This is a genomic window from Gorillibacterium sp. sgz306347 (genome assembly GCF_059735245.1).
Genome location: NZ_JCAPET010000004.1, coordinates 1 through 42,710, shown reverse-complemented (window position 1 = coordinate 42,710; position 42,710 = coordinate 1). Strand labels below are relative to the sequence as shown.

The 42,710-nt window shown below is 59.1% G+C and carries 30 protein-coding genes; 23 read left to right on the top strand and 7 right to left on the bottom strand.

All coding sequences use genetic code 11. The features are described from left to right. The coding region (locus AC6I6H_RS03900) for a hypothetical protein (protein ID WP_497951547.1) at positions 1-520 on the top strand (520 nt) is incomplete at its 5' end. A gap of 256 nt (positions 521-776) precedes the next feature. On the opposite strand, the gene AC6I6H_RS03895 is transcribed toward AC6I6H_RS03900, so the two are convergent. Together AC6I6H_RS03895 and AC6I6H_RS03890 are read right to left on the bottom strand one after the other, a co-directional pair. After that, entirely contained in the window at positions 777-1,649 is an 873-nt protein-coding gene (locus AC6I6H_RS03895; RefSeq protein ID WP_497951545.1) for an SDR family oxidoreductase, read from the bottom strand. A 144-nt stretch (positions 1,650-1,793) separates the two neighbouring features. After that, the gene (locus tag AC6I6H_RS03890; protein WP_497951543.1) at positions 1,794-3,089 is read right to left on the bottom strand and encodes a glycoside hydrolase family 125 protein; all 1,296 of its coding nucleotides are present in this window, start codon (positions 3,087-3,089) and stop codon (positions 1,794-1,796) included. Between the two features lie 338 nt (positions 3,090-3,427). Here AC6I6H_RS03890 and AC6I6H_RS03885 point away from each other — a divergent pair, with 338 nt between their 5' ends. The 4 genes from AC6I6H_RS03885 to AC6I6H_RS03870 all read left to right on the top strand — a co-directional run bounded on the left by AC6I6H_RS03885 (position 3,428) and on the right by AC6I6H_RS03870 (position 9,387). After that, positions 3,428-4,312: an ABC transporter permease gene (locus AC6I6H_RS03885; protein WP_497951861.1), complete on the top strand. Its 885-nt coding sequence runs from the start codon at positions 3,428-3,430 to the stop codon at positions 4,310-4,312. 25 nt (positions 4,313-4,337) lie between these two features. Further along, positions 4,338-5,249 (top strand): carbohydrate ABC transporter permease, encoded by a 912-nt coding sequence (locus AC6I6H_RS03880; protein ID WP_497951541.1) that lies wholly within the window; start codon positions 4,338-4,340, stop codon positions 5,247-5,249. Positions 5,250-5,336: 87 nt separating this feature from the next. Next, the gene (locus tag AC6I6H_RS03875; RefSeq protein WP_497951539.1) at positions 5,337-6,947 is read left to right on the top strand and encodes an extracellular solute-binding protein; all 1,611 of its coding nucleotides are present in this window, start codon (positions 5,337-5,339) and stop codon (positions 6,945-6,947) included. 145 nt (positions 6,948-7,092) lie between these two features. Further along, a complete protein-coding gene (locus tag AC6I6H_RS03870) occupies positions 7,093-9,387 on the top strand; it encodes a glycoside hydrolase family 3 N-terminal domain-containing protein (RefSeq protein ID WP_497951537.1) in 2,295 nt (764 codons plus the stop codon). 139 nt (positions 9,388-9,526) lie between these two features. Here AC6I6H_RS03870 and AC6I6H_RS03865 read toward each other — a convergent pair whose 3' ends face one another. Further along, on the bottom strand, positions 9,527-11,860 hold the full coding sequence (locus AC6I6H_RS03865; protein ID WP_497951532.1) for a helix-turn-helix domain-containing protein: 2,334 nt from the start codon (positions 11,858-11,860) through the stop codon (positions 9,527-9,529). Between the two features lie 138 nt (positions 11,861-11,998). On the opposite strand from AC6I6H_RS03865, the gene AC6I6H_RS03860 reads away from it, so the two are divergent. The 12 genes from AC6I6H_RS03860 to AC6I6H_RS03805 all read left to right on the top strand — a co-directional run bounded on the left by AC6I6H_RS03860 (position 11,999) and on the right by AC6I6H_RS03805 (position 29,151). Further along, a complete protein-coding gene (locus AC6I6H_RS03860; RefSeq protein WP_497951530.1) occupies positions 11,999-15,265 on the top strand; it encodes a beta-galactosidase in 3,267 nt (1,088 codons plus the stop codon). Positions 15,266-15,376: 111 nt separating this feature from the next. Continuing rightward, a complete protein-coding gene (locus AC6I6H_RS03855; protein WP_497951528.1) occupies positions 15,377-16,477 on the top strand; it encodes an amidohydrolase/deacetylase family metallohydrolase in 1,101 nt (366 codons plus the stop codon). Next, positions 16,455-17,558 carry a DgaE family pyridoxal phosphate-dependent ammonia lyase gene (locus AC6I6H_RS03850; protein WP_497951525.1) on the top strand — a complete coding sequence of 368 codons (1,104 nt, stop codon included), beginning with the start codon at positions 16,455-16,457 and terminating at the stop codon, positions 17,556-17,558. The genes AC6I6H_RS03855 and AC6I6H_RS03850 overlap by 23 nt, the downstream gene beginning before the upstream one ends. A gap of 1 nt (position 17,559) precedes the next feature. After that, entirely contained in the window at positions 17,560-18,315 is a 756-nt protein-coding gene (gene dagF, locus AC6I6H_RS03845; RefSeq protein ID WP_497951523.1) for a 2-dehydro-3-deoxy-phosphogluconate aldolase, read from the top strand. Then, on the top strand, positions 18,308-19,324 hold the full coding sequence (locus tag AC6I6H_RS03840) for a sugar kinase (protein ID WP_497951521.1): 1,017 nt from the start codon (positions 18,308-18,310) through the stop codon (positions 19,322-19,324). Before dagF ends, AC6I6H_RS03840 begins: the two co-directional genes overlap by 8 nt. 11 nt (positions 19,325-19,335) lie before the next feature. Then, entirely contained in the window at positions 19,336-20,052 is a 717-nt protein-coding gene (locus tag AC6I6H_RS03835) for a GntR family transcriptional regulator (RefSeq protein ID WP_497951519.1), read from the top strand. A 338-nt stretch (positions 20,053-20,390) separates the two neighbouring features. Next, positions 20,391-21,344 (top strand): ABC transporter permease, encoded by a 954-nt coding sequence (locus tag AC6I6H_RS03830; protein WP_497951517.1) that lies wholly within the window; start codon positions 20,391-20,393, stop codon positions 21,342-21,344. An 11-nt stretch (positions 21,345-21,355) separates the two neighbouring features. Continuing rightward, positions 21,356-22,246: a carbohydrate ABC transporter permease gene (locus tag AC6I6H_RS03825; protein ID WP_497951513.1), complete on the top strand. Its 891-nt coding sequence runs from the start codon at positions 21,356-21,358 to the stop codon at positions 22,244-22,246. Positions 22,247-22,354: 108 nt separating this feature from the next. Continuing rightward, on the top strand, positions 22,355-24,133 hold the full coding sequence (locus AC6I6H_RS03820) for a type 2 periplasmic-binding domain-containing protein (protein WP_497951509.1): 1,779 nt from the start codon (positions 22,355-22,357) through the stop codon (positions 24,131-24,133). A gap of 144 nt (positions 24,134-24,277) precedes the next feature. Next, a complete protein-coding gene (locus AC6I6H_RS03815) occupies positions 24,278-26,026 on the top strand; it encodes a sensor histidine kinase (RefSeq protein WP_497951506.1) in 1,749 nt (582 codons plus the stop codon). Further along, positions 26,019-27,422 (top strand): response regulator transcription factor, encoded by a 1,404-nt coding sequence (locus AC6I6H_RS03810; RefSeq protein WP_497951504.1) that lies wholly within the window; start codon positions 26,019-26,021, stop codon positions 27,420-27,422. The genes AC6I6H_RS03815 and AC6I6H_RS03810 overlap by 8 nt, the downstream gene beginning before the upstream one ends. Positions 27,423-27,525: 103 nt before the next feature. Further along, positions 27,526-29,151 carry an extracellular solute-binding protein gene (locus AC6I6H_RS03805; protein WP_497951498.1) on the top strand — a complete coding sequence of 542 codons (1,626 nt, stop codon included), beginning with the start codon at positions 27,526-27,528 and terminating at the stop codon, positions 29,149-29,151. Between the two features lie 30 nt (positions 29,152-29,181). Here AC6I6H_RS03805 and AC6I6H_RS03800 read toward each other — a convergent pair whose 3' ends face one another. Then, entirely contained in the window at positions 29,182-30,828 is a 1,647-nt protein-coding gene (locus AC6I6H_RS03800) for a response regulator transcription factor (protein ID WP_497951496.1), read from the bottom strand. Further along, the gene (locus AC6I6H_RS03795; RefSeq protein WP_497951495.1) at positions 30,806-32,710 is read right to left on the bottom strand and encodes a cache domain-containing sensor histidine kinase; all 1,905 of its coding nucleotides are present in this window, start codon (positions 32,708-32,710) and stop codon (positions 30,806-30,808) included. The genes AC6I6H_RS03800 and AC6I6H_RS03795 overlap by 23 nt, the downstream gene beginning before the upstream one ends. A gap of 215 nt (positions 32,711-32,925) precedes the next feature. Here AC6I6H_RS03795 and AC6I6H_RS03790 point away from each other — a divergent pair, with 215 nt between their 5' ends. The 5 genes from AC6I6H_RS03790 (at position 32,926) to abc-f (ending at position 38,565) form a co-directional block, all read left to right on the top strand. Then, positions 32,926-33,783, top strand: coding sequence for a carbohydrate ABC transporter permease (locus AC6I6H_RS03790; protein WP_497951856.1), 858 nt, complete (start codon positions 32,926-32,928; stop codon positions 33,781-33,783). A 62-nt stretch (positions 33,784-33,845) separates the two neighbouring features. Next, positions 33,846-34,676, top strand: a complete 831-nt coding sequence (locus AC6I6H_RS03785) for a carbohydrate ABC transporter permease (RefSeq protein WP_497951850.1) — start codon at positions 33,846-33,848, stop codon at positions 34,674-34,676. 158 nt (positions 34,677-34,834) lie between these two features. After that, the gene (locus AC6I6H_RS03780) at positions 34,835-36,133 is read left to right on the top strand and encodes an ABC transporter substrate-binding protein (RefSeq protein ID WP_497951494.1); all 1,299 of its coding nucleotides are present in this window, start codon (positions 34,835-34,837) and stop codon (positions 36,131-36,133) included. 129 nt (positions 36,134-36,262) lie between these two features. Continuing rightward, positions 36,263-36,406, top strand: coding sequence for an RAxF-45 family protein (locus tag AC6I6H_RS03775; protein WP_497951493.1), 144 nt, complete (start codon positions 36,263-36,265; stop codon positions 36,404-36,406). 98 nt (positions 36,407-36,504) lie between these two features. Beyond that, complete coding sequence (abc-f, locus tag AC6I6H_RS03770; RefSeq protein WP_497951492.1) at positions 36,505-38,565, top strand: ribosomal protection-like ABC-F family protein; 2,061 nt, start codon at positions 36,505-36,507, stop codon at positions 38,563-38,565. Between the two features lie 28 nt (positions 38,566-38,593). Here abc-f and AC6I6H_RS03765 read toward each other — a convergent pair whose 3' ends face one another. Next, positions 38,594-39,328, bottom strand: coding sequence for a class I SAM-dependent methyltransferase (locus AC6I6H_RS03765; protein ID WP_497951491.1), 735 nt, complete (start codon positions 39,326-39,328; stop codon positions 38,594-38,596). Positions 39,329-39,775: 447 nt separating this feature from the next. On the opposite strand from AC6I6H_RS03765, the gene AC6I6H_RS03760 reads away from it, so the two are divergent. Beyond that, a complete protein-coding gene (locus tag AC6I6H_RS03760; protein WP_497951846.1) occupies positions 39,776-40,753 on the top strand; it encodes an alpha/beta hydrolase in 978 nt (325 codons plus the stop codon). A gap of 838 nt (positions 40,754-41,591) precedes the next feature. Here AC6I6H_RS03760 and AC6I6H_RS03755 read toward each other — a convergent pair. Then, the gene (locus AC6I6H_RS03755) at positions 41,592-42,413 is read right to left on the bottom strand and encodes a PPK2 family polyphosphate kinase (protein WP_497951488.1); all 822 of its coding nucleotides are present in this window, start codon (positions 42,411-42,413) and stop codon (positions 41,592-41,594) included. Positions 42,414-42,710: the final 297 nt, after the last annotated feature.

Genomic DNA, 42,710 nt, shown 5'->3' with positions numbered 1-42,710 from the left:
CGCCGCTTTCTCGCCGTTTGTCACAGCTTCCGCGATGCTTATTCGCAGCTTTCTCGCCATTTGCTCACGGCTTCCGCGATGCTTATTCGCCGCTTTCTCGCCATTTGCTCACGGCTTCGCGATGCTTATTCGCCGCTTTCTCGCCGTTTGTCACAGCTTCCGCGATGCTTATTCGCAGCTTTCTCGCCATTTGCTCACGGCTTCCGCGATGCTTATTCGCCGCTTTCTCGCCGTTTGTCACAGCTTCCGCGATGCTTATTCGCAGCTTTCTCGCCATTTGCTCACGGCTTCCGCGATGCTTATTCGTCGCTTTCTCGCCGTTTGTCACAGCTTCGCGATACCTTTTCGCCGCCTTCTCGCCGTTTGTTACGGCTATCGCGATGCTTGTCACCGCTTTCTCGCCGTTGTTACGGCTTTCGCGATACCTTTTCGCCGCCTTCTCGCCGTTTGCACACGGCTTTTCCTCGGTGCTTTTTCGCCATTATCTCACCATTTGCTGCCTGCTTTCCTCGGTGCTTAATCGCCACTCCCTCGTTCCTTCTCGCTAGTTCCTCGCCGTCTCCTTCCTCCCCCTACCATTTTTCTTATCCGCTTTTTTCCGTTATTTAATGTTCTCCTTGCTTTTCTCGTATCAAAATCGGCCTGCGGTGCGTGGAGTGGAATAGACAGCCAATTTTTCGGCCTGATCCCTGGCTTAACCGGTCCGCAGCGGCGGCATGCAAAAAAGCTGTCCCAAGTCAGCTTTCGACTTATGGGACAGCCTTTTTGCAGTCTCTTTATTCCGGCCGGCTGACCGGCTTGCCGTCACCCGGCCAGCCGACTTCCTTTTCGCTCCACTCCCAGAGCCGCCGCGCCAACTCGGGATCGGTTGCCTTCGGCGGGAGCGGCTGCCGCTTCTTCCGGTAGTAATATTCGCCGCTTACGCCAAACGCCTCCTCGCTTGTCGCCAGGTGAAGGGCGGTTTCGGCGCCCTGTTCGGGGGTGAGAAAAAACGGCCGCAGCATACCGACGATCCGCTTGCCGAAGCCCGTTTTCCGGTCGATGCCGATGTTGGTGGCCACCGCGCCCGGATGCAGCGAATTGGCGGTCACCCGGGTGCCCCGCAGCCGCCGCGCCAGCTCCCGGGTGAACAGGATATTGGCGAGCTTCGATTGGGCGTAGCCTTTCACCACGTTGAAGCCGCGGGTCAGATGCGGATCGTCGAAATGGATTTTTCCCGCTTTGTAAGCTCCGGAGGCTACATTGACAATGCGCCCTTCCGGCGAGCGCTTCAGGCTGTCGAGCAAAAGCAGGGTAAGCAGAAAATGCCCCAGGTGATTGATTCCGATCATCGACTCGAAGCCGTCCGAAGTCGTCTGCCGCTTCAGCGTGACCACACCCGCGTTATTGATCAGCAGGTCCAGCGCCGGATGCCGCTCCGCAAAAGCAGCCGCAAACGCGTGAATGCTCTCAAGCGAACCGAGGTCGAGCAGCATCAGCTCGATCCGGTCGGAGCCGCTCTGCCGCATGGCTTCCGCCCGCGCCGCTTCTCCGCGTTCCGCGCTGCGGCATGCCATAATCACGCGGAAGCCGCGCCGGGCCAGGTCGATTGTCGTGGCGAGTCCCATGCCGGAATTCGCGCCGGTGATCACAGCCGTTTTCCCATTCATGCCAAGCTCTCCTTTAATGAGGCGGAATCGCCCCGTTCTTCTCGTCGCCCTCTTGTGTGGACTTCTTCGACGAAGGGAGGGGCGTTTCCTGCCTTTTCGATAGACGAACGGCTGAAGGAAACGCCCCGGAGAGAAGGATTTGCTTTATTCAGGTTTCGGTTCCAGCATTCCCTTTTGCATCGAACGGTACACCAGCATGGCGAACAAGCTGTTGGACCACGCAAACCACTTTCGCGTGAAGATGGTCGGATCGTCCGGATGGAAGCCTTCGTGCATAAAGCCCGTGTCCGCGTCGGTGGCGGCGAGCATGTCGATCAGCTCCAGCACTTCCTCGTCGTTGTCCGCGGTCAGAGCCTGCATAGAGAGAGCCATGTGCCAGACGTAGCCTTTTGGCGTATGGGGGCTGCCGATTCCTTTTGCGTATTTGCCGGTGAAATAGTACGGGTTATCCGGGCTGAGCGCGTACCGCCGGGTGTTCTGGTAAACCGGGTCGTCCGCCGGCGCATAGCCGAAGTACGGGATGGAGAGGAGGCCCGGCGTTCCGGCGTCGTCCATCAGGCAGTAGTTGCCGAAGCCGTCGGTTTCGTAGGCGTAGATCGGGCCGAATACCGGATGGCGGACGATGCCGTACGTTTGAATCCCGTAGTCGATTTCCTTGGCCAGCTTCGCGGCCCGTTCGGCGAGCCCCGTATCGCCGTAGACATCCGCCGCAATTTCGCGGATATGGTCAAGCACCACGACGGCGAACATGTTGGACGGAATGTTGTAGCCGAACAGACAGGCGTCGTCGCTGGAGCGGAAGCCCGACCAGCTCATTCCGGTGTAGTTTACGGGCATGCCGAGCCCGTCGTTTTGCAGCGTTTCCGAATTTTTGAAGCCGGGCCGGACAAACCGGTACGGCGATTGCTCGGCGTGGCGCTGCTCGGTTTTCATGACCCGCACCACCGTGGACAGTGCCTGATAGGCGGCGTCGTCGAAAATACGCGCGTTTCCGGTTTCCTTCCAATATTGATAAGCGAGCTGAACGGGGAAGCAAAGGGAGTCCAGCTCGTACTTGCGTTCCCACATCCAGGGCGTCAGGTCGCATTCGTCGCCTGCATTGTAGTGCTTGCCGCTCGCCGTTTCGTTAAACGCGTTTGTGTACGGATCAAGGTTGATATAAAACATTTGGCGCCGGATCAGTCCTTCGAGAATGCGCTGCAGCTCGGGGTCCTCTTTGGCGAACGGTATGTAATGTTTGACCTGTTCGACGGAATCCCGAAGCCACATGGCCGGAATGTCACCGGTAAAAACGAAGGTGGTTCCATCAGGCAAAAGCCTGGTTGTCGTTTCAAGCGTATTGGGAAAACAATTTTTGAACAGCTGGAGCAGCTTGGGCCGATGCGAAAGCTTTTGCTCCGCTTCTTTGAGCACCGCGTCGATGGAAGCCGGCAGGTTCATGCGGGAATCCCTCCTGGGTTTGTTTTCGGCAGTCTATGGTACCGTAAGACAGGTTCACATACCCCGGTCGGATGCGCAATATGTACATTTTGCCCCTTTGGCCGCCCGAGCAAAAATGACACATTCGGCCTGCGAAACGCGACAATTCACAAACGACATATTTACCGTGTCACCATAACTGCCTAGACTGAAACCAGTAAGCGTTTGCAGCCGGATTGATTCCGCTTACACAAATTTTTACAGGGCAGCAAACGTGACATAGACAGAGCTGCTATTCATTTTTAGGAGGGATGATGGTGAGAGAGGTCGCACCCCGCGGCAAACCGCTGTGGCGAAGAATGCTGAAGAACTGGGAGCTGTATTTGTTCCTGGCCCCGGCGTTCGTGTATTTTCTAGTTTTTCATTATTTCCCGATGTACGGAATCCAGATCGCGTTCAAGAACTTTATTCCGACAAGAGGGATCACGGGAAGCCCCTGGGTTGGCTTCGACCATTTCGAGCGGTTCTTTAACTCCTATTATTTCTGGGACTTGCTGTGGAACACGCTCAGCATCAGCTTCTACGAGCTGATCATCGGGTTTCCGCTGCCGATCATCCTGGCGCTCGCGTTCAACGAGATCCGCAACGGCCCCTTCAAAAAGACGGTGCAAACCGTCACCTATGCGCCTCACTTCATTTCCGTCGTTGTCATGGCGGGGATGATCATCACCTTCTTGTCTCCGTCCAGCGGCATGATTGTCCGCATTATTGAGGCATTCGGCGTCGATGCGCCGCAGTTCCTGACCGATCCGGCCTGGTTCAAGACCATGTATGTGCTGTCGGGCGTCTGGCAGAGCACCGGCTGGGGCACGATTATCTACCTGGCCGCCTTGTCCGGCGTCGACCCGCAGCTGCACGAGGCGGCGATCGTGGACGGCGCAAGCCGCTTCAAACGAATGCTGCACATCAACCTGCCGACCATTGTGCCGACCATTACGATTTTGCTGATTTTGAACATGGGCAATATCCTGGGCGTCGGCTACGAAAAGATCCTGCTGCTGCAAAACTCGCTCAACATGGAATCGTCCGACGTCATCTCGACTTTCGTTTACCGTTCCGGTCTTGTCAGCGCGCAGTACAGCTTCTCGACGGCCGTCGGCCTGTTCAACTCGGTGATCAACGCCATCATGCTGCTGCTGGTGAACCGGATCGCCAAACGCACCAGCGAGACAAGCCTGTGGTAACGGCCGAAAGAAGGAGGGAGACCAAATGGTAACGGCAATCAAAGAATCCAAAAGGGACAAGCTGTTCCTTCTGTTTAACTACCTGTATCTCTTGATCGCTCTGGTCGTGGTGCTTTATCCGCTGATTTACATCATCAGCGCCTCGATCAGCTCGCCGAAATTCGTCAGCTCCGGAGAAATGTGGCTGTTTCCGAAAGGATTTACGCTGGACGGCTACAAACTCGTGTTTGACAATCCGAAAATCTGGTCCGGCTACGCCAACACGATTCTTTACACGGTGCTCGGGACGGCGCTGAACCTGGCCGTCACGCTTCCGGCAGCTTATGCGCTCAGCCGCAGCGATCTCATCGGTCGCGGGTTCTTCATGGGCATGTTTCTCGTCACCATGTTTTTCGGAGGCGGCCTGATTCCGACTTATCTGGTCGTGAGGGATCTTCACCTCATCAACACGATGGGCGCGCTCCTTCTGCCTGTCGCGGTGTCGGTGTGGAATCTGATCGTCGCCCGCACCTTCTTCCAGTCGACCATTCCGCGCGAGCTTCAGGAGGCGGCCCAAATTGACGGCTGTTCCAATTTTCGCTTGTTTTTGCGGATCGTCCTGCCGCTTTCCGCGCCCATCATCGCGGTCATGGCCTTGTTCTACGGCGTCGGCCACTGGAACAGCTACTTCTCCGCCTTGATTTATTTGAATGAGGAGCACAAATTTCCGCTTCAGATGGTTCTCCGCCAAATCCTGGTGCTCCAGGAAATGTCGGCCGAGACGACCGGCGCCGCCATCAGCGGCGACATTGCCCGGGCCATGAACAACAAGGCGGAAATCGCCGCACTGGTAAAATATGCTGTCATCATTGTGTCCACATTGCCCGTCATTGTCGTGTATCCTTTTCTACAGCGCTATTTTGTCCAAGGGGTTCTGATCGGTTCGGTCAAGGGATGATAGCCCCGTTCACCGGAATTAATAAGCAAGGACTTGTCCTTGATTATTATAAGCACTGCCATCTATCACACTAAGGGAGGATTACGCATGCACAAGTTCCGTAAAGGTTGGGCGCTGCTGCTGTCGGTTGTTATGGTCATGACGCTGCTGGCAGCCTGCAGCTCGTCCGATGAGAAAGAAGCCGGTGCCGACTCCGACACCGCGAGTGCCGTAAACAAAGAAGGGTTCCCGATTGTAAACGAGCCCCTGACGCTCACCATGATGGGCCCCGATGTGGGGATGCAGAACTGGGATCAAATGCCCGTTATTCAGGAAATGGAAAAGCTGACCGGCATTCATCTGGAATTCCAAAACGCGCCGAAGGACAGCTTTGAAACGAAAAAGAACCTTGTTTTCGCCAGCGGCACGTACCCGGATATGTTTTTTGCCGCTTCCCTGACGCAGGCCGAGCAAATGAACTATGGCGAGCAGGGCATCCTGATTCCGCTTGAGGGCATGTTTGAAGAATACGCGCCCAACTTCAAAAAGCTGCTCGATGAGCGCCCGGACATCCGCAAGTCGATCACCGCGCCGGACGGCCACATCTATGCGCTGCCGGTCGTCGAAACGGCGCAGCCCTGGTACCGCAACCCGATGTGGTACAACGGCGACTTCCTGGAGAAGCTTGGCATCGAGAAGCTTCCGGAAACGACGGAAGAGCTGTACACGTACCTGAAACGCGTCAAGACGGAAGACCCGAACGGAAACGGACAGCCGGATGAAATTCCGCTGACGTCCGCCAACCCGCAAAACAACCTGCGCGACCTCCGCACCTGGCTCCTCGGCGCCTACGGCATTTACGAGGAGGAGCTGTACAACGACGACCAGGACGTCGTGCACTACACGCCGGTTGAAGAAGGCTACAAGGAATACCTGACGTTCCTGAACCGCTTGTGGCAGGAAGAATTGCTGGACCCGGAAAGCTTCTCGCAAACCGCCGACCAGAAGAAAGCGAAGGCGCAAAACAACCAGGTGGGCCTGTTCTCCGACTGGAACGCCTACATGACGCTGGGCGGAGAGCCGAGCATGGACGACCCGATGTTCACCCCGGTGCGCGGCGAGGGCGTGGAAAAGCCCGCCATTGCCATGAACCGCGGCATCACGGTCGGAGCGTTCGCCATCTCCAGCTCCAACCCGGCTCCGGAGGCTTCCCTGCGCTGGGTCGACTACCTGTACTCCTATGAAGGCGCCCTGCTGTTCAACAAGGGACCGGAAGGCGTGCTGTGGCAGTACAGCGACGAAGCGACGAAAACAATGGAATACCTGCCGGTTCCGGGCGGCGGAGACCGCGAGGAATACCGCGGCACGATTACGCCGGCCTACGGGATTCCGGTTCCGATGCTGAACACCGAAGACCTGCAAAAAGGCCTGCTCGGCGACTTCGACCTCTGGGTGCAGGAAGAGACGAAGACGAAGCTGGTCGACCAGGGCGCGCGGATTCCGTTCCCGCTCCTGTTCCTGACGCCGGAAGAGCAAGCCGAAGTCACCAGCATGAAGTCCGACCTTGACACCTACGTAAGGCAGATGGAAGCCAAGTTCGTAACCGGCGCGGAGCCGCTTTCGAGCTGGGACAACTACGTCGCCACCGTCAAGAAAATGGGCGGGGACCGCATGAAGGAAATCTACCAGACGGCTTATGACCGTTGGAAGAACAGCTGATTCTGTTTGAAAACCGATCCGCGCCGCCCGCAGACCGGGTGCGCGAAAAGGAACATGATTTGCCGGAAAGCCAGCTCTCCCTCCCGGGAAGGGTTGGCTTTCCCGGCCTATGGCCGCAAATACGAAAGCAGAGAGGAAGAACGCCATGAGTTACCGCGATGCGTCGAAGCCGGTGTCCGAGAGGGCGGACGACCTGCTCGGACAAATGACGAGAGCGGAGAAAATCGGGCAGCTGATCCAGCCCTTCGGCTGGAAATGCTACCGCAAAACGGAGAACGGCTCCATTGAATTGACGGACGCGTTCCGCGAGCAGATCGCATCGGGGGGCGTCGGCTCCCTGTACGGCCTGCTGCGCGCCGATCCCTGGACGGAGGTGACGCTGGAAACCGGCCTGACGCCGGAGGAAGGCGCCGAAGCGGTCAATCTGGTGCAGCGGTACGCGATCGAGAACACCCGGCTCGGCATCCCGATTCTGATCGGCGAGGAATGCTCGCACGGGCATATGGCCATCGGCAATACGGTGTACCCCGTGCCGCTGGCCATCGGCAGCACCTGGAACCCGGAGCTGTACCGCCGCATGTGCCGCGCCGTTGCGCGGGAAACGCGGAGCCAGGGGGGAGCGGCCACGTATTCGCCCGTGCTTGACGTGGTGCGTGATCCGCGCTGGGGACGCACCGAGGAAACGTTCGGCGAAGACCCGTACCTCATTTCCGAATTCGCCGTGGCTGCCGTTCAAGGCTTGCAGGGCGAGCGCCTTGACGCCGATGACAGCATTCTGGCCACGCTCAAGCACTTTGCCGGCTACGGCAGCTCCGAAGGCGGCCGCAACTCCGCGCCGGTGCACATGGGGCCCCGAGAGCTGCATGAGGTCGATCTGCTGCCCTTCCGCAAGGCGGTGGCGGCGGGCGCCCGTTCCGTCATGACGGCCTACAACGAAATCGACGGTGTGCCCTGCACGTCCAACCCCTATTTGCTCCAGGATGTGCTCCGCGACGCGTGGGGGTTCGACGGATTTGTCATCACCGACTGCGGCGCGCTCGGCATGCTCGTAAACGGCCATAATACGGCCGCAAACGGCGAGGAGGCAGTCACCCAGGCGCTGCGGGCCGGCGTCGACATGGAAATGTCCGGCGACATGTTCCGCGCCCATTTGGAGGCGGCGCTGGCTTCGGGCCGGCTTGGCGAAGCGGAGCTGGACCTTGCCGTGCGCCGGGTGCTGGAAATGAAGTTCCGCCTCGGCCTGTTCGAGCGGCCTTATGCGGATCCGGCTCAAGCAAAGGCGATCGTGGGCAGCGCGGAGCACCGCGCCTTGGCCCGGGAGGTTGCCCGGGAAAGCCTGATCCTGCTCAAAAACGAAAACCGGACGCTGCCGCTGTCCAAAACGATCGGAACGGTCGCCGTTATCGGCCCGAACGCCCATTCTCCCTATAATCAGCTGGGCGATTACACTTCGCCCCAGCCGAAGGGGCAGGTGGCGACGGTCCTCGACGGCATCCGCAGCACGCTGGGCGGAGACCCGGAGCGCGTGCTTTACGCACCGGGCTGCCGCATCCGCGGGGAGTCGCGGGAAGGCTTTGCCGTGGCGCTTGAGGCGGCGCGAAAGGCCGATGCGATCGTGCTCGCCATCGGCGGCTCCAGCGCACGCGACTTCGGCGAAGGGACCATCGACCTGCTGACCGGCGCGTCCGTCGTGACGGATCATACGGACAGCGAGATGGAATGCGGCGAAGGCATTGACCGCTCTACGCTCCATCTGCTCGGCGCGCAGCTGGAGCTGGCGCAGGAGCTGCGCAAGCTGGGCAAGCCGCTAATCGTCGTTTACGTGAACGGGCGGCCGATCGCCGAGCCGTGGATCGCCGAGCATGCCGACGCGATTCTGGAGGCGTGGTACCCGGGCCAGGAAGGCGGGCACGCCATCGCCGACGTGCTGTTCGGCGACACGAACCCGTCCGGCCGGCTGACAATCAGCATCCCGAAGCACGCCGGCCAGCTTCCGGTTTATTACTACAAGCGGCGGACGCGGGGCAAGCGTTACCTGGAAACGGATTTCAACGCGGCGTATCCGTTCGGCTTCGGCCTTGGCTACAGCGAGTTCCGCTACGAGAACTTGCGGGTGGAGCCGGCGGACATCGGCCCGGACGGCACGGCCGAGGTCAGCGTAGATATTACCAACGCCGGTTCGATGGCCGGTGCGGAGGTCGCGCAGCTTTACATCACGGATGACGCGGCATCCGTTACCCGGCCGGAGCGCGCGCTGAAGGCGTTCCGCAAGCTCTCGCTTGAGCCCGGCGAAACGCGCACGGTCACCTTTGCGGTCGGCCGCGAGCAGCTCGAGATGGTCGGGCCGGACCTGACGCGCGTGGTCGAACCCGGCGGGTTCACGCTTACGGTCGGGCCGAACTCGGCCGAAGGCCTGAAAGGCCGCCTGACCGTGCAGTAAGGCGGCTTAGCCGCCGGCTAAAAATCGCGCTATTTTGCACAGGCACGTACTAGTTAGGCAAATAGCAGCAAAAAAACGCCTTATTTCAAGGCGTTTGCGCAGGAAGCGTACGGTGCTATTCTCCTGCTCCCCCTTCCGGTTATTGGCCGGAAGAAGGGGAGGAGGCGTAATGCTTGCGGTATTGGCCGGGGGTCAGGCCGGTTTCTTTTTTAAACTTGCGGATAAAGTTCGGGGCGTCCAGATACCCTACCTGCTCGATGATGTCCTTCAGCGGAATGCTGGTGCTGAGGAGAAGGCGGCGCACCTCCGCCATGCGAAGCTGCCAGACGTACTGCGAGAAATTGCAGCCCGTTTTTTCCTTGAAGCTGCGGCTCAGGTAGGAGGCGGAAATAGAATACTTCAGCGCCACGTGCTCCAGGCTGAGCGTGTAGTCGGCGTACTGCCGGTCCACATAGGCGATGATGTCGTCCATCAGCGAATGCTGCTCCGTCTCGGTGTCGCGTTCCACTTGGCGGCAGATTTGTCCCGCCAGCGCGGTCAGCTTGCGCTCCAGCTCCTCCAGGGTTTCGAAGGACGTGATCACCGGAATGTCGGAGATGATGCTCGTCATGCCCCGCTCGGAGGCGACGCGCAGCAGCGTATTCAACAGGTCGAAGCAAACGCAGCGGAGCAGGGAAGGCGACAGCGGCTCATTTTGGATGTCATCGATGATGCTTTCAATCGTCTGCTCCGCAACCGCTTCGTTCCCTTGCTTGAGGCTTTGCTCCAGCTTGAGCATCGACTTCCGGGAAATCCAGAACGCTTCGGCTTTCGGCTCCGTCTGCTGCTCCGTCAGCTGGTCAAAGTAAGTGATGCGGTCCGGATTGCCAAGCGCCCGGTATTCCAGCGCCGTCGCCGCTTCGATAAAGGACTGGTTCAACGAGCCAATGCCGTCGTACAGCGTTCCCACGCCCACGGCGGGCGAGGGCCGCGATGCATCGGCGACGAGGGTCTGCACGGCCTCGACGATCCGGGCGGCCCGCTCCTCCGCCGGGCTGTCGCCCGCCGCCGGAAAGCGGATCATCAGCGCAAAACGCTCCTCGGGGGAAAGCTCGATGCCGTACACCATCGCCTGCTGCTCCGGGACCTCGGCCTCGCTCAGCAGCTCCTGCAGCTTCTGCCGCTCCGCCCAGGGCAGGCTGCCCGACGGGGTTTCATCCCAGGCCAGAATGGCGGAAAAATACAGCTCGTGCTCCCGCCGGAAATCAAGGCCGGCGCTTGCGATCAGCTGCTCGATCTCGGGATCGTCGGGCTTTCCGTATTTGAACAAAAGCAGCAGGCACTGATTGCGGACATAGGGCTGCTGCAAATCGATCCGGGCGTTGTAATCGCTGATCGTCTGGCGGATCCAGTCCCACTCGTTGCTTCGCTTCGCGGCGTCAAACGCGCCCGGGCGGCCGGTCAGCCCGGCAAATTCCATCAGGTCGCGGATCGGGTGGTACTGGCGCTTCGCCAGCGCCCAGGCGGCGATCAGGCCGGTCAGGACGGCGATGACAAATACGGCGTAAACCAGCGTTTGCACATGAGCGACGCGGCTGAAAAACTGGATGCTCGGCATCGACGTGACATAAAGCCAGCCGTTCGTGTCCGATTTTACGGCCACGACGGATTGCTGCTCGCCGTTCAGCGTCATGCTGTGGATGCCCGGCTCCAGCTTGGACAAGCCGGTAAGCTCCCCCGCCGGAATCGCGGCGCCTTGATTGTTTCCGGTCAATACCCGGCCGTCCAGATCGAAAATATAGCTGCTGCCGGAAAACCCGGTCAGGATCGAGTCCATCATCCCGGTCAGCTTGGCTTCATTCATGAGATAGACGACCATGCCGTGCGGATAAGGATCGTTGGGGGTGATCGGAATCATCAAAGTCAGCATGGATTCGAGGCGGGACCGGACCAGCACCTGCTCGGCGGGCCGGATCACGGGATGGACCGCCTCGTTCAAATCGCGCGCGATCCGCTCCTTGCTCCATTCGTCGAATCTGTAGACGCTGCCGAACGTGACGTTCAGGTCGGCCATGCCAAGGCTGGAGTAAATCACGGAGTCGCCGCGGTAGTACAAAAACAAGTCCTCGAGAATGGCGCTGTTGGCCTTGTATTTGCCCAGGGCGCGGATTGCTTCCTGGCTGTAGTAAGGGTGCCGGACCATGTAAGGGGTCAGCTGCTCGTCGTACGCGATTTGACCGGCAATTTCCTGGAGCTCGTTGATCCGGTGGTCGATTGTCGTTTTGACCTGGGTCAGCTGATTGATATTGGATTGCTCAATCTCCGATCGGAGGCTATTGGTGGCGTTTTCATAAACAAAAAAAGTAACGCAAGTGAGCGGAACCAGGAAGATCAGGATATAGGACAACACGTATTTCAGGAGAAGCCTGGACTTCAAAACACTCCAGCTTCCCTTAAAACGCGGAATGACGGACGCCTTGATTGGTCTTAGCACAGCTGCCTTCGCCTCCAGTTCCCGTTCGTTATTCAAGCGCAGCTTTGCAGCGCAGCGATTGCCTATCATTATGCAACAGATTCTTCGACATGAAAAGATGATATTTTTCGATATGATTCGACAGAAGGAGTGGAAGGCATGCAAACCGTAGTGTTTTTGGACCCGGCCTTTCCGGGTTTTGCAGGAGGCCGAACGGAAGGCACGGCCGGTATTCGGGCGGGCAAAGATGACGTTCGAACGGGCGCAAACGGTGTCCCGGAGGAGGCGGATTATGAAGCGATACGCCGTGCCATGCTGGCGGCAGGAGCCGGACCGGGGGCGGAATCGCCGGGGCCGGAAGGCCGGCGCTTCGTTTTCTCCGGCGCGGCGGAGCTGGCCGCGCTGCTGGAGGACGAGCGGACGGACAGCTGCATCCATCTGCACGGCTCCTATTTTCCCAAAGCGGCCTGGCCGGCGATTTACCGGTTTTTGCGCCGCGGAGGCGGACTTGTTTGCGCCGGAGGAGCGCCTTTTAAACGTCCCGTTGTCTGGACGGACGGCGGTTGGGAAGCCGAACCGGAGCAGACCGCCTATCACCAGGAAATATTTATTCATGAAGCGCTGGCTGTCGACGCCAGCCGGTCCGCCGTTCTCCGCCATAACGAAGAGAGGCCGCTTCTCGCCGGGCGGGAGGCGCTGTTCGAGCCGATGCCAACCTTCGGCTTTGTCCTGCACGCGACGAACGAACGCGACCAGCTGAACCAGGCGACGGGCTCCTCGGGCCCGATGAATGCCCAGCTGATTCCGCTTTTGCGCGGCGTTTCAGCGGACGGCCGCGAGGTGACGGCTCCCGTCGTGCTGCTGGAGCACGCCAAAGGGCAGTTCGCCGGCGGCCGCTGGCTGTTCGTCAACCAGATGTTGACGGAACGCTTCTGGTCAGGCGGCGGAGCGGCTGCGCTGGCCGAATGGGCCGCGTACTGCGCCGCACGGGTGACGGAAATATGGCTGAAGCCGGGCTACGCCGCCTATTATCCTGGGGAGCTGCCGCGTCTTACCCTACAAGCGCAGCGGATCGTCCGGGCGGGCCTGGCGGCCGACAGCATCCGCACCCGCTGGACCTTCGACCTGAGCGTGCGCCGGAAAGAAGGCAATGTGCCGGTGTGGACCGAGCGCTTCGAGGAGCAGGTGGGAGAGGAGATCCTGTACCGCACCTTCCAGGTTCCCGTTCCGGCGGGGCCGGGGCTGTATGAAATCGAATGCGCGGCGGCGTCGGAAACCGGCGAACAGATGCTTTTGCGCCAAGGATACTGGGGCTATGACGAGTCGCTGCTTCGGCAGGGGACCCCGCTGACCGCAGACCGGGATTACTTCCGGAAGGACGGCAAGCCTTTTCCGGTTGTCGGCATGACCTATATGACCTCGGATGTGGGACGAAAATTCATCAACCTGCCCAACGTCGCGCTCTGGAACCGGGACATGGAGACGATGAAAAGCGCCGGGATCAACCTGATCCGGACCGGTCTCTGGTCCGCCTGGCGGCATCTGATGTTCGAGGACGGCCACGCCTCCGAGGAGCAGCTGCGGGCGATCGACGCCTTTTTCCTGACGGCGGCCCGGAGTGGCCTGGAGGTGACGTTCACCTTTTTCGCCTTTGCGCCGGAAGCCTGGGAGGGCAAGAACCCTTATCTCGATCCGCGCAGCGTCGAGGCGCAGAAGCGCTTTATCCGCGCGGTCGTCACCCGTCACGCCGAGACGGCGAACGTGCACTGGGATTTGATCAACGAGCCTTCGCTGTTTGACCCGAAACGGATTTTCACCGGTCCCCGGGCGCTGAACGATCCGTTCGAGCGGGCCGCCTATGCGGAGTGGCTGCGGGAACGGCACGGCAGCATCGAGAAGCTTCAGGCGCGCTGGAACATGACCCCGGCGGAGCTGCCGGGCTTTGAATACGCGGTGCCGCCGGAGCAAACGGAAATCGCTTTTGACATCCACGACATCAAATGGCTGAAGAAAAGCACCCGCTGGCTCGATTATACCCTGTTCGGGATGGACATGCACAACCGCTGGGTGCGCCAGCTGTCCGCCGCGATCCGGGCCGTGCACCCGAAGCGCCTGATTACGGTCGGCCAGGACGAGGCGCTCGGCCGGGGGCCGCGGCCTTCGCCGTTCATGTACGCGGAAAGCGTCGACTACACCACGGTCCACACCTGGTGGCTGAACGATTGGCTGCTGTGGGACGGGATTTTCGGCAAGGATGCGGACAAGCCTTCCCTGATTCAGGAGACCGGCATTATGTATGTGGAAATGCCCGACAACCGCGCCAAGCGCAGCGAGGAGGAAATGCGCAGTCTGCTGGAACGGAAATATGCCTATGCCTTCGCAAGCGGCGGGGCCGGCGCGGTGCAATGGCTGTGGAACACGAACTCCTTTATGGACAACGTCTGCGAATCGACCATCGGCGCGCTGCGCGCGGACGGAACGCAGAAGCCGGAGGCGGACATTTCCTACGATTTCGGCCGGTTCATGGGAGCGGTCGGCGACTTGTTCGAGGAACGCCGTTTGGAGGAAATCGCGGTCGTGTTCCCGTACGCGAACGATTTTTCCAGCCGCCGGTTTGCCTGTGAAGCGACGGCCAACCTGACGCGGGTCATGGCCTACGAGCTGAAGCTCCCGCTCCGGGCGCTCGGCGAATTCGGCCTTGGTACCCTGGAACATGACAAGCCGAAGCTCGTTATCGTGCCGAGCGCGCACAACTTCAGCGACCGGGCGCTTTCCGAGCTGCTCGCTTACGTCGCGGAGAGTGGAAGCACGCTTTTGTTCACCGGACCGATCGGGCTTGACGAATACTGGAAGCCGACCGCGCGCGCCGAAGCCCTGGTGGGGCCGTCGCAGGTGACGAATCTGGTTCGCGAGGAAAGCGTAGCCTTTGGCGGACGGATTTATCCCGCGTCCTTTGGCGGCCGGAAAATCGGGAAGCTGAACAAAGAGGTTCCGGTTGGCAAGAACGCGGGGCAAAAAGGCGTCGCGGAAGTGCGCACGATCCGCCACGGTGCGGGCAAGGTGCTTTGGTGCCCGCTGCCGGTCGAGCTGAACGACCGGACCGATACGCTCCGGGCGCTGTACGAATACGCCATCGGGGAGGCGGGCGGCGTCCGCCGGGCGTTTGACTGGCTGGAGGGCGGCGGCGATCCCGGCCTTTACGGCACCTGCCTGCGGTTCGGAAAGGGAAGCCTGTACATTTTCGTTTCCGAGGCGGGCCGCGATTGTCCGGTTGCCGTCCGGGATACGGAAACCGGGCGGGAGTACCGGTTTACGCTGGAGAGCGAGCGGAGCTTCCTGTTTGCCGCCGACCAAAACGGGCGCATTCGTGCGGTTTACCGCGATCTGCCGATAGAGGAAACGACAGCGGGGAACGCCAATGGTTAAACATTATAACGTTATATTCACTTGATCCGGTTTTTATGATATTCTAGCAGAGAACGAATGCGACGGATGGGTTTATGCGCTTCGAGGATAACGAGAGAAGGGACAGACACGATGAAGCGAACTTTTGTGCTGCGGAACGTCCGGCCGCTGTCCGGCGGTCCGGTTGACATCACTGTCCGGGACGGGCGAATAGCCGGTATCGCGCCGGCGGGCAGCGCCGACAGCGGCGGAGCCGTCGTTGACGGGGCGGGCCTGCACGTTTCTAGCGGCTGGATCGACCTGCATGTGCATGCCGTGCCCGAGCTTGCTCCGTACGGAGACGAGATTGACGAAATCGGCGTAAAAAAAGGCGTGACCACCATTGTAGACGCCGGAAGCTGCGGCGCCGACCGCATCGCCGGTCTGGCGGAGAGCGCGGGAAAGGCGCAGACCAACGTGCTGGCGTTCCTGAACATTTCCCGCATCGGCCTGGAACGGATCGACGAGCTTTCCCAGCTGGACTGGATCAACCGGGCCAAAGCGCTTCTGGCGGTCCGCACGTTTCCCGACCTGATCGTCGGCCTGAAGGCGCGGATCAGCCGAAGCGTGGTGAAGGACAGCGGCATCGAGCCGCTCCGTCTGGCGCGCGAGCTCTCTCGCGAGACCTCGCTGCCGCTGATGGTGCACATCGGCTCCGGCCCGCCGGACATCCGGGAGGTGCTCGCCCTCCTGGAAAAGGACGATGTGGTGACGCATTATCTGAACGGCAAAGCCAACAACCTGTTTCCGGGCGGAGAGCCGCTGCCCGAGCTGACCGCCGCGCTCGCCCGCGGCGTCCGGCTCGATGTCGGGCACGGGACGGCCAGCTTCTCCTTTGCCGCCGCGGAGGCGGCGAAGCGGGCCGGAATCCGGTTCGACACGATCAGCACCGATATTTACCGGGGCAACCGGCTGAACGGGCCGGTCTACGGCATGGCGAACGTGCTGAGCAAATTTTTGCTGCTGGGGTACCCGCTGGAGGAGATCATCGCCGCGGTCACCGAACGGCCGGCGCAGTGGCTTGGCCGGCCGGAGCTCGGCCGCATCCGGACGGGAGACCCCGCCAACCTGACTTTGTTCGCCGTCCGGGAAGGGGCCCTCGGGCTGACCGATTCGGAAGGCGAGAAGCGGGTGGCGGAGCGGTTTATCGAAGCGAAGGGAGTCGTTTGCAATGGGGAGTACATTGAATGCTAAATTCGGCTTGAAGCGGGTCGTCAACGCCAGCGGGCGAATGAGCATCCTCGGGGTGTCGGCGCCGACCGACACCGTGATGGACGCCATGAAGCAGGGCGGCCAGCAGTATGTGGAAATCGCCGATCTGGTCGACAAAGCGGGCGATTACGCAGCCCGGCACCTCGGAGCCGAAGCGGCGGTCGTGGTCAACTCGGCGTCTAGCGGCATCGCCCTTTCGGTCGCGGCCGTGGTGACGGAGGGCGACCGGCGCAAAAGCGACCGGCTGCACCAGGACCCGATCGCAAAGAACGAAATCATCCTTCTCAAAGGGCACAACGTCCAGTACGGCGCGCCCGTGGAGACGATGGTCTTTCTCGGCGGCGGCCGGATCGTGGAGGCGGGATACGCCAACGAAGGCCGGGCGGAGCACATCGAAGCGGCCATCTCCCCGCAAACGGCAGCGATTCTGTACGTCAAATCGCATCACTGCGTGCAAAAAAACATGCTGAGCGTCGAGGAGGCCTGGGAGGTCGCCAAACGGAACGGGGTGCCGCTGATTGTGGACGCGGCGGCGGAGGAGGACATCCGGAAGTACGTCAAATTTTCCGATCTCGCGATCTACAGCGGCTCGAAAGCAATCGAAGGGCCCACCTCGGGCATCGTCGGCGGCAAACGCCGGTACATCGAATGGGTCAAAGCCCAGCTTCACGGCATCGGGCGAAGCATGAAGGTCGGCAAGGAAACCACCTTCGGGCTTTTGCAGGCGCTTGACGAATACGCGGTCAAGGAAGACCGAAGCGAAGAAGAAAAGGCGTCTCTTCAGGCGCTGAACGAGCTGGCCTCTCTGCCGGGCGTTTCGGTGTCCGTGGTGCAGGACGAAGCGGGACGCGCCATTTACAGGGGACGGGTCAAAATTGACCCGACCGCTGCAGGCATTACTGCAAAGGAAGTAAACGACGGGCTGCGCGAAGGGGAGATCGCGGTCTACACGCGGGATTACGGAATCCGGCAAGGGTACTTCGATATCGATCCCCGGTCGCTGAAAGGCGACGATATGGACGTTATTGTGCAGCGCATTAAAGAACTGGCGGGAGGACACTAGCATGTCGACGATTGAAAAACGCTTTTACAAAAACCGGGCCGCTCTTAACGTGCTGGCCGGAAGCATCGAGAACGCCACGGAGGTGTTCGAAGCGGCGGAGGGGCATGTGCTCGTCGGCGTGCTTTCCAAAAATTATCCTTCGGTGGAAACGGCCGTTTCAGCCATGCAGGCTTATGGCGCGGCCATCGACGATGCCGTGTCCATCGGCCTCGGCGCGGGAGACAGCCGGCAGGCGGCGGTTGTGGCCGAGATCGCCGGGTTTTACCCGGGCAGCCACATCAACCAGGTGTTCCCGGCGGTCGGGGCGACCCGGGCCCGGCTGGCGGGCAAGCCGAGCTGGATCAACTGCCTCGTTTCGCCCTGCGGGAAGCCGGGCTATGTCAACATTTCGACCGGACCGGTCAGCGGCGCCGGCCCCGAGCAGGCAATTGTGCCGGTGAAGGCGGCCATCGCGCTCGTGCGCGACATGGGAGGAGACGCCTTGAAGTATTTCCCGATGCAGGGGCTCCGGCTGGAGGATGAATACCGGGCGGTGGCAAAAGCCTGCGGGGAAGAAGGATTTGCGCTTGAACCGACGGGCGGCATCGACAAGTCGAATTTCGCCCGCATCGTCCGCATCGCACTGGAGAACGGCGTCCCGCATGTGATTCCGCACGTTTACTCGTCGATCATCGATTCGACTACCGGAGACACCATCGTCCAGGATGTGCGGGACCTGCATGCCGTGCTGAAAACGCTGGTGGACGAGCATGCCTAAACGGATCGCCGCGTTCGGCGAAGTTATGATGCGGCTGGCCGTTCCCGGATACGACACGCTTGCCCAATCGGACGCGCTGCGGTATTCTTTTTCCGGAACGGGCGTCAACATCGCTTCAGCGCTGGCCCGATTCGGGCACGCCGGCCGGCTCGTGTCGGCGCTGCCCGCGAACCCGCTCGGGGACGCGGCGCTTGCCTTTTTGCGCAAGCTGGGCATTGACACGGCCTACATCGCCCGAAGCGGCAAATACGTCGGCATGTACTTTCTGGAGAACGGCTTCGGCCCCCGTCCGAGCCGCGTCACCTATACGGACCGGCTTGGAAGCAGCTTCAATCAGGCACCTCCGGGGACTTATCCGTTTGCCGAGATCGCGGAGAATACCGACCTCGTTCACTTCTGCGGCATTACGCTGGCGATGAACGATACAGTGCGGTTTCAGATGAAGGAGCTGGCGCGGGCGGTCAAAGCGCGGGGCGGCACGGTCGTGTTTGACTGCAACTACCGGCCGTCCCTTTGGGGCCCGGAGGGCTACGCGCTGGCCCGGCCGCATTACGAGGACATGCTGGAGCTGGCCGACATTGCGCTGATGAACGAAAAGGACGCTCTACATACCCTGGGCATGACGACGCCGGAAACCGACCGCGAACGGCAGCTGCAAGAGCTCATTCCGCTTGTGGCCGACCGGTTTGGCATTTCCGTCATCGCCGGCTCGCGGCGCGCCATCAACCCCGACAATACCCATACCCTCGCCGGTTATCTGTATAAGGAAGGAAGCTTCTTCTGGTCCAGGCCGCTGACGTTTGCGGTGCACGACCGGATCGGCGCGGGGGACGCCTTCGCAAGCGGCATCCTGCACGGCGAACTGTCGGGCTGGCAGCCCGGCGAAACCGCCGCCTTCGCGGCGGCCGCGGCCATGCTGGCGCACACGGTGACCGGGGATACGCCGACCGCTTCCGAGGCGGAGGTGCGGCAGGCGATGAGCGAGCTTGTCCGGGACGTGGAAAGGTAGGGAACCAACCGGTGGCGATCACCCGAAAGCAGGGCCTGTTATACCGGCAAATCGAAAACATTTTGCGCGACCGCATTCTGCACGGCGTCTACCCGCTCGGCACCAACATCCCGTCGGAGCCGCAGCTCGAGAACGAGTTTCAGGTGAGCAAAATGACCGTTCGCAAGGCGGTGCAGGAGCTCAGCCTGGAAGGGCTGGTTGAGAAAAAGAGCGGCGTCGGCACGGTCGTCGTCCGCAATACGGCGTTGTCCAAGCTGTCGAAGGGCAAACGGTTTACGGAAATTCTGGTCGAGGAAGGGCACAAGCTGGAGAAGACGCTGCTTGGCGCCGCCTGGGAGGAATGCGCCGGAAGGCCGGAGCTGGAGGAGCTTTTCGGAGACCGCTGTCTGAAGCTGGTACGGCTGTACCTGCTGGACGGAAAGCCGTATATTCATTACACGCATTATCTTGCGCCCGAGGTATGCGGAGACGAGCTGCCCGGCGGCGAAAGTTTCTCCTCCCTGTATGATCTGCTGGAGGAGAACGGCATCCGGCCGGAAACGTTCAAAGACCGCTTCTCCGTCAGCGGAGCCGGGGGCGAAACGGCGCGGCTCCTGCGCGTGCCGGAGGGTGAGCCGCTGCTGCGGCGGCTGCGGTATTCCTATGACCGGTCGGGCCGGATCGCGGAATACAGCATCGGGTTTTACAATACGGCGGTGGAGCCGTATCGCGTCAATTATGATGCCTGAGGCATACCGCGGCATCCGGGAAGCACAGTTCCTTCATTAATATGGAGGACTGTGCTTTTTTTTGGTGAGGCCAGCAAAGTCTGAATGTAAAAAAATACATAAAATTGTTTTATATAGAATCAGTATGAAAGCGGTTTACTGAGGTAGGGTTTTTGTTCACGAAAGACAAACTGGAGGATAGAAACCGAGAACCTGCGTCCATCCCGCTAGCCGCTATATTCCGATAGTATGAAAGCAGGGGTGACCGGATGATATCCTTCGGGATCGGTTTGGTCAGCAACTGATGGGGGAATCGGCGAAGCCGACGGCGGCGCCGAAGCAAAAATAGGAGGGATCATATGGAGCCCGTAGTGCAGCCTGCAACAAGGCCGGTCAAAAGAAAAAGCGGCCTGCGTGACCAGAAATACCGTTTGTTTTTGTATGCGCTTCCTTTTCTTATTCTGGTCTTGATTTTCAGTTATTTTCCGCTGTACGGCTGGGTTTACGCCTTTTTCAATTTCCGTCCCGGCTTTTCACTGGCGAATTCGGAGTTTGTCGGTCTCAAATGGTTCCGGTCCATTGTTTCCAACCCGACCCAAACCAAAGAAGTCATCCGCGTCATGAAGAATACCTTCGCCATGAGCGGCCTGGGTATTGTCACTTCCGTGTTTCCGGTAATCTTCGCCATCCTGCTCAGTGAAATCAGAAGCACCCGGTACAAGAAGCTGGTGCAGGTTTTGACCACGCTGCCGAACTTTATCAGCTGGGTTCTGGTTTACTCGATCGCTTTCATGATGTTCTCCGTGGACAGCGGCATCGTAAACAAGGTTTTGATTGACCTCGGAATTCTGGATAAAGGCGTAAACTTCCTGGCTTCGGACAGTCACACCTGGCTCAAGATGACCCTGTGGGGCATGTGGAAAGGGCTTGGCTGGGGAGCGATCATGTACATTGCCGCAATCACCTCCATCGACCAAGAGCTGTATGACGCCGCCAAAGTGGACGGAGCCGGCCGCTTCCGGATGATCTGGCACATTACCGTTCCGGGCATCATGCCGACATATTTCGTTCTTCTTCTGCTGTCAATCGCCAACTTTATCAATAACGGCATGGAACAGTTCTTTGTTTTCCAAAACGCGATCAACAAGGACCACATTGAAGTACTGGACCTTTATGTCTATAACGTCGGGATGCTTGGCGCCAGCTTCTCCTTCGCCACCGCGATCAGTATGCTGAAATCCCTGATCAGTATCGTTTTGTTGTTCTTCGCAAACGGCTTGTCCAAGCTGGTCCGGGGAGAATCCATCATTTAGGAGGGGCGTATATGCGCAGCAAACTTGGCGACCGGACATTCAACATCATCAACTATACGCTGTTCGGTCTGTTTACCCTGATGTGCGTGTTTCCGTTTTACTATCTCTTTATCAACACCATCAGCAACAACGATTTGAGCTCCCGGGGGCTTGTCACCTTTTGGCCGAAGGAAATTCACTTCAGCAATTATATTGAGGTGCTGAAGCTGAAAGGGCTCGGCCAGGCGACGCTGGTCTCGGTCGGCCGGACCGTCATCGGCACCGTTCTTACGGTTCTCGGCTCCGCATTTCTCGGCTTCCTGTTCACAAAACGGAAGATGTGGGGACGTCGCTTCTGGTACCGGTTCGTCGTCATCACGATGTACTTTAACGCCGGGATTATTCCGTGGTTTATCATCATGATGAACCTGAATCTGACGAACAACTTCCTGGCTTACATTCTTCCGACGATCGTTTCTCCTTTCTATATCATTCTGGTCAAAACCTTTGTGGAATCCATCCCCGAGGTTTTGCAGGAATCGGCGGAGATGGACGGCGCGGGCATCATGACCCTGTTCATCAAGATCGTATTTCCGCTCATCACGCCCATTCTCGCCACCATCGCCATTTTTGCCGCAGTCGGCCAGTGGAACTCGTTCATCGATACGGTGTTCCTGATGACGGACTCCAAGTATTACACCCTGCAATTCGTCCTGTACAAATATTTGAACGAATCGACATCACTCGCTGCCATCATTCGGAATTCCCAGGGCTCCGCCAATATGGACCTGACCAATATGCAAACGGCCACATCCATACGAACCACCGTATCCATGATCGTGGTGCTGCCCATTCTCTTCGTTTATCCGTTCTTCCAGCGTTATTTTGTCAAAGGCATCATGATCGGCGCGGTAAAAGGCTGAGACGGATACGGACACGGATTGAAGGAGGTGGTCGGCACAAGCAGCGGGCATCGCAACGAAAACGAATTGCTTAGGTTGGGCTGGTATTAAAAAAGGGAGGCGAAAATTTTGAGTAAAACCAGAAAAATAGGGTCTTTGCTTTTGGCAAGCGCTTTGGTGATGAGTTCGGCCGCCTGTTCCAAAGATAACGAGGCAAGCTCTCCATCCCCTTCGGCTTCGGGAACAGCGACGTCGAGCGCCGAGCCGGCAGCCAACCGGGAAGAACTCACCATTGACGTATTCAGCATGCTGTCCAACTTCTCGGGTGAGCAAACCGGCTGGTTTGCGAAAGTGGTCAAGGACAAGTTTAACCTGAACCTGAATATCATTTCCTCCAACCTGGAAGGCGGCGGAGACGTAAAATTCAACGCCATGATGTCCTCCGGCGATTTGGGTGACCTGGTGGTATTCGGCGACGACGGCCAAAAATACCGGGATGCTATCTCGGCGGGCATGCTGGTGGACTGGACAAAGGACGGTCTGCTGGACACCTACGGGAAGAATATTTTGAAATACGCCCCCAAGGCGATCGAGAAAAACAAAACCAACTTCGGCAACGGCTCGAGCGTGTACGGCATCGGCTTTGACGTAGGCGAAGAAAAGCCCGGTCCTTCCGAAGCCAAGGAATTGAACTACCACCCGAACCTTCGTTGGGACCTGTATGAGAAGATCGGCAAACCGGAAATCAATAAGATGGAAGATTACTTGCCGGTGCTCAAGAAAATGCAGGAAGCCGAGCCGAAGAGCGAATCCGGTCGGCCGACGTACGCCTTCTCCATGTGGGCGGATTGGGACGGCAACATGATGATGCTGGCAAAGGCCTGGGCCGGCCTGCACGGCTTTGACGAAACCGACGGCTTCAGCCCCGGCGGCTTCAGCCTGATCTCCGCGGACGAAGAGAAGGTTCAAGGCATTCTGGATGAAGACGGGTACTACCTGCGCGCATTGAAATTTTACTTCGACGCCAACCAAATGGGCCTTGTCGATCCGGACTCCCTGACGCAAAAATTCGATGACGTCACCAACAAAACGAAAGACGGCCAGGTGCTGTTCTCCATGTTCTCCTGGGGCGACGATACCTACAATACGCCGGAAAGACTGGCGGAAGGCAAAGGGTTCGAGCTGGTTCCGTTCAAAGAAGAAAGAGCCTATTCGTACGGCTTTGATCCCTACGGCGGAAACCGGATCTGGGCGATCGGCTCAAAGGCCGAGCATCCGGAGCGGATTATGGAATTCCTCGATTGGCTGTACAGCCCGGAAGGCACCATGATCGCCAACAACGGTCCGGAGGGGCTGGCTTGGGAACTGAAGGACGGCAAACCGGTTCTGACCGAGTTTGGCGAGCAGGCATTCCCGGCCAACGACACGCCGGTTCCGGACGAATTCGGCGGCGGCACCTGGAAGGACGGCCGCAACCAAATCAACAACACCACCTTCAAAATGACGGCTACCAACCCGGAAAACGGCGAGCCGTATGACTACAACCTGTGGTCTTCGACGCTGGCCAAAGCCCCGAACAAGATGGTCGAAAACTGGCGTGCGGCTATGGGCGCCAATACGCCGAAGGAATACCTGGAAAAGAACAACCAGCTGGCAATCGTGAAGCCGCTCTTCACCGGTACCGCTCCGGAAATCATGAGCACCGATCTGGAGCAAATCCGCGGTCAGGTGGCAACGGTTATCAAGCAATACTCCTGGAAAATGGTGTTTGCGAAAGACCAGGCCGAATACGACAGCCTGAAAAAGGAAATGATCGAAAAGTCCAAGGGCCTCGGCTACGACGATGTGCTGGCATGGAACATCGAGCAAAACAAGAAAACCTTTGAATACCGGAAAGCGGCCAAATAACCTCTTGGCAACGTTCCAACAAAGCTAATGGTAAACAAGAAAGAATGCGGCCCCCTCGCCGCATTCTTTCTTTTTCTTGAACCTCATCCTATCAAATGATAAATTAACTATATAAAGATAATAGGCAGGAAGATGGTGTTTCCGTTGGCTGGACATTCATTTGAGCGAGGCAGCCGGCCGGCGAAATCGCTCCGCCGGACGCTCGCCTTCTATTTGGTGATCGATTCCCTTTTGCCGCTCCTGCTGGTAGGTATTCTTGCTTATGCCTCCGTGTATTCCGTCTTGTCCACTAAAGTGAGCAGCGGGATAAACGCCAGTTTGAAGCTGGAGGCGGCAAATCTTGAAAACGCTATCAAAAATCTCGATTTCGCTTCCAAGCAGTTTGCCCTGGACGGCCAGTTTGTAAACGAAGTGTCCGGCTATCTGCAAGAAGGGGAAGTCCTCCAGAAAGCGCAAATTCTGAAGTCCATCCAGGAGAAAATCAATCTGGTCAATTTCACGAACCCTTATCTGGGGCTGACCGCTTATGTCCAGCCGGACGCTCCCGAGCCGGTGCTGTTTACGAACCTTAGCATCAAGGATGATTTTAACCGCGACCGGCTTCCTCCGTTCATCCAATACAACGGCGCCGCTTATTACGGCCCCCATCCGACCCAATACAGCTCCCGCAGCAAGCTGGTATTATCGGAAATGCGGTACATGCGCGTGAAGAACGAATATCCCGTCTTTGTTTACCTGGAAACCGACTACAGTCTGTTTGAAAATATTCTGAACGATGAATCCTACGGGATGAAGGTCGCCCATGTTCTGGTCAATGACCATAACGAAATTGTGTACACGGATGACGCCGAGCTGCCGGAGGCGGTAAAGAATGCCGCGGCGGAGGAAGAAGACGATTACCGGAAGACGGGCGGGCACCACCTTTTCCGCTACAAAAGCCAGCAGGGCTGGCAGCTGATCACTTCGGTGAGCGGGTCGACTTTTAACAGCGAAATGTATGACTGGATCAAAACGATGATTGTGATGATCGCGGCGACACTTGTGTTTGCCATTGTTTTGGCCTGGATGATCTGGAAGCAGTTCTACCGTCCCCTGCGAAACGTCAATGCGGAAATTGTCCGCATGGTGGATAATCGGACCCAACCGGTCAAATATACCAATGTCGAGGAATTTGACTTTCTGCTCGGCAATTTTCAAAAGATGAAAGACGAAATCAACGTGCTGATCGAAGCGGTAAAAACCAATGAAAAGGAAAAAGGGCGCTTTGAAATCGAAAAGCTGCTGAGCCAGATCAATCCCCATTTCCTTCACAACACGCTGAACACGGTGCAATGGCTGGCCCGGATGAACGGGCAAAAGGACATTGACCGGCTGGTGACGCTGCTGATCAAAGTGCTACACTATAACCTGGGCAAGAAGAGTCTTATTGTAACCATTAAGGATGAAATCGAAGCCGTGCGCAATTACATGGAGCTGCAGCGGATCCGGTACGACTACGAATTCGAGTTCCAGGTGGATGCGGAGGAGGAAACGATGAACGTGGCCGTTCCCCGCTTCCTGCTGCAGCCGCTCGTGGAAAACGCCATTTATCACGGAGCGAGCGACCGGAAGGGACAGCTGGACATCTCGATCCGGCTGTCCGGTCCCGACCGGGTTCTGGTGACGGTGGAGGACAACGGCAACGGCATGGACCCGGAAACGGCCGCCAAAATCTTTACGGACGACGAAGCGGGCCGTAAAAGCGGACTTGGCATCGGCCTCTCTTATGTGTTTCGCATGCTGAAGCAGTTTTACGGGGAGCGAATGAAGCTGCAAATCGAAAGCGAGCCCGGCAAGGGAACCCTGGTTTCCATTGTCATTCCCAAGCTTGGAAAGGAGCACTTCGATGATTAGAGCCATTGTTGTCGACGACGAGAAGCTGGTGCGCAAAGGCTTTATTTCCATGATGAATTGGGCCGCGTTCGATATTGTGATTGTTGGGGAGGCCTCGGATGGCCATTCCGCTCTGGAGCTCTTGAAGCAGACCGGGGCCGAGCTGCTCTTTGTGGACATCACCATGCCGGGGATGTCCGGCTTTGAACTGATCCGTCTGGTCCGGCAGCAGTTCCCGCTTGTGCGGTCCGTGGTGCTTACCTGTCACCATGAATTTGAATATGTGCAGGAAGCGCTGCGTTTGGGAGCGATCGATTACATTGTGAAAACGCTCCTGGAAACGGAAAACGCGGACGATACGATCGCGCGGATTGTCGAGCGTTTCCGTTGGGAGGAAGCGTCCATGGCCGCCGTTTCCCATGGAAACCCGGCGAAGCCCGCCGCCGCTTCGTCCTGTCTTGTCTTTCGGCCGCTTGCTTCGGAAGCCGACAAGAGCGAGCTGTTTCAGCTGACGGCCGTGCGCTGCAATCCGTTTGTCCAGCTGGACCGGCTCGAGATGGTGCCGCTCGTCAATCCGGTGACCCGGGAGGAGCTGGGCCGGGATATGTCGCGGACTCTTTTGGACCGCTGGCAGATCGCCCTGGTGACCGGAATCGAAGGGCATCCGATGGAAGAGGTCAAGCAGAGCCTGCGGGACCGGCTGGAAAATGCCCTTTATTATCAGGAGGATCAAACCCCGCCGGTCGTTGTCGATTACGCGCGGCTTTCCCGGTTTGCCCCGGCGGGCGCGAACGAGGCCGGGGAATGGAACCGTTTGTTCGGCGATCTGAAGTGGACTCTTTTTCCTGGTGACTGGCAGGCCATGATCCGCAAAGCGGAAACGGAGCACCCGTCCGCTGCCGCTTTGCGTTCCTTCGCGGAATCCCTGTGCAAGGAATGGGAAGGCGTTTTGGTAAGCCCCGCCGAAGCCGAACAGCTGCGGGCGGCCGCCTTGCGCTGCCGGACCTGGCAAGGGCAGAAGGAATGGTTCCGCCGCTTCTCCAACAATGTCCAGGGACGGATGCTGGAGCTGGGCTTTTCCAAAGAAGTGATGCTGTGCCTGATCGGGGCCATGGTCTACATGAAGGAAATGGTCTGCCACAAGATTACGCAGGCGGAAGTGGCCGACAAGGTGAAAATGAGCCGCAGCTACTTCAGTCAGTGCTTCGCACGTTTTGCCGGCGAACCCTTTAATGTCGTGCTTCGGTCGATTCGGATGGACCGGGCCAAAATCTATCTGCTGGAAAGCGACACGCCGGTTTACGAAATCGCCTTGGCGGTGGGATTTGAAGACGACAAATATTTCAGCAAGCTTTTTCGGGAGCTTGTCGGGAAATACCCGACGGAATTCCGTCTGATGGGCGGAAAGCCGTACTGACGGGAACGAGAAGGCCTCCGGCCAGCCGGCAGGGGAAACGAACGAAACGCAGCAGCGTGCGATACGGCAAAGGAGGGGTCGGGTGAAAAGGAGGTTGTTCCTATTGGCTTGTTTGGCGGTGATGCTGTTTACCGCTTGCACGGGCAACGACGTGAAGCCGCCAAGCTTGCGCAGCGAGACGCCGCCGTCCTTTTCCGCTGGGGAGGAAGCGGCCTTCGGCCGGTTTCCGGAGCCGGTCACCCTCCGAATCGGGCTCTACATTCCGGTTTTGGACAACAACCCGGTCATCCCGTATATCGAAAAGCTGACCAATATCCGGGTCGTGCATCCCTGGGAGGCCGAAGGAGAGGAGGCCTACGCGCAAAAGATCGACCTGGCCATCGCCAGCCGCGACCTGCCCGATGCGATGGTGGTCAGCCGGGAGCAGCTGAACACGCTGATCAAAGCCGATCTAATTCAGGACTTGTCTTCGGTTTACAGCGAGTACGCCTCCCGGCTGGTGAAGGATATCTACGATTCGACCAATGGAGCGGTCCTGGCGCAAGCTTCCCGCGAAGGAAAGCTGTACGGGCTGCCCAATGTCGCCATCGAAGCGGACTTTGCGACCCTGCTGTGGCTGCGCCGGGACTGGCTGGAGAAGCTGAACCTGGCCCCTCCCCGGACGCTGGACGATTTGGAGCGGATTCTTCAAGCGTTTGTCGAACAGGACCTCGACGGTGACGGCAAGAAGAACACGACAGGGCTGCCCGGCTACAAAATGCTGGTATACGGGCAAAAGCCGTTCATCGGCGGGTTTGATGCGGTCTTCAACAGCTACGGAGCGTTTCCCAAGCTTTGGGTTCGCGATGAATCGGGCCGGGCCGTGTACGGCTCCATTCAGCCGGAAAATAAAGCGGCCCTTGCCAGACTGGCGGACTGGTACAAACGCGGCTTGATCGATCCCGAATTTATCCTCAACAAAACCGTGGAGACCGACATTCTCGAAAACCGGTCGGGCGCCTTTTTCGGTCCCTGGTGGGCGCCTTATTGGCCGCTTGGGGATTCCTTGTCCAAGGACGAAAATGCCGAATGGCGGGCATACGCGGTGCCGCTTCAGGACGATGGCTCCTTTCGCGCTCATCTGGAGCCCGTTTCGGACCGTTATTTCGTCGTCCGCAAAGGGTACCCTTACCCGGAAGCGGCGGTCAAGCTGCTCAATGTGCTCACCCGGCTGGAGCGGAAAGAAGACCCTCACACGGAGGACGTCAAAAAGCTGGAGCAGCAGGCCACAAGCAACGATCTTTTGCTGCACAACTACTATCCGATCGACCTGCTACTGGATTATTCGGACGGCGTGACGAAGCGGTACAAGGAAATGGAGGAGGTGCGGGCCGGCAAAAAGAAGCCCAACGACCTCCCGGCCGAGACCCGCCTGCTGTACGAACGAATCAACCAGGAGGAGGAAGCGCTCCGGCAGCAGCCGGATGCCTGGGCGGATGCGCTTGCTTATGATTTCGGCGTCAAGACCCTGCAGAATACGCGGCTGGACAAGTCCCTCAGCGCCTTCTCCGGAACGACGCCGGCGATGGAAACCGGCTGGGGGCCGCTTGAGCGGCTGGAGAATGAAACCTTCCTGAAGATCATCACCGGGCAGCTTCCCGTCGACGCCTTCGATTCGTTTGTCAGCGAATGGAGAAGGTCGGGCGGCGATGACATTACCGCCGAAGTGAACGAAGCTGTTTCCCGCTGATGGACGAATAGGATGGTACGGCGGCCGAGCTTACACCGGGCCGCCTCCCGGCGTTGGGGAAAGGCTGCTGCGGTATTCGCCGGGACTTTGCCCCGTAAGCTTTTTAAACACCTTACTAAAATATTTTTTATCCGCAAAGCCGACCATTTGCGAAATCTGATCCAGCCGCAGATGGGGATTGTCCAGCAGCAGCTTGGCCTGCTCGATGCGCACCCGGCTGATGTAATCGGACAGATTCTCTCCGTACTCCTGCTTGAATTTCCGGGATATATACTCGCGGCTCAGGAAGAACCGGTCCGCGATCTCCTGCAGCGACAGATGGCTTTGGTAGTGGCGGCGAACGTAGGCCTCAATGTCCGCAATCACATGCCGCTCTTTGCCGGCCCCGCGGGAGACGCCGCGCATGACGGCGGTCAAGCCCGCGAGCCAGGCGCGTTCCCAGGCGCAGAAGTCCAGCCTGCCGTCCTCCGCGAGCGGAGCGGTTTCCGCAGCAGCGGCTTGCGCCTCCGCTGCGGCAGGGTCTTCCGGCTCGCTTGCGCCAAGCTCCTGCGCCCAGCGGGACCGCAGCAACTCGTATTCGTGCTGCCAGGCGCGGAACTGCTCCAGGGTGACCGCCGAAAGCCCGCGCACGTCGGCAAACCAGCGCGCGAGCGCGGCGGCCAGCTGCTTTTCGCCGCCTCCCGCGAGCGCGGCCTGCAGCGGCTCCGCGCAGTCGGATAGCCGGGGCACGCGCTCGCGGGAGACGGCGCCGGAGGGACTGAAGCGGTGCACGGGGCCGCCGGGCAGCAGCAGGTTGCGCCGGTCCAGCGCAAGCCTGGCTTCGCCGAGCGATCCGGCAAGCCCGGCCGGCGCCTTCTTCTCCGAGCCGAGGCCGAATTGGCAGGAGCCGCCGAGCGTGTTCCGGATGCCTTTGTCGATCCGCAGCAGCAGGCTTTCGGCTTCCGGAAGCTCCCGCCAGAGCAGCAGCACGATTTCGCCCGGGCGGTTCCGGTTGCGGAAGGCAAACCCGCGCCCCGTCCGGCGGATGAATTCATTGCAGATGTTCGCCAGGGAAAAGGCCAGCAGGTCCAGACCGCTGGCGAATTTGCGTCTGACGGGGGCGCTGGCCGTATCCATCGCCAGAACGGCAATCCGGCAGGCGGCGTTGTCCAGTTCGACGCCGAACTCCCGCTTCAGCGGCTCGCGGATCGAACGGATATAGCCCGGCTCGATCAGCAGCTCGGAAAACATGCTGTCCCAATACACCGGCTTGATCTCATTGATCTCGCGGATGGCGAGCCGGTTCTCCTCGCGGTTTTTATCCACGGCCCGGCGGCTTTCCACCGCCCGGGCGACCGCCTCCTCCAGCTGCTCGGGGTCGATCGGCTTCAGCAGATAATCCAAGCCCCCATACTTCACCGTTTTTCGGACAAACTCAAAATCGTCATGGCCGCTGATGACCACGGTCCGCGCGTCGGGCGCATTCGTTTGCAGCCATTCCAAAAACGCGGTGCCGTGCATTTCCGGCATGATCATATCGGTAAAAACCAGCTCCGGGCTTTCGCTTTGCATGATGGCCGCGGCGGTCTTGCCGTCGGGCGCCTCCAGGATGGTCTCCACCCCGTATTTCGTCCAGTCCACCAGAAGCCGGACGGCTTCCCGCACATGTTTTTCGTCATCCACGATCAGCACCTTCATGCCGCGGTTCCTCCTTTCCGGCCGGTATTTTCAGGGTGACTGAAAACCCCGCCGGCATCCGGTTGTTCAATTCCATGCTCATGCTGTCGCCAAACAGCAGCTCCAGCCGCGACCGGACGTTGGACAAGCCGATTCCCGACGATCCGCCGGCTTCGCCTCCGCCCTCCGGTTCCGCTTCCGGCCTGCGCTCTCCCGCGCCTCCGGCTCCGGGCCCTTCCGCCTCGGACATGACGCCGGGAATGGCCGGTGCGGCGGTTGCCTTCCGCAGCCGGTCCAGTGCGGCCGGGGGAACCCCCGGTCCGTTGTCCGCCACCTCGATCCAGGCCGAGCCGTCCGCCAGCCGGCAGGTCACGGCCAGCTCCTTGCGCCCTCCCGTCCGGGAGAAGGCGTGCTTGAACGCATTTTCCACGAGCGGCTGCAGGGTCATCTTCGGCACCCGAACGCCGGCCGCCGCAGGATCAAGCACGAGGCGGACATCCAGCTCCTCGCCAAAACGCTGCCGCTGGAGGTCCAGGTACGCTTTCGTGTAGTCCATCTCCGCCGCCAGCGTGACGACGGATTCGCTTGTGTTCATGCCGTAGCGCATCATCTTGCCGAGCGAGGCGACAAGCGAATATACCTCCCGGTCGCCGTGCTGGAGGGCGAGGGTCCCGATCGATTGCAGCACATTGTTCATAAAGTGCGGGTTGATCTGCGCTTGCAGCGCCTTCAGCTCGTTCGTTTTGTTGGCGATTTGCAGCCGGTATTCCCGCAGAATCAAGTGGTTGATCGTCCGCATCATCGTCCGGAACCGGCGGCTCAGCATCGCCAGCTCGTCGGTGCCGCCCACATCGATATCCACGTCGAACTGGCCTTCCTGAATCCGGTTCATGTAATGGGCCAGCCTTCGGATCGGATTGGTGAAGCGGAGCGAAATCCAGACGGTCGCCGCGACGGCGACGATCAGGAAAAAGCTGAACACCGCCGTATTAATCCGGGTCATCTGGCGGGCGCTCAGAAAGAGCCGGTCATAGGAAATCCGCTTGACCAGCGTCCATTCGGCCGGGATGCCGCCGAGGCGCTCATACAGGACGAGGCCGGAGAACGCATCGTCCTTCAGCTTGTAGCTTCCATTCGCCTCCGGCCGGGCCGCCAGCTTCTTTGCCCAGTCGGCGGATAACCGGGTGCCGATCTCCTCCGCACGGGGCGAGTAGACGATCATGCCGTCCTTGTCGAGCAGAAACACCTCTTCCTTGCCGGCGGTATACAGCTGGGCGCAAAGCGAAGAGATGAACGCCGGGCTGACGTCAAGGGCGATAACACCGAGCCGCTTCTTGGCCAGCGCGTTGTAAATCGTGCGGTAAAAGGTCAGCACCGGCTCGTCGGGAATCGGTACATTGTAGCGCAGCCCGTACGTATGCATCGGATGCGGCGGCATAAGAAGAATTTCCTCGGGCCAGCGCGGAGGCTGAAACGCCGACAACGGATCGCGCGTGATGGCAAAGTTGTTCCGCTGCAGCGCAAAGCTCTGTCCGGTGTTCTCCATATACAAATAAACCTGCCGGGTATCCAGCACCGAAAAGCTGATCGACTGCATGGCGCGGTTGACCTCGTTGCGCAGGGCCCACCAGGAGGACGGCGATTCCTCGTTTGCCGAACGGTCAAGCTCCAGAAACAGGTCCTGGTCGTAATAAACGGCAAGGGTGGCCTTTTCCAGCGTCTGCAGGTAGTTTTCAATGTTGGTTTTTCCCTGAAAAAGCAGATCGGTGTTGGTGGAAACGGCCTCCTCGGAAATGCTGTTCCGGATAAAAAAATGCGAGATCACCATCGAGATGACGATCGGAATCAGCATGGCGGCGAGAAGCACCGCAATCAGTTTGTTGCGTATGCTCGACCGGAACATGGAGCGGGCTCCTTTTCGCAAAATAAAGGGGATTCGCTTTCATACTAACACAGTTCGCCCGGAGATCAATATATTCCACCCAACGAGTCAAACGCGTTGGTTTCGCGGGATGGTTGCGCTTTCATATACTGAACCTGTACCCGGTAACGGGTTGTGCAGCGACGACATAACCGAAAGGGGGAGTATCCTTGAACCGGAAATTAATTCGCACCTGGATGCATCAGTGGGTTTTCGTCGGACCGGCTCTTTTGTTCTTTCTTTTGATTGTGGCGGTCCCGTTCCTCATGACGCTTTACTACTCCTTTACCGATTGGGACGGCATCGGCACCCACGCTCCAAAATGGGTCGGTTTCGACAACTTCCGGACGATCTTTACGGACGATCCCGATTTTCGCCATTCCTTCTGGTTTACCGTCCGGTTTTCCCTGGCCGAGATCGTGCTGACGAACCTCGTCGGCTTTGGTCTTGCGCTCCTGCTGACGCAGGCGCTCAAAAGCCGCAACCTGCTGCGGACGGTGTTCTTCATGCCGAACGTCATCGGCGGCCTGCTGCTCGGCTTCATCTGGCAGTTCATTTTCGTCAAGGGCTTTGAAACCGTCGGCAGCCTGACCGGCTGGTCGTTCTTTCAATTGCCCTGGCTCGGCGACGCGCCGACCGCCTTTTGGGGCATTGTAATCGTCAGCGTCTGGCAGGGTGCGGGTTACCTGATGGTCATTTACATCGCCGGCCTCAGCAACGTTCCGAAGGAGCTGAAGGAGGCGGCCCGGATCGACGGGGCGAGCCGCTGGCAAATGCTGCGCTCGATTACGCTGCCGCTGATCATGCCTTCGATCACGGTTTGTCTGTTCCTGACCATTTCCTGGGCCTTCAAAATGTTCGACCTGAACCTGTCGCTCACCAAAGGCGGACCGTTCGGCTCCACCGAATCCGTGGCGCTGAACATTTACCAGGAAGCGTTCCGCAACAACCGCTTCGGGTTGGGAACGGCGAAGGCGCTGATCTTCTTCGTTATTGTCGCCTTGATCTCGCTGGCGCAAGTCATGTTTACGAAGAAAAAGGAGGTGGAGGCGTGATGCGTGAGCAAACGGTGCGGACAGATGCGCGTCCATCGGATGCGGCGCGGGCTTCGCGCAGGGTGAAGACAGGCCGGACGCTCCGGCTGGCCGGTTTGGAGATCTTCGCCATTTTGCTCGGGCTTCTGTTCCTGGTTCCCTTTTACTTCGTTCTGACCAACTCGTTCAAGCCGATCGGCGACCTGCTGGCCAACACGGCGAATCTCCCGCAGTCGTTCTATCTGGACAATTACAGCCGCGTTTGGGAAATCATGCAGTTTCCGTCCGCCTTTGTGAACTCGCTGCTGATCACGATCATGAGCAACCTTGGCCTGGTGGTCATCAGCTCCATGGCGGCCTACCGGATGGTGCGGACTCCGACGAAGCTGAACAACGCGCTGTTTGTCTGCTTTGTCGCCGCCATGGTGGTGCCGTTTCAATCGATCATGCTGCCGCTGATCAAGGTAGCCGACACCGTCGGACTGATGAACAGCCACTGGGGGCTCGCCGTCTGCTACTTCGGGTTTGGCGTGTCCCTGAACATTTTCCTCTACCACGGCTTTATCAAAGCGATTCCCCGGGAGGTAGAGGAGTCGGCGGTGGTGGACGGAACGAACGCGTACGGCCTGTTCTGGCGGATCGTGTTCCCGCTCCTGAAGCCGATGACGATCACCATTGTTCTGCTCAACAGCCTCTGGATCTGGAACGATTTCCTGCTGCCGTCGCTGGTTCTGAACAATCCGGAGCTGCGGACCATCCCGCTTGCGACTTACTCCTTTTTCGGGCAATATACAAAACAATGGGATCTGGCGCTGGCGGGCCTGGTACTCGGGGTTTTGCCGATCGTCCTCTTTTTCCTGCTGCTGCAAAAGCATATCATCGAAGGCATCACGGCGGGCTCGGTCAAAGGCTGAAGGTCAATATATTGCCTGCAAGCTTGGTTATTAGCTGAAGGTCAATATCTTGCACCCGGTTGTTCAATTCCTTCGGTTTTCCGGCGAACCGCCAAATTATACAATGAAAGCGCATACGAAAGACTGGACTTTTAGAGTTAAAAAAGGGAGGCTTTTGCATGAAAACGAAAAAGATTGCCGGGGTAGCCGTATCCGCTTTGCTCGCGCTGACCATGCTCGCCGGTTGCGGCTCCAAAGAGGCTGCTCCCGATGCTTCGGGCGGCTCGGGGGCGTCGGGCAAGGACGTGACGATCAAGATGTTCCAGTTCAAGGTGGAAATCGCGGAACCGCTCGGCAAGCTGATCGCCGAATACGAAAAAGAACACCCGGGCGTCAAAATCAAGGTGGAGACGGTCGGCGGCGGCGCGGACTACGGCGCGGCGCTGAAAGCCAAGTTCAATTCCGGCGACAAGCCCGATATTTTTAACAACGGCGGGTTTTCCGACCTGAAGCTGTGGCAGGACAATCTGGAGGATCTTTCGGGCGAGCCGTGGGTAAAAGACCTGGCCAAAGGAGCGGCCGAGCCGATGACCGGCGAAGACGGCAAGCTGTACGGCATGCCGCTGAACCTGGAGGGGTACGGGTTCCTGTACAACAAGGAGCTGTTTGAAAAAGCGGGCATTACGGAAACGCCCAAAACGATCAGCCAGCTGGAGGAAGCCGCCAAGAAGCTGGAAGCGGCGGGCATCACGCCTTTTGTGAACGGCTACGGCGAATGGTGGGTGCTCGGTAACCACTTTGCCAACCTTCCGTTTGCTTACCAGCAGGACCCGAATGCCTTCATCGCCGGCCTGAACGACGGCTCGCAGAAAATGCCGGGCAACGAGCAGTTCGAGAACTGGGTAAAGCTGCTTGACCTGACGCTGAAATACGGCAATAAAAATCCGCTGCAAACCGATTACAAAACGCAGGTGACCGACTTTGCCACCGGCAAGGCCGCCATGACGCAGCAGGGCAACTGGACGCAGCTGGAGATTTCGCAAACGAACCCGGACATTCAGGTCGGCTTTATCCCGATGCCGGTCAGCGACGACGAAGCCGCTAACGACAAGCTGTTCGTCGGCGTACCGAACAACTGGGTCATCAACCGCAACTCGGAAGTGAAGGAAGAAGCGAAGGAATTCCTGAACTGGCTCGTCACCTCGGAAACGGGCAAGCGTTACATCACCGAGGAATTCAAGTTTATCCCGGCGTTCACCACAATTCAGGCGGGCGAAGGGGTGCTCGGTCCGCTGGCCGACGACATCATGGCCTATACCAAGGACGGCAAAGTGCTGACCTGGAACTGGTTTAAGTTCCCGGGCGGCGAGGCGTCCAGCAAAAAATTCGGCGATGCGCTGCAAAGCTACGTGGCGGGCCGCTCCGACAAGGATGCGCTGTTCCAGGAGATGCAGGATACGTGGGATAAGTTGAAATAACGGCTTTCAGGTTTTCCGGCGCGACGCTCCATTCGGGGCACGCGCCGGTTTTTTTGCCAAACGGGCTTGCAAGAGACGGGACGTTTCGGGTAAAATAACAGCAACTTATACCAGGAGGTGAGACAGGAGATGAATCTCGAATCGGTGAACAACCGGGTGAGCCAGCTTCCCATCGCGATGGCTGGCATCGTTCATGGCAAAGCGGAATACGGGAGAGGTCTGTCCAAAAAACCCTATACCGCATCGCCATTCGAGAGAAAACTCCTGCCTTAGCCTCTGACGGAACGATCGTGAGAGCCGTGGGATTATTCCCGCGGCTCTTTTTTGCGTACCCGAAGGAAAAGGCCGGAGATCCAAGGGAGGATCATCCGATGATTATCGCAAGCTGCCAAAACGTGCAAAAATACCACGGTGCCCAAAAGGTGCTGGACAACATCACATTCGAAATTCATGAAGGGCAACGGGCGGCCCTGATCGGCGTTAACGGAAGCGGCAAATCGACGCTGCTTCGCCTGATCGCCGGGCTGGATGCGCCGGACGGGGGAACCGTCGCCATCGCCAAAGGAACAAAGCTCGGCCACCTGGCGCAAATCCAGGCCGACCGGGAGGAGACGACTGTTTACGAGGTGCTCGCTTACGGCTGCCGGGAGCTTTTGGAGCTTCAAACCGGAATGAACGAGCTGGAGCGGCAGATGAGCGAGCCCGAAGCGCTGGCGGACGCCGGACGGCTGGAGCGGCTTCTCGCTCAATACGCTTCGCTGCAGGAAGCCTTCGAGCGGGAGGACGGCTACGGGCTGGATGCCCGCATCCGGCAGGTTGCGGCGGGACTCGGCGTAAGCGAGGAGCGGTTCGGCGGCGCGTTTCAGCCGCTCTCGGGCGGGGAGAAAACGAAGGTGGCGCTTGCCGCGCTCCTGATTGGCCGCCCGTCGCTGCTGCTTCTGGACGAACCGACCAACCACCTTGACCTGGACGGAGTGGAGTGGCTGGAGGACTTCTTGGCCTCTTACGCGGGAACCTGCCTGATCGTGTCCCACGACCGGCGGTTTTTGGACCGCGTGGCGACCAAAACCGTCGAGCTGGAGGACGGCGAAGCGATCGAGTACCTCACCAATTATTCGGGGTACGTCAAGGAAAAGGAAGAGCGGCTTCTGAAGGAATTCGCGGATTACCAGGAGCAGCAGAAAAAAATCAAAAAGATGAAGGAGACGATCCGTCAGCTTCAGGAATGGGGAAGGATCGGGGCGAACGAGAAGTTTTTCCGCCGGGCGGCTTCAATGCAGCGGGCGCTGGACCGGATGGAGAAGCTGAAGCGTCCCGTGCTGGAGCGGAAAACCGCCGGCTTCGAATGGAAGGAGGCGGACCGCTCGGGCAAAAAGGCGCTTGTGCTGGAGGCGGTGCGCAAAGGCTTTGACGGACGCGAGCTGCTGGCCGGCGCCGACGGGGAGCTGGCGTACGGGGACAAAATTGTCCTGGTCGGGCCGAACGGCTCGGGCAAAACGACGCTTTTCCGGTTGATCCTCGGCGAAGTGGAGCCGGACGGGGGAACGGTCAAGCTGGGCGCGCAGGTGGCGATCGGCTATCTGGCGCAGGAGGAGCGTCCCGGGGACCGCAAGGAGAGCCTGCTGGACTACTTCCGGCGCGAGGCCGAACTGGAGGAAGGGGAAGCGCGCGGGCGGCTGGCCCGGTATCTTTTTTACGGCGCCGACACGTTCAAATCCGTGGCTTCGCTTTCCGGGGGCGAGTGGACGCGGGTGCGGCTCGCCCTGCTGATGGAACGGAAGCCGAACTTTCTGCTGCTTGACGAGCCGACCAACCACCTGGACATCGCCTCGCGGGAGGCGCTGGAGGAGACGCTCGATGATTTCCCCGGCACTATTCTGGCGATCTCGCACGACCGGTATTTCATTAACAAGCTGGCCTCCAAGGTGTGGGAGCTGCGCGCCGGCAAAGTGACCGCGTATCTCGGCAACTTTGACGAATACAAAGAAAAAAGCCGCGAGTTGGCGGAAAAGCTGCGTAATGCGGAGGAAGCGGGATTTGGCGATGGGGCTGGGCGGCGGCCAGGGGTGGTTGGTGCCGGCGGGAAAGGGTACGTGGCTGCTCCGGTGCGGAGATCGGAACCGGCCGAAGCAAATGTAGCCGGGAACGGAGCGGCTGCCGCTCCGAAGAGAGGGGCGGCCGCGTACGGAGCGAGTGCGGGTCGGGTAAAACCGGATAACCGCAGCGACGGAGAGGAGCGGAGTCTGGCGAAGCTGGAGGAGCGCATCCGGCTCGCGGAGGAGCGGGTAGCCGCGCTCGACGCCGCTTTGGCGGACCCGGCCCATGCGCTGGACCCGGGCAAGCTGGCCTCGCTGTGGAACGAGCATGCGGAGGCGCGGCAGGCGCTGGACGGCCTGTTCGAAAGCTGGATGTCCCTTCAGGCGGAAAAATAAGCCGGTTACGGCAAGCTGAATTCCGGCTCTACGCCTTGTCTGCGGCAATCAGGAGGAACATCGGCCGGCGAAATTCCTCCTCCCATTCGGCATTTTGCCGCAGCATGGCCTCCGTCGGCTCCAGCTCGGACAGACGCCGCAGCCGGAAGCCCGCCTCCAGCAGGGCGTTCAAATAAGCGGAGACGGTCCGGTGATACTTGACGACGTCGCTGTCAAGAAACCGCGTCATACGTTTGCCCTGCCGGTGATACCGGTCCAGCGGCCAATGCAGCTTTTGCCCTTCGGCTCCGTAGTGCCAGTCCTGGGCGGGCACCGCCGTGTAAACCGGGTGCTCGACGGAGAAAACGAGCGAGCCGCCGGGCGCAAGGAAGCGGTGAATGTTTTGCGCAAGCCTGCCGAAATCCTCAACGTAATGGAAGGCCAGCGAGCTGAGCACGACATCAAATGCGCCGTCTCCGAAATCGGCGTCTTCAATGGCGAGCCGCCGGTATTCAATCCCGGGGTCCGGCGTCATGGCTTTTGCCCGCTCCAGCATGTTTCCGGACAGGTCGATGCCGAGCACGGAACGGGCGCCCCGCTCGCGGGCATAACGGCAGTGCCAGCCGAAACCGCAGCCGAGGTCGAGCACCGCCTTATCCTTCAGCTCGGGCAAAAGGGAGCGGAACGCGCTCCATTCCCCGGCGGCTTCCAGACCGCCTGTGGAACGGGGCATTTGGCTGTATTTTTCAAAGAATGCCGGGTCGTCGTACTTGTTTTCTTTCATTGGAAAAGACCTCCTTCGGAAAAAAACGGATTGTTAAAATGCCGAGCGGCTCCAAGCTGTCGCCGGGAGGGAATCAAGCAGAAAAAGCTGCTTGCGGTTTGACGGCGGTCGCCGGATACGACGCTTGCTTTGCGAATGCCCGTTTCCTTTTTTCTACCAGTATAAGGGTGAAACTCGGCCGGAGAAAGTGAAACAGCCGATGCGCGGCTTGTGTCCGACGTACGCTCTGTGCGTGAGCAAGCTTGTGGAGTGCCGATGTCATGAGGGGGGAGAACCCTCTTAATTTGGGTGAACCAAGCGTGCTAAGTGAACCAAACGAGCTGAACAAAAACGTATCCGCCCGATTGAGAATGCCGGTAGACGGCGCGGCGGTTGGCGGCGGCATCGGTACCTGTGGTATGGTACGGTTAATACCGGGAAAAGAGAGGAGCATTCGGATTGAACGCAGTGCAAACGGCCCTTTTGTGGGGCGGCGGTGTCCTGGCCGTCCTGCTTCTCGCGCTTGCAGGCGCGGGGATTTACTTCTATAATTTCGCGATTTTGCGGCAGAAAAAAGAATTCCTGAACGACAACCCCGATCTGCAGAGCGGAGAAGGAACGGATAGCGGAGGCTGGCGGGAAGGACGGGAATGGCTGGAACGGATGCCGTACCGGAACGTAAGCTTGCGGTCCCGGGACGGCCTCGCTTTATGCGGCTATGAGCTGGACCCTCCGGTTCCGACGGGAAAAGCGGTCATTCTGGTTCACGGTTATTCCGGCCGGTCAAAGGAAATGGCGGTGTTCGCCCGTTTTTACCGGGAACGGCTCGGGTACCGGGTGCTGATGCCCGATCTCCGGGGGCATGGGGACAGTGAAGGGAACTACATCGGCTTCGGCTGGCACGACAGGCTGGATTTGATCGATTGGGTCCGGGACGCGGTCGGACGCTGGGGAGAAGACAGCGAAATTTTGCTGCACGGCATCTCCATGGGCGGCGGCACGGTGCTGATGACAAGCGGGGAAAAGCTACCGTCACAGGTAAAAGCGATTGTTTCCGACTGCGCCTACAGCTCGGTGGAAGGCATCCTGGCTTACCAAATGAAGCGGATGTTCAAGCTGCCCGCCTTCCCCTTGATTCCCGTCACGGGGCTCATCTGCAAGCTTCGGGCGGGTTATACGTTCCGCGAAGCCTCGGCGCTCCGCCAGGTGAGGAACGCCAAGGTACCGATTTTGTTTATTCACGGTATGGCCGACGATTTTGTTCCGACATCGATGGCGGAACCGCTTTACGAAGCGGCGGGCGGCGAAAAAGAGCTGCTGCTCGTTCCCGGGGCCGGACACGGCGGCGCCTATTTTGCGGACCGTGATGTTTACGAATCCCGGGTAGCCTCGTTCGCGGACCGGTATATCGGGCGCGCCCAAGCCAAAGCCGGAAGCGGCCTTTGACCGCATTGCCGGGGAAAATTCGGCTGCAGCGGGGACTCGGGCAGCGGGCAGCGTACCGGAATAACGGGCAAAGGCACAACCAGACATTATCACAACAGGCCATCAACTGAACGGTGCACGGCCGACGCCTGCTAAGAGGATGAAAGATGCAAATATGCAGCATTTTCGCGGTCCAAAAGGGGGAAAGGAGCGGAAATGCTGCGATTATGCAGCTTTATCCGCCTCCAGGTGTCAAACCGGGCGGCGAACGATAAATAATCCTGCACAATCGCAGCATTCTCGAAAATAGAGCTCTTTGGCTCTGAAAATCCTGCATTTATGCGGGATTAGGTGGATTGCAGAGGGGCAACGGAACCGCGATCGTAAACTCCAATCGCCCGAAAATGAAATGCGCATAGGATGTTTATTCCCTTTTCGCGATTGAGCCGCAAAACGGTATGGGCGGCGCAGGAGTAATTTCCGACTGGTCGCTTTGGTGCCTCAACTAGCAGAGCATGCGACAGGGCGCGGGGGAACGACCGTGCATAACCGGCTCCGTCCGATACAGCATTGACTCGACGCGCCTCCTCGGCGGCAGCCCAACTCGAGCGGCGCGTGCCGCGGCGGCAGCCCAACTCGAGCGGCGCGTGCCGCGGCGGCAGCCCAACTCGAGCGGCGCCTGCCGCGGCGGCAGCCCAACTCGAGCGGCGCCTGCCGTGGCGGCAGCCCAACTCGAGCGGTGCGTGCCGTGGCGGCAGCCCAACTCGAGCGGCGCGTGCCGCGGCGGCAGCCCAACTCGAGCGGCGCCAGTTTTAGGCGTCTGCTTGTCTCGGCCGGGACAGGCAGACGCTTTTTCGCTTTACTCGCCGCTGTCCCGCCACTTTTCTAGGAGCTGCGTGTATTCCGGCTTAGGCGGAGGGTAATGAAGGTCCAGCCCCTCCAGAGCGTCGAGCGCGATGCGCAGCACCGCATAATCACGGTACCACCGGTGGTCGCCTGGCACGACATGCCAGGGAGAAGCTTTGCTGGCACAATGCTCCAGCGCCTCCTCGTAGCAGGCCATATAGCGGTCCCAGTGACGGCGTTCCTCCAGGTCGTTCGGGTCGAATTTCCAGTGTTTCTCGCCGTTTTCCAACCGGGCCAGCAGCTTTTCACGCTGAAACTCTTTGGAGATATGGATGAAAATTTTCACCAGCTTCACGCCGCTGTCCGCCAGCAGCTCCTCGAAATGGTTGATGTGGCGGAACCGTTTTTTGGCCTCTTTGTCCGAGACGATGCCGTGCACGCGGGTAATCAGCACCTCTTCGTAATAAGAGCGGTTAAAGGTCGCGATCATACCCTTAGGCGGGACCACGGCGTGCGTCCGCCACAAAAAGTCGTGCGCCGCTTCTGCAGAAGTGGGCGCCTTGAAGCTGTAAGCGGCAATGCCCTGCGGATTCAGCCCGCCAAAGACCTTATTGATCACGCCGTCCTTGCCGCTGCAATCCATCCCCTGAAAAAGATAAAGCACCCCGTGCTCCTTGCCGGCGTAGAGCTTCTCTTGCTCCTCCTCCAGCCGTTCCTTCATGCGTCTGATTTCGTCAGCTACTTGCTGTTTAGTTTGAAAAGGCCCCGTGTCCCGCGGGTCGAGAGCGGAGAGCGAGACGCCGGCTCCCGGAGGCAGACGATATGGTTTGGTCATGGAGCAATCTCCTTTCTCAAATTGATATTCGTACTCTTACCCGATTTTCCCCCTGCTGACGAGCCTGCTTCCCACGCCCGCGCCTTGTTCGTGCGCCGTCCAACCGGGGAATCTGCGCATCTCCTAACGGGAACCTGGACGTTTCTCTCGGGAAGACCTGCTCATTTTCCGCCGAGGGCCCCAGGCATTTCCAGCCGGAAGAACGTAAGCATTTCCTACCCTGAAAAAAACGCAACTTCATAGTCTGTGGTGCCCCGCCGGGGCATGGGTGGCTAACGGTTGCCACAGCGCTTATTC

Coding starts and splice junctions, on each gene's coding strand:
- AC6I6H_RS03840 (WP_497951521.1), top strand. CDS start 18,308: ATGCCTAAACGGATCGCCGCGTTCGGCGAAGTTATGATGCGGCTGGCC.
- AC6I6H_RS03755 (WP_497951488.1), bottom strand. CDS start 42,413: ATGACCAAACCATATCGTCTGCCTCCGGGAGCCGGCGTCTCGCTCTCC.
- AC6I6H_RS03775 (WP_497951493.1), top strand. CDS start 36,263: ATGAATCTCGAATCGGTGAACAACCGGGTGAGCCAGCTTCCCATCGCG.
- AC6I6H_RS03800 (WP_497951496.1), bottom strand. CDS start 30,828: ATGAAGGTGCTGATCGTGGATGACGAAAAACATGTGCGGGAAGCCGTC.
- AC6I6H_RS03870 (WP_497951537.1), top strand. CDS start 7,093: ATGAGTTACCGCGATGCGTCGAAGCCGGTGTCCGAGAGGGCGGACGAC.
- AC6I6H_RS03810 (WP_497951504.1), top strand. CDS start 26,019: ATGATTAGAGCCATTGTTGTCGACGACGAGAAGCTGGTGCGCAAAGGC.
- abc-f (WP_497951492.1), top strand. CDS start 36,505: ATGATTATCGCAAGCTGCCAAAACGTGCAAAAATACCACGGTGCCCAA.
- AC6I6H_RS03825 (WP_497951513.1), top strand. CDS start 21,356: ATGCGCAGCAAACTTGGCGACCGGACATTCAACATCATCAACTATACG.
- AC6I6H_RS03765 (WP_497951491.1), bottom strand. CDS start 39,328: ATGAAAGAAAACAAGTACGACGACCCGGCATTCTTTGAAAAATACAGC.
- AC6I6H_RS03790 (WP_497951856.1), top strand. CDS start 32,926: ATGCATCAGTGGGTTTTCGTCGGACCGGCTCTTTTGTTCTTTCTTTTG.
- AC6I6H_RS03880 (WP_497951541.1), top strand. CDS start 4,338: ATGGTAACGGCAATCAAAGAATCCAAAAGGGACAAGCTGTTCCTTCTG.
- AC6I6H_RS03795 (WP_497951495.1), bottom strand. CDS start 32,710: ATGTTCCGGTCGAGCATACGCAACAAACTGATTGCGGTGCTTCTCGCC.
- AC6I6H_RS03830 (WP_497951517.1), top strand. CDS start 20,391: ATGGAGCCCGTAGTGCAGCCTGCAACAAGGCCGGTCAAAAGAAAAAGC.
- AC6I6H_RS03860 (WP_497951530.1), top strand. CDS start 11,999: ATGCAAACCGTAGTGTTTTTGGACCCGGCCTTTCCGGGTTTTGCAGGA.
- AC6I6H_RS03890 (WP_497951543.1), bottom strand. CDS start 3,089: ATGAACCTGCCGGCTTCCATCGACGCGGTGCTCAAAGAAGCGGAGCAA.
- AC6I6H_RS03780 (WP_497951494.1), top strand. CDS start 34,835: ATGAAAACGAAAAAGATTGCCGGGGTAGCCGTATCCGCTTTGCTCGCG.
- AC6I6H_RS03885 (WP_497951861.1), top strand. CDS start 3,428: ATGCTGAAGAACTGGGAGCTGTATTTGTTCCTGGCCCCGGCGTTCGTG.
- AC6I6H_RS03895 (WP_497951545.1), bottom strand. CDS start 1,649: ATGAATGGGAAAACGGCTGTGATCACCGGCGCGAATTCCGGCATGGGA.
- dagF (WP_497951523.1), top strand. CDS start 17,560: ATGTCGACGATTGAAAAACGCTTTTACAAAAACCGGGCCGCTCTTAAC.
- AC6I6H_RS03875 (WP_497951539.1), top strand. CDS start 5,337: ATGCACAAGTTCCGTAAAGGTTGGGCGCTGCTGCTGTCGGTTGTTATG.
- AC6I6H_RS03855 (WP_497951528.1), top strand. CDS start 15,377: ATGAAGCGAACTTTTGTGCTGCGGAACGTCCGGCCGCTGTCCGGCGGT.
- AC6I6H_RS03850 (WP_497951525.1), top strand. CDS start 16,455: ATGGGGAGTACATTGAATGCTAAATTCGGCTTGAAGCGGGTCGTCAAC.